The 57,671-nt window shown below is 41.5% G+C and carries 48 protein-coding genes; 22 read left to right on the top strand and 26 right to left on the bottom strand.

Annotated features, from left to right (window positions below; all coding sequences use genetic code 11):
- Positions 1–37 precede the first annotated feature (37 nt).
- From V7K32_RS25755 to V7K32_RS25770, 4 genes are all read left to right on the top strand, one after another.
- Positions 38–370 carry a rhodanese-like domain-containing protein gene (locus V7K32_RS25755; protein WP_334997296.1) on the top strand — a complete coding sequence of 111 codons (333 nt, stop codon included), beginning with the start codon at positions 38–40 and terminating at the stop codon, positions 368–370.
- A 425-nt stretch (positions 371–795) separates the two neighbouring features.
- On the top strand, positions 796–1,884 hold the full coding sequence (hrcA, locus tag V7K32_RS25760; protein WP_334997298.1) for a heat-inducible transcriptional repressor HrcA: 1,089 nt from the start codon (positions 796–798) through the stop codon (positions 1,882–1,884).
- A 106-nt stretch (positions 1,885–1,990) separates the two neighbouring features.
- Positions 1,991–2,668, top strand: a complete 678-nt coding sequence (locus V7K32_RS25765; RefSeq protein ID WP_334997300.1) for a DUF2834 domain-containing protein — start codon at positions 1,991–1,993, stop codon at positions 2,666–2,668.
- A 986-nt stretch (positions 2,669–3,654) separates the two neighbouring features.
- Positions 3,655–5,031: a calcium-binding protein gene (locus V7K32_RS25770; protein ID WP_334997302.1), complete on the top strand. Its 1,377-nt coding sequence runs from the start codon at positions 3,655–3,657 to the stop codon at positions 5,029–5,031.
- Positions 5,032–5,406: 375 nt separating this feature from the next.
- Here the strand turns inward: V7K32_RS25770 and V7K32_RS25775 are convergent, their stop codons facing one another.
- Positions 5,407–6,609: a phosphoglycerate kinase gene (locus V7K32_RS25775; protein WP_334997303.1), complete on the bottom strand. Its 1,203-nt coding sequence runs from the start codon at positions 6,607–6,609 to the stop codon at positions 5,407–5,409.
- Between the two features lie 89 nt (positions 6,610–6,698).
- On the opposite strand from V7K32_RS25775, the gene V7K32_RS25780 reads away from it, so the two are divergent.
- Positions 6,699–7,124, top strand: coding sequence for a universal stress protein (locus tag V7K32_RS25780; protein ID WP_334997430.1), 426 nt, complete (start codon positions 6,699–6,701; stop codon positions 7,122–7,124).
- 909 nt (positions 7,125–8,033) lie between these two features.
- On the opposite strand, the gene V7K32_RS25785 is transcribed toward V7K32_RS25780, so the two are convergent.
- The 5 genes from V7K32_RS25785 to V7K32_RS25805 form a co-directional block, all read right to left on the bottom strand.
- Positions 8,034–8,489: a DUF1392 domain-containing protein gene (locus tag V7K32_RS25785; RefSeq protein ID WP_334997305.1), complete on the bottom strand. Its 456-nt coding sequence runs from the start codon at positions 8,487–8,489 to the stop codon at positions 8,034–8,036.
- Positions 8,490–8,807: 318 nt separating this feature from the next.
- On the bottom strand, positions 8,808–10,184 hold the full coding sequence (locus tag V7K32_RS25790; RefSeq protein ID WP_334997307.1) for a cytochrome P450: 1,377 nt from the start codon (positions 10,182–10,184) through the stop codon (positions 8,808–8,810).
- A gap of 183 nt (positions 10,185–10,367) precedes the next feature.
- On the bottom strand, positions 10,368–11,819 hold the full coding sequence (locus V7K32_RS25795) for a calcium-binding protein (protein ID WP_334997309.1): 1,452 nt from the start codon (positions 11,817–11,819) through the stop codon (positions 10,368–10,370).
- A gap of 494 nt (positions 11,820–12,313) precedes the next feature.
- On the bottom strand, positions 12,314–13,024 hold the full coding sequence (locus tag V7K32_RS25800; RefSeq protein WP_334997311.1) for a GDYXXLXY domain-containing protein: 711 nt from the start codon (positions 13,022–13,024) through the stop codon (positions 12,314–12,316).
- 179 nt (positions 13,025–13,203) lie between these two features.
- The gene (locus V7K32_RS25805) at positions 13,204–14,619 is read right to left on the bottom strand and encodes a DUF2157 domain-containing protein (RefSeq protein ID WP_334997432.1); all 1,416 of its coding nucleotides are present in this window, start codon (positions 14,617–14,619) and stop codon (positions 13,204–13,206) included.
- A 175-nt stretch (positions 14,620–14,794) separates the two neighbouring features.
- On the opposite strand from V7K32_RS25805, the gene V7K32_RS25810 reads away from it, so the two are divergent.
- Positions 14,795–15,763, top strand: a complete 969-nt coding sequence (locus tag V7K32_RS25810) for an RsmB/NOP family class I SAM-dependent RNA methyltransferase (protein ID WP_334997313.1) — start codon at positions 14,795–14,797, stop codon at positions 15,761–15,763.
- 336 nt (positions 15,764–16,099) lie between these two features.
- Entirely contained in the window at positions 16,100–16,543 is a 444-nt protein-coding gene (locus tag V7K32_RS25815) for an NUDIX hydrolase (protein WP_334997315.1), read from the top strand.
- 634 nt (positions 16,544–17,177) lie between these two features.
- Here V7K32_RS25815 and V7K32_RS25820 read toward each other — a convergent pair.
- From V7K32_RS25820 to V7K32_RS25845, 6 genes are all read right to left on the bottom strand, one after another.
- Positions 17,178–17,969 carry a GH25 family lysozyme gene (locus V7K32_RS25820; RefSeq protein ID WP_334997317.1) on the bottom strand — a complete coding sequence of 264 codons (792 nt, stop codon included), beginning with the start codon at positions 17,967–17,969 and terminating at the stop codon, positions 17,178–17,180.
- A 102-nt stretch (positions 17,970–18,071) separates the two neighbouring features.
- Complete coding sequence (locus V7K32_RS25825; protein ID WP_334997319.1) at positions 18,072–18,713, bottom strand: DUF4232 domain-containing protein; 642 nt, start codon at positions 18,711–18,713, stop codon at positions 18,072–18,074.
- A gap of 529 nt (positions 18,714–19,242) precedes the next feature.
- Entirely contained in the window at positions 19,243–20,193 is a 951-nt protein-coding gene (gene pip / locus V7K32_RS25830) for a prolyl aminopeptidase (protein ID WP_334997321.1), read from the bottom strand.
- Positions 20,194–20,402: 209 nt separating this feature from the next.
- Positions 20,403–22,136, bottom strand: coding sequence for an iron uptake porin (locus tag V7K32_RS25835; RefSeq protein ID WP_334997324.1), 1,734 nt, complete (start codon positions 22,134–22,136; stop codon positions 20,403–20,405).
- Between the two features lie 191 nt (positions 22,137–22,327).
- A complete protein-coding gene (locus tag V7K32_RS25840) occupies positions 22,328–23,788 on the bottom strand; it encodes a hypothetical protein (protein ID WP_334997326.1) in 1,461 nt (486 codons plus the stop codon).
- Between the two features lie 340 nt (positions 23,789–24,128).
- The gene (locus V7K32_RS25845; RefSeq protein ID WP_334997328.1) at positions 24,129–24,527 is read right to left on the bottom strand and encodes a hypothetical protein; all 399 of its coding nucleotides are present in this window, start codon (positions 24,525–24,527) and stop codon (positions 24,129–24,131) included.
- A 451-nt stretch (positions 24,528–24,978) separates the two neighbouring features.
- Between V7K32_RS25845 and V7K32_RS25850 the strand changes: the two genes are divergently transcribed.
- Positions 24,979–25,293: a hypothetical protein gene (locus V7K32_RS25850; RefSeq protein ID WP_334997330.1), complete on the top strand. Its 315-nt coding sequence runs from the start codon at positions 24,979–24,981 to the stop codon at positions 25,291–25,293.
- 322 nt (positions 25,294–25,615) lie between these two features.
- On the opposite strand, the gene V7K32_RS25855 is transcribed toward V7K32_RS25850, so the two are convergent.
- The 8 genes from V7K32_RS25855 to V7K32_RS25890 form a co-directional block, all read right to left on the bottom strand.
- The gene (locus V7K32_RS25855; protein WP_334997332.1) at positions 25,616–26,137 is read right to left on the bottom strand and encodes a pentapeptide repeat-containing protein; all 522 of its coding nucleotides are present in this window, start codon (positions 26,135–26,137) and stop codon (positions 25,616–25,618) included.
- A 47-nt stretch (positions 26,138–26,184) separates the two neighbouring features.
- On the bottom strand, positions 26,185–27,885 hold the full coding sequence (gene kdpA, locus V7K32_RS25860) for a potassium-transporting ATPase subunit KdpA (RefSeq protein WP_334997334.1): 1,701 nt from the start codon (positions 27,883–27,885) through the stop codon (positions 26,185–26,187).
- A 51-nt stretch (positions 27,886–27,936) separates the two neighbouring features.
- On the bottom strand, positions 27,937–28,275 hold the full coding sequence (locus tag V7K32_RS25865) for a hypothetical protein (protein ID WP_334997336.1): 339 nt from the start codon (positions 28,273–28,275) through the stop codon (positions 27,937–27,939).
- A 730-nt stretch (positions 28,276–29,005) separates the two neighbouring features.
- On the bottom strand, positions 29,006–29,644 hold the full coding sequence (gene kdpC / locus V7K32_RS25870) for a K(+)-transporting ATPase subunit C (RefSeq protein WP_334997338.1): 639 nt from the start codon (positions 29,642–29,644) through the stop codon (positions 29,006–29,008).
- Positions 29,644–29,913: a potassium-transporting ATPase subunit F gene (locus V7K32_RS25875; RefSeq protein WP_334997340.1), complete on the bottom strand. Its 270-nt coding sequence runs from the start codon at positions 29,911–29,913 to the stop codon at positions 29,644–29,646. Before V7K32_RS25875 ends, kdpC begins: the two co-directional genes overlap by 1 nt.
- Positions 29,914–29,919: 6 nt before the next feature.
- The gene (kdpB, locus tag V7K32_RS25880) at positions 29,920–32,061 is read right to left on the bottom strand and encodes a potassium-transporting ATPase subunit KdpB (RefSeq protein ID WP_334997342.1); all 2,142 of its coding nucleotides are present in this window, start codon (positions 32,059–32,061) and stop codon (positions 29,920–29,922) included.
- Positions 32,062–32,207: 146 nt separating this feature from the next.
- Positions 32,208–33,953 carry a potassium-transporting ATPase subunit KdpA gene (kdpA, locus tag V7K32_RS25885; protein ID WP_334997344.1) on the bottom strand — a complete coding sequence of 582 codons (1,746 nt, stop codon included), beginning with the start codon at positions 33,951–33,953 and terminating at the stop codon, positions 32,208–32,210.
- A 1,225-nt stretch (positions 33,954–35,178) separates the two neighbouring features.
- Positions 35,179–36,414, bottom strand: a complete 1,236-nt coding sequence (locus V7K32_RS25890) for an FIST signal transduction protein (RefSeq protein ID WP_334997434.1) — start codon at positions 36,412–36,414, stop codon at positions 35,179–35,181.
- Positions 36,415–36,784: 370 nt separating this feature from the next.
- On the opposite strand from V7K32_RS25890, the gene V7K32_RS25895 reads away from it, so the two are divergent.
- The 10 genes from V7K32_RS25895 (at position 36,785) to guaA (ending at position 43,676) form a co-directional block, all read left to right on the top strand.
- Positions 36,785–37,030 carry a Calvin cycle protein CP12 gene (locus tag V7K32_RS25895; RefSeq protein WP_334997346.1) on the top strand — a complete coding sequence of 82 codons (246 nt, stop codon included), beginning with the start codon at positions 36,785–36,787 and terminating at the stop codon, positions 37,028–37,030.
- Between the two features lie 851 nt (positions 37,031–37,881).
- A complete protein-coding gene (locus V7K32_RS25900; RefSeq protein ID WP_334997348.1) occupies positions 37,882–38,478 on the top strand; it encodes a DUF3177 family protein in 597 nt (198 codons plus the stop codon).
- Between the two features lie 17 nt (positions 38,479–38,495).
- Positions 38,496–38,792 (top strand): DUF7734 family protein, encoded by a 297-nt coding sequence (locus V7K32_RS25905; protein ID WP_334997350.1) that lies wholly within the window; start codon positions 38,496–38,498, stop codon positions 38,790–38,792.
- A gap of 63 nt (positions 38,793–38,855) precedes the next feature.
- Positions 38,856–39,044: a DUF6888 family protein gene (locus tag V7K32_RS25910; RefSeq protein WP_334997352.1), complete on the top strand. Its 189-nt coding sequence runs from the start codon at positions 38,856–38,858 to the stop codon at positions 39,042–39,044.
- Positions 39,031–39,282, top strand: a complete 252-nt coding sequence (locus V7K32_RS25915) for a DUF6887 family protein (RefSeq protein ID WP_334997354.1) — start codon at positions 39,031–39,033, stop codon at positions 39,280–39,282. Before V7K32_RS25910 ends, V7K32_RS25915 begins: the two co-directional genes overlap by 14 nt.
- 104 nt (positions 39,283–39,386) lie before the next feature.
- On the top strand, positions 39,387–39,845 hold the full coding sequence (locus V7K32_RS25920; protein WP_334997355.1) for a hypothetical protein: 459 nt from the start codon (positions 39,387–39,389) through the stop codon (positions 39,843–39,845).
- A 3-nt stretch (positions 39,846–39,848) separates the two neighbouring features.
- Positions 39,849–40,040: a DUF433 domain-containing protein gene (locus V7K32_RS25925; RefSeq protein ID WP_334997357.1), complete on the top strand. Its 192-nt coding sequence runs from the start codon at positions 39,849–39,851 to the stop codon at positions 40,038–40,040.
- A gap of 119 nt (positions 40,041–40,159) precedes the next feature.
- The gene (locus V7K32_RS25930; RefSeq protein WP_334997358.1) at positions 40,160–40,654 is read left to right on the top strand and encodes a hypothetical protein; all 495 of its coding nucleotides are present in this window, start codon (positions 40,160–40,162) and stop codon (positions 40,652–40,654) included.
- Between the two features lie 62 nt (positions 40,655–40,716).
- Entirely contained in the window at positions 40,717–41,832 is a 1,116-nt protein-coding gene (gene cbiD / locus V7K32_RS25935) for a cobalt-precorrin-5B (C(1))-methyltransferase CbiD (protein ID WP_334997360.1), read from the top strand.
- 224 nt (positions 41,833–42,056) lie between these two features.
- The gene (guaA, locus tag V7K32_RS25940; protein WP_334997362.1) at positions 42,057–43,676 is read left to right on the top strand and encodes a glutamine-hydrolyzing GMP synthase; all 1,620 of its coding nucleotides are present in this window, start codon (positions 42,057–42,059) and stop codon (positions 43,674–43,676) included.
- A gap of 391 nt (positions 43,677–44,067) precedes the next feature.
- Here guaA and V7K32_RS25945 read toward each other — a convergent pair whose 3' ends face one another.
- Together V7K32_RS25945 and V7K32_RS25950 are read right to left on the bottom strand one after the other, a co-directional pair.
- A complete protein-coding gene (locus tag V7K32_RS25945; RefSeq protein ID WP_334997364.1) occupies positions 44,068–44,436 on the bottom strand; it encodes a hypothetical protein in 369 nt (122 codons plus the stop codon).
- A 535-nt stretch (positions 44,437–44,971) separates the two neighbouring features.
- Positions 44,972–46,267 (bottom strand): ABC transporter ATP-binding protein, encoded by a 1,296-nt coding sequence (locus tag V7K32_RS25950; RefSeq protein WP_334997366.1) that lies wholly within the window; start codon positions 46,265–46,267, stop codon positions 44,972–44,974.
- Between the two features lie 620 nt (positions 46,268–46,887).
- Here V7K32_RS25950 and V7K32_RS25955 point away from each other — a divergent pair.
- Entirely contained in the window at positions 46,888–47,460 is a 573-nt protein-coding gene (locus tag V7K32_RS25955) for a single-stranded DNA-binding protein (RefSeq protein WP_334997368.1), read from the top strand.
- 550 nt (positions 47,461–48,010) lie between these two features.
- On the opposite strand, the gene V7K32_RS25960 is transcribed toward V7K32_RS25955, so the two are convergent.
- On the bottom strand, positions 48,011–49,723 hold the full coding sequence (locus tag V7K32_RS25960; RefSeq protein WP_334997370.1) for a hypothetical protein: 1,713 nt from the start codon (positions 49,721–49,723) through the stop codon (positions 48,011–48,013).
- A 1,119-nt stretch (positions 49,724–50,842) separates the two neighbouring features.
- On the opposite strand from V7K32_RS25960, the gene V7K32_RS25965 reads away from it, so the two are divergent.
- Positions 50,843–52,726: an ABC transporter ATP-binding protein gene (locus V7K32_RS25965; protein ID WP_334997372.1), complete on the top strand. Its 1,884-nt coding sequence runs from the start codon at positions 50,843–50,845 to the stop codon at positions 52,724–52,726.
- 323 nt (positions 52,727–53,049) lie between these two features.
- Here V7K32_RS25965 and ureG read toward each other — a convergent pair whose 3' ends face one another.
- Genes ureG through ureE form a run of 3 tightly spaced genes read right to left on the bottom strand, consistent with a single transcriptional unit; the run spans position 53,050 to position 54,802 of the window.
- Positions 53,050–53,646 (bottom strand): urease accessory protein UreG, encoded by a 597-nt coding sequence (gene ureG / locus V7K32_RS25970; protein WP_152588379.1) that lies wholly within the window; start codon positions 53,644–53,646, stop codon positions 53,050–53,052.
- A gap of 45 nt (positions 53,647–53,691) precedes the next feature.
- Complete coding sequence (locus V7K32_RS25975) at positions 53,692–54,384, bottom strand: urease accessory protein UreF (protein ID WP_334997374.1); 693 nt, start codon at positions 54,382–54,384, stop codon at positions 53,692–53,694.
- Positions 54,359–54,802, bottom strand: coding sequence for an urease accessory protein UreE (gene ureE / locus V7K32_RS25980; protein ID WP_334997376.1), 444 nt, complete (start codon positions 54,800–54,802; stop codon positions 54,359–54,361). The genes V7K32_RS25975 and ureE overlap by 26 nt, the downstream gene beginning before the upstream one ends.
- 179 nt (positions 54,803–54,981) lie before the next feature.
- On the opposite strand from ureE, the gene V7K32_RS25985 reads away from it, so the two are divergent.
- Positions 54,982–55,551: a Uma2 family endonuclease gene (locus V7K32_RS25985; RefSeq protein WP_334997378.1), complete on the top strand. Its 570-nt coding sequence runs from the start codon at positions 54,982–54,984 to the stop codon at positions 55,549–55,551.
- A gap of 402 nt (positions 55,552–55,953) precedes the next feature.
- On the top strand, positions 55,954–57,540 hold the full coding sequence (locus tag V7K32_RS25990; RefSeq protein WP_334997380.1) for an NCS2 family permease: 1,587 nt from the start codon (positions 55,954–55,956) through the stop codon (positions 57,538–57,540).
- Positions 57,541–57,671: the final 131 nt, after the last annotated feature.

Below are 57,671 nucleotides of genomic sequence, written 5' to 3' on the forward strand. Positions count from 1 at the left end.
ATTAGGACTGTTTATAGGGAATTTTTTTAGTTAACCCATGAACCAGATTAGTGTACAAGAACTGGCACAACGTCTTTCTTCTGGTGATGTAAGTATTCAGCTAGTAGATGTACGCGAACCACAAGAATTGGAAATTGCTAGCATTGAGGGCTTTGTCAACCTACCCTTAAGTCAATTTACCGAATGGGGAGATAAAGTTCCTAACCTCTTCAATCCCCAAGCTGAAACCCTTGTATTATGCCACCACGGCATCCGCTCTGCCCAAATGTGCCAGTGGTTAATTGCTCAAGGTTTTACAAATGTGCAAAATATTTCCGGTGGTATTGATGCTTACTCGCTTTTAGTAGACCATTCAATTCCCCAGTATTAGCTTGTGTTTAGGTGCATTACTCAGATGGAAGTTATTCTTCCATCTTGATTTTGCTATGCTGAAAATAGCAACATATAAATTTAGCGGCTTGCCAGGAAAGCTTGTAACTTTCTTCACTGGCTAATATTTGCGAAACTTTTCCACCCCAATTTTAGCTGCGATCGCCGCAAAAATACGTATACAATAATACTTTTATAAGTGTAGAATTATGCAAAAATAAGCCAGAAAAGAATGTTGTAAATTCAAACTTTCAGTTTTTGCTGTAAAGATCCGTTAAAAGAATGATCTACGTCAACCTTAAGATTAACGATCGCAATATTATTGGATAATTTATTATCTTAATAAATTATTAATATTCTTAGTTTTCAATCAAATCGAGAAATTTTTCCAGACATTGATTAAAATTTGTCGCCATTATATACCCTATGGAAGTCCAGTTAACAAATCGACAACAGCATATACTTTGGGCAACGGTACGTCACTACATTGCTACGGCAGAGCCTGTTGGTTCAAAAGCTTTGGTCGAGGAGTACGACCTGGGTGTAAGTTCAGCCACAATTCGCAATGTGATGGGCGTTTTAGAAAAGTCCGGGTTACTCTACCAACCACACGCCTCTGCTGGACGTGTACCTTCAGATTCAGGCTATCGCATTTATGTTGACCAGCTAATTACACCTTCGGAAACTTTAGGACGAGAAGTAGAGGTGGCATTGCAAAAGCGCCTCCAGTGGGAAGATTGGAGTTTAGAAACTCTACTTCAAGGAGCCGCACAAATTTTAGCAACCTTAAGTGGTTGTATTAGCTTGATTACTATGCCGCAAACTACCAGAGCACTATTGCGACATCTGCAATTAGTGCAAATTGAAGCGGGGCGAATCATGTTAATTGTTGTTACCGATAGTTATGAGACACATTCCAAGTTGATGGATTTGTCACCAATACCAGAGGAAACACAACGAGATTCAGAAGTAATCGATCGCGAGTTGCAGATAGTTTCTAACTTTTTGAATACCCACTTGCGGGGGCGAAGTCTGCTGGAATTAGCCAACCTCAACTGGAGCGAATTAGATCAAGAATTCCAACGCTATGGGGATTTTTTGAAACATTCAGTTGCCGAATTAACTCGTCGCACTCATGCGCCGACTGCAACCCAAATTATGGTTCGGGGTGTGTCAGAAGTTTTGCGCCAGCCAGAATTTTCCCAGTTACAGCAGGTACAAACAATTATCCACCTGCTAGAAGAAGAACAAGACCAACTATGGCGATTAATATTTGAAGAACCAGAGCTTGAGGATGTGGGTAAGTCAAAGGTAACGGTTCGTATTGGCGCAGAAAACGTTCTAGAACCGATACGCACCTGCACCTTGATTTCTTCTACCTATCGCCGAGGTTCAATACCAGTAGGAAGTGTGGGAGTTTTAGGCCCAACGCGTCTAGATTATGAAAGTGCGATCGCAGTAGTAGCATCTGCTGCTGATTATCTCTCAGAATCTTTCAGTTATTTCAATCCTTAATACAGACAACCTGCTACAGGTTTAGACAAAAGAACCATACCATAGCAGGTAGATAAGCCGAATTGATAGTGGCAAAATCAATAATTAATACTTTTATAAATCTTTCATGGTTAGAAAAATTGCCTTTGGCCTACTGTGGCTGGGATTCACTACCTATGCTTTTTTCCTCGCTCCTCCTGAGCAACCTGGTACATTCGAGTTAATTAAAAACCTTTCTACTGGCCAGTGGCAAGGGATTAACCCGTTAGTAATAGCACTATTCAACCTCATGGGCATCTGGCCTATTATTTACAGCGCAGTAATATTTATTGATGGTAGAGGGCAAAAAATACCTGCTTGGCTATTTGCTACTACCTCTTTCGGAGTCGGGGCATTTGCCTTGTTACCCTACTTAGCCTTTAGGGAACCAAATAATAAGTTTGTCGGTAAAAAGAATGCCTTGCTCAAGCTGCTAGATTCTCGTGTGACTGGGGTTGTCTTAACTGTAGCCACGGTTATTCTAGTTGCCTATGGTTTAAAAGAAGGAGATTGGAGCAATTTTGTGCAACAGTGGCAAACTAACCGCTTCATCAATGTGATGAGTTTAGATTTCTATTTACTTTGCCTATTATTTCCAGCTTTGCTAAGTGATGATATGGCGCGTCGTGGTTGGAAAAATCCACAGATGTTCTGGTTCATAGCGTTGATACCGCTATTCGGCCCATTGATTTATTTGTGTGTACGTCCACCTCTACCAGAAGTTGGTGTAGAAGCAATACCCAGGCAGCAAGCAGCTGCAAATTAAAGCAAAAAATACGAATTATAAATTAGTAATTGTACTCTCAAACTCTTATTTCTCCGTGTCGCGCCAGTTGCTTCTCCCAAGGGGAGACGCGCAAGGGACAAGTAGGGGAACCCACAAGGGCGCACTGGCAACTCTTTGCCTAATAAGGTTCGTTATTCCGTAACTTTTGCGTAAGTCCTAAACTATTAGGACTTACGCACTGTACAAACGAAGCCTCTTGTGTATTGACGTAAATAGGTCGTTTCAGCCTTTTACAAACCACCTGCGATCGCAAAAAAGTGGTTGAAAAATCTAGTCAAAAGCGTTGAAAAGCATATTTTTTTGGTGTTTCTGTCAATGCGTAAGTCCTAACTATATAAAATTTATGTAAAGTTTAATTGTTATTAAGCGCAAAAATTTCTAGATTAATATATTAATGAAACTTATCTATCCGACAATCTATTTCTTTATTAAAAAAGATATTTTTTGCCAAAAAATCTGATATAAAAACTTAACTAGAAAAATTTCACAATGTATACCAAAAAAATCAGTAGGTTAAAACAATAATTAATTAAAATTTACATAATTATTTGAATGTATTATCAACCACACTAATTGAAAATTTAAAGTTTCGATAAAGTAGTTAATGTAATGTCGTACTTCATTATAATTAAATAATTACAGCGTTGGGTCAAAAAAGTTTGGAAAAAGAACCAAAATATTTGACCTAATTATTTACCATTTGGGTCATCAATTAAAGGATTTTCAAAAAAGAAATTATCTAATTTTTTAGATTAGGCGTCTCGTTCACCCGCAAGCAAAGGCGGGCTTTTCGGGTCAGCTCATAATAAATAGCTGGATATTTTTTTCTTTAAAAGTTATTAACCAAATAATTAGTGGTTTTTAATTTAGATTACCCAAATGGTAAGTAATCTACATTGAACTGATGAATAGTTCTTTAACTAAGGCTGAACTTACGTATTAGTGAGAAATTCAGGAGAAATCACATGGCATTTATTTTCGGTAAAGCAACTGCTGACAATCTCTTTGGGACTTCGGGAAATGACACGATAGTTGGTTGGGCTAGTGGTGGTAATGCCAATAGTACCTCTGGTAACGACACTTTGAATGGTGCAGATGGTAATGATTCCCTCGCAGGTGGGACGGCAAAAGACAGTCTAAGTGGTGGAAATGGCAATGACACACTTGATGGTGGCATCGGAAACGACATTCTAATAGGTGGAAATGGCAATGACACCTTTATAGGCAGTCAGGGGAACGATAGCATTAATGGCGGAGAGGGCATTGATACCGCAGATTACAGTGAATTAGATCAAGCCATTATTTTATCAGGTGTTGGAACTATTGAAAAACCTGGCGGAATTGGGCAAGACCAACTCTTCAGAGTAGAAAAGGTTATTGCTAATCCTAATGTTGCCAACAACACCATAGATGCATCCAAATCTTTGCCTGGGGTATTTATCACTGTTAACCTGCAAAGGCAAAGTTTAGCTGCCAATAACATTCCTGGCTTGGGAACATTGTCATTTACAGCAGTCAACTTTGATAATGTCATCGGCACAAATGCAAATGACAACATTTTTGGTGACAGCCAAAATAACCGATTATCCGGTAATAATGGCGATGACACACTTGAGGGGGGCTTGGGTATTGATACTTTGAATGGGGGAGCAGGCGACGACACTTACGCCGTTGACACTACTCTTGATACGATTACAGAGGCTGCTAATTCAGGCACAGATACCGTCCGGTCTTCTGTCTCCTACACACTAGGCGCCAATCTGGAAAATCTGAGGCTGAGGGAAGGTGGCGACATCACCGGGACAGGTAATAGTCTTAGCAACTTCATTTTTGGTAATACTTCTAACAACATTTTGAATGGCGGAGCAGGCGATGATACTCTAGATGGTAATAATGGCAATGATATCCTCAATGGTGGCGACGGCAATGATAGTCTACAGGGGGGCCCTGGCAATGAGGTACTTAATGGCGGGTCTGGAAACGACATCCTCATCGGTGTTTTCCCTGATAGTCCGCTTCCACCTGGAATAGGAGAAACTGATAACTTCACAGGTGGCCCTGGGGCAGATATATTTATCCTTGGTGACGCTGCAAATGTTTTCTACGACGATAACAACACCACGAGTCCTGGTTTTGGAGACTTGGCTACTATTACTGACTTCAACCCTAGTGAAGATATAATTCAACTCAACGGAAATCCAGAGGACTACACCTTGCAATCTGTTGGAAGCAATACACGAATCTTCTTAGACAAACCCGGAGGAGAGCAAAATGAAATCATAGGTATTCTGCAAGGTGTAGTAGGTCTGACACTTGATAGTAACAGCTTCACTTTTCTATGAGCAAGAAAATGCTAGAGCAAGCTGTTTCTGTACGAGAGGTTACGCGAACGTGTGCGAAAAGGAAAAGGGGCAGGGGGAAGGGAGCAGGGGGAAACCCCATACATACATGTAGTTGCTTTGAGGCAACGGATAATATTTCTTAACCCAAGCGTATTGGTATTGGAGTTAGGGACTGACAAGAAATAAATTACTCAAATAAACGAACCACTCCAGACACAGAGAACACAGAGGAATAAGGAGGAGAAAGTTTTTTCGCCAGTTGTTTTGGGTATTTTTTTATTTGGAAGTCTCTTAGGGGAAAGGTGACAGGTGATAGGGAATAATCTGTACCCTATTCCCTTCTTCAGCCCAAAGTCACCAGTCCCCAGTTGCTAGTTAGGCATCATCTAAAGCTGCAATTCCAGGCAATACCTTGCCTTCAAGCAACTCCAAGCTAGCGCCGCCGCCGGTGGAGATGTGGCTCATTTGGTCGGCTAAACCAACCTTTTCCACAGCCGCTACTGAGTCACCGCCGCCAATGATGGTGGTTGTGCCAGTTTTACCGATTTCGGCAAGGGTATGAGCGATCGCTTCGGTACCTGCGGCAAATTTATCAAACTCAAACACACCCATTGGCCCGTTCCAAATTACCGTTTTGGTATCTGCAAGGGCTTCTTGGAAAAATTTCACTGAGTCTGGCCCAATATCTAAACCCATCCAACCATCGGGGATATTCTCAATGCTAACGGTTTGAGAATTGGCATCAGGGGCAAAGTTATCTGCCAATACCACATCTGTGGGAAGTAATAAAGCAACGCCCCGTTCTTTAGCCTTAGCTTCCAAAGATTTCGCTAGTTCTAGCTTGTCTTCTTCCACCAACGACTTACCGACATTTAAACCACGGGCTTTGTAGAAGGTGAAAATCATCCCACCACCGATGATCAGTTTGTCGCACTTCTCCAGCAACGTTTCAATCACGCCAATTTTGCTGGAAACTTTGGAACCGCCAATAATTGCTGCCAAAGGACGTTGGGGATTTTCAATAGCATTTTGCAGATATTGCAATTCCTTCTCAACCAAATATCCAGCCACAGAAGGACTCAGGAATTTAGTCACACCTTCAGTAGAAGCATGGGCGCGGTGTGCAGTACCAAAAGCATCGTTTACATAAAAATCAGCATTAGCTGCTAATTTTTTCGCAAATTCTGGGTCGTTTTTCTCTTCTTCTGGATAAAAACGGACATTCTCTAACAACAGCACTTGGCCATTTTGCAGGGCACCAACTTTAGCTGCAACTTCATCGCCAATGGAGTCATCAGTTTTAACGACTTCTTGCCCCAGTAACTCCGACAGACGCTTGGCAACGGGAGTTAGGCGTAATTTGTCATCAACACCTTTAGGACGGCCAAAATGGCTGGCGAGAATGACCTTAGCACCCTTCTGCGTCAAATCTCTGATGGTTGGCAAAGCTGCACGAATACGAGTATCGTCGGTAATGTTGCCTTGATCGTCCACAGGCACGTTAAAGTCAACCCGCACTAAGGCACGTTTCCCAGAAATATCAGCCGAAGATAAACTTGCTAAACTTTTTTTGGACACACCAAACTCTCCTGATTGCCTTTTTGTTATTGTTTTGAAAGTAGAACCATCAAGATTTTACCGGAGTCAGGGGTACCCAAGTGACAGAGATATTTAAGACAGTACTATTTCCTATCGATCAAAGCCGGGAAACGCGGGAAGCTGCTGATGTAGTTACCAACGTAGTCAAAAAGTACAGCAGTCGCTTGGTGCTGCTGTCTGTGGTAGAAGAACCGCCAATAGACGCGCCTAGTAAAGACGCGCCTAGTACAGATGATCCGATGGTGTCACCAGAGGTAGTTGCCAAGCTGCTAGAAAATGCCCAATCTTTATTTTCTGGCCAAGGAATTCAATCCGAAATCCTGGAAAGGCGAGGTAAACCAGCTTTTACTATCTGCGATGTCGCTGATGAAATCGGAGCTGATTTAATCATTATGGGCTGTCGGGGGCTAGGCTTGACTGAAGAAGGAGCGGATGATAGTGTTACTACTCGCGTGATTAATCTTTCCCCTTGCCCAGTGCTGATTGTACCCTAGCCAGTGCTAAATGCCCAGAAGCTAGTACCGCAAGGTACGCATTCACGCATAATTGTATTCCGAGTTCTTGCGCCAATAGCTTAACTGTTTGCTTCCTCACCCGCCTAGAACTAAAGTTCTTTGGCTTTTAGCTCAAGTCTACTTCAGTAGACTAAAGATTTTTAGGTATATTTAGTCATCAAGAGATGACTTTTGCTATTAGCAAGGCACTTCAGTTCTATGCAGGACATGACTTGACGTTAAGTTGGCAGACATCGGATTCCTATAAAAATACTCTACTGATTTATTTGCCTCAGTAGAGTATATAAATGTATATGTATCTTATGCCTCTAAGCATTATCTTATTCGAGAGTAAATCTTTATACCACAGTGTAAATGCTGAGTGTTTTGAATCGCACGCCACTTGTGACCGAATAATTCATAATTCGTAATGGGCTACGCCCCGCAACGCTTTTGTAATGGGAGCATCCCGTCAGATGCAAAAACCTTAATAGCCCTCATCCCCTAACCCCAAATCCCATCATTTGGGATTCGGGGAACTAGAATTATGTCTCCCCTCTCCCATCTGATGGGAGAGCGGCTGGGGGTGAGGGAAAAGATTATCGTTTGTCAAAACCTTTGGCATCGCTGCTTCATCGCTAAAAGTTTCTCGCAAAAGCCGTCTTTCATATTATAAAAACAAGGGCTAATTTTCTACAACCTGTAGGTGTATGAGAATTAGCACCGCCTAACTATAAAAAGTTCCTATCAATGCGGAAAGTTGAACATTGGCGATGACGCAATCTTTGGAAAGAAATATCGGATTTGGGATTTGGTTGACTCACTATTAGGAAATCAACCCAAACAATTAAGCGCCGACTCCGATGAACGCACTAACTTTGGTACAACTCTAAAAACATCGTCATACAGTCATACATTCACTTTTACTAAATCCAGATCCGCAAGCCAGATAATTCTACTTTGAGCGGATGCCATTTCTGACAAAGTTGGAGAACGCCATTCTACTGCATAAAGCCAATTGTTTTTCAGGCTAAAAATCCCTTGAATAATCCGATGTGATGGTTCTTCACTAAAATCAACTTCCACCACATCCCCCAAATGAAAAGCTGGTGTAGGAACTGTGGCTTTTTCCACTAAGTTTGTTCCAGAAAATTCTTCTTGAGGCAAGTAGAGTATTTCACGACAGCAGACAATGGCATAAATCCATTCCTGTCTCTCCCATTGCACACCACAGCAGTAGCCTGATATATCAGAGTTTGATAAGAAAACTTTTTCCAGGATTTGAACTGCTAATGGCGGCATGTCTTTTCCCCACGGTACAGAACTATGCCAACAAGATTCTAAAGTGACAATTTGATTAATCATGCAAAGCAATCTCTTTTTTATACATAAACTACTTTGCACTTGTGTAATCCGGATATAATTTCAAAATCCAGTCAAGAAGAGGAAAAGGGGCAGGGGGAGGGGGTAGGGGATAAATCCTCCATAAATAAATTTATTGGCTCTGAAACCCTTTTTGCAGCTAGCTTTGAGCGTATCTTTACCTGGTTGGCAGCTTTTGCTGCACTTCTCTGGGTATGGGCGATCGCCTGCTTGACTAGTCTAGCGATCGCAGCGCTTTGTTCCCATGATTACCCAAAGCAAATGTTTTCGCTCGATAGCTTTAGAAATATAGGGTCTTTTTTAACGTGACTCTTTTACCCCCTCTATGGAACGGAAAACTACTTTTAAAGAATCACGGGGTCGGGGTGTGGGTATCATTACTAAATCCAAATCTTGCCCTGGTACAAGTTCCCATTCATAACCACGCAATAGCAAAGCAGCAAATATTTTCATCTCTAATTTAGCAAATTCCTTACCTAAACATTCTCTTATTCCACCCCCAAAAGGAACGTAACCAAAAGGTTTAGATTGATCCTCAGCCCTATCTATACCAAATCTTTGCGGCTCAAAATTCTCAGGATTTTTATATATACTCTGGTCTTGATGGGTTTTACCTATCTGATACAATACAGACCAACCTTGGGGAATACGATATCCATTAAAATCACAAGTTTGGATAACCGAACGAAAACCGCCACCAACTGGGGGAATAATTCGCAAAACTTCTTTGAGTATTTGGTCTAGGTAAGTCATTTGTTTAAGATGTTCAGATTTTAGCTCACCTGCACAACTTATTTGTTGTTGTTCTCTTTTAGCGGCTGCTAAAATTTCTGGATTTTGCGCTAACAGCAAACATAGAGAAGATAGTGCAGAAGTTAATGTTTCATGCCCAGCAAATAGTAAAGTCAGAATTTGGTCTTTTAATTCTTCTATACTTAAACTATTACCATCTTCATCTCTGGAATCTAGCAATAAACCTAAAGCATCTTGATGATTATTTCCTTGCTTTTGACGCTGTAAAATAATCTCTTCAATTTTTGCTAATAACTTCTCTCGGCATTTTAATGCTTTTCCAAATTTCGTCCACGGTAATTGAATAGGGAGAGTAAATAATCCAGCACACCATTCTTCAAATACTTCAATAAAATGGGTATCATTAGTAGCGTCTGTTCCTACTAATAATTTACAAGCTATATCAAAAGTATATTGCCTTAGCTCAGGATACCAAGTAAATTGATTCAATTTTTCCCATTTTTGGAAGTAGCGATCGCTAATTTCTGACATTGCTGGTAGATAACTTGCCAAAGCTCTCGGTTGAAATGCTTGTGATAATATTTTGCGTCTTTTTTGATGGATGCTCCCTGTTTGCGTTGATAAAGAAGCAGAGCCGAGTAATGTTGCAACGCTCTTGGGCCATTTAATTACAAAATTCTGGTTTTCGTGGCTAAATAAATAACGATTAGCTTCTGCTCCCACCATCATAATAGTTGGTGAGCCAAATAGATTAGTTTTAAAAATGTTGCCGTACTTCTGTTGTCGTTTGGTCGCAAAATCAGGGTCACGCAAAAAGCTAATTGTCTCCCCAATCAAGGGTAAGCCTAAGCTTCCGGGAGGTAAAGGGAGTTGATTTTGAGTCAAAAAATCTTGGTTTTGTGATTGTTTTTTTTGGATTTTCATGGGTTTAACCATCCAGCCTTGCCATCTAGAAGATTTGTCTGTATTCTTGCTAGATAGTAGCTTATTGCATCTAATAATCGAAGCGATCGCTAATTAAAAAAGAAGGGAAAGAGGTATACGCCTCTCCCTCATCCCATCAGGAAGGCAAAGCATACTCTACTGATGAGGAATCCCAAACACAGTTTACTGGGGAGCAGCGCCAAAAAAGACGATTTCCTCAACATTCAAGACATTAAGGGTGAAATCATCACGTTTAATGGTGTAATTGTTAGAGCTGCCTAGAATGCTGTAATCACTTTTGAAATCAGGCAGAATTAGCTTGTCCCATCCCGAACCACCATCAATTGTCGCATTACCGTAACCAACATCAAATGTGTCGGCTCCAGATCCACCCTTAATCACGACATCGGCGATCGCGCCCCCTTGGTCTGAAACTGGATTACCGCTATCATCAATTCGACGGGCTTTGAAGGAATCGTTACCGTTTCCGCCATCAATCGTGCCACCTTGGATACCAACCTTGGCGCCATACCCAGTAAGGGTATCATCTCCTGCCCCTCCACAGATAATGCCATTAGTATTAAGAATACCTGTGCCTAGACTAATGCCAGTACCGATGATGGTATCGTTGCCATCGCCTAAACTGATGATGCCACTGTTAATAATGCCTATACCGACACCAGGGCCTTCCTCCCCAAAAGGGGTATCGCCGGTTCCTTTACCGCCGTTGCCTGTACCAGAGATGAAGTCGTTTCCCTGCCCTCCACTGATCGTGCTACCCTGACTGTTGGAGATGCCTATACCTATACCTGCCTCGAATGTTAATTGTCCTACAGGGCCTACACTCGCACTCGAACCGTTGCCGATACCAGTAATCGAATCGTTTCCAAGACCTCCACTAATCACGCTAACACCACTGTTAAAGATGCCTGTACCATCTGCCAATTCACCACTACCAGTTCCAGTTCCAGAGATGGAATCGTTCCCTTCTCCTCCATTAATATCGCTGCTCCCAGTGTTAGAGATTCCTTCAACACTGTGAGAACTGTCAGATCCTGCAGTTCCTGTGATAAAGTCGTCCCCAAATCCTCCATCAATGCGGCTATGCTGGGTATTGTTGATGCCTATAATAGAGTCTGTGGATAGCTCACCTCCGTTTCCGGTTCCGAAGATCGAATCTTTTCCATCTCCTCCGTTAATGTAGCCGCCTTGAGTGTTAGATATACCTATACCACCTGCAAGGTAACCTCGAAAACCTTCACCGCCAGTGCCTGCGCCCTCGATAGTATCGTCTCCTCTTCCTGCATTGATCGTGCCACTGTTAGCAATGCCTGTGCCTGTGCCGCCACTATTGCCAGTTCCGCCGGTGCCAGTACCGTTGATAGTATCGCCTCCCTCCCCTGCATTGATGGTGCCACTGTTAGCAATGCCTGTGCCGCCAGTTCCGCCAGTTCCGTCATCTTCACCGCCAGTGGCACTACCCTCGATAGTGTCGTTACTTGCTTGAGTATCAATGACTCCGTTTTTTAGAACCTCAATTCCAATTGCTGGTAATGCATTATCTTCTTGGCCTACCACTAGATCCGAACCAGAGGTGCCTACGATCGCAGGCGAAGAAACAATTAGTCTGGGCATAATATAACTTTCCTCAATTGAGTGTGATAGAGCTTTAAACCCTGAAAATCTTGCTTTAAGTCAGAATTCATAGATAACTCTGATATCAGGCTTTCTTGGATCAGAAATTCACAAAGTCATAACTAGAAATTTTCAGACTTCACAAGTGTTGGTTAACGAATTATTTGTTATAACCTCAACAACTTCTAAGAGTGTTAATGAGGAAAAATAATCTGTTATTCAACAATTGAAAATAGGAAACATCTAACAACCTGATATTACTTACGTAGCGAAAATTTACTTAGATGTCTATCTTTCAAAAATATCTTTGCATAATCTTCATATTATTTGCTAATAAATGTATATACAAGTACTGAACTTTGTGTGTTCTTTATATTTTGCTCTCACTTATATTTAAAATGACAAACAAAGAAGTCTGAGCGCCGGAAGTCGATGCTCAGAACTTTAGAGACAAACCTTGCGTGTAAATATGCAATGTTTATTTTCCTAACAGCTTAAAAGCGATAGTTGCGATCGCGCACCCACATACTAACTGGGACTGCCTTACCTTGTGGATCAACTTTCGCCTTCACCACAATGGGCGGTACTTGTCCTCTACGGGCGCGTTGGGCTTGCAAATCGTTGGTAATCTGCCGCCGTTGGTTTTCTTTGATGTAATATGTTTCTAAGCCGTAGTTTACAGAACCATCTTGATAAACACCTTTTAAGGCTACTTGGTTGGCTCTTAGAGTTGTGGGGCGATCGCTACTCACTCGCAACGGTCTCCAAGCTATAGGAACACCGCGACCAGAGGATAGTTGCTCTTGCAAAATCACGTAGATGTTGGTTCCTTCAGGCAATCTTCTGCCACTTCCACGACCTTTGCTGACTAATGTTTGCCAACCAGGTAATCTGCTTAAATTTGCGGTGCGGGATATGTTGTAATCTAAGTCTAAAGTGTTACCTTCTAGCACATTGTTAGGGTCTACAGGTACGGTTTGCAAAATCACCGTCTTACCTGTCACATCTGTATAAAGCGCTTGGGCTGGTACTGCCATAATTAGCCCTGTTTGCAGCGCCAGGGGAGCTAGTAACCGCCAAAAAGGTAAGGGCTTATTCGATTTTTGTTCACTAGCAATCAAGTAATCCCGAAAAGTTACCTTATTAGAGAACTCGGCTTCGGGAGACAAGGCTTTATTTTTAGATTCAGAAGAACTATTAGTCATGAGCGTAGTCCTAAAAAGCAGAGGAATTGAGGAGGTCAAAAGTAACGAGATTAGGACTGACGCAGAGAAACTTTAAAAACTTTATTTGGAATTTTAGATTTTAGATTTTAGATTTTTTATTCAATCCCAAATCCAAAATTAAAAATCTAAAATTTGCACAGATTCTTTCATCCTTTGCACTACTTTTTACTTGCACTACCACCAGTTAGCCGGCGTTCAAACCAGAGTCCAGCGCTTATTAAAGCAGAACCGCACAAAACAAAGACTAGGGATTTGAAAAGTAAATCGGTATCGTACTCTTGCACGCGACTGATAATTTGCAGTGTTACTAACAACATACCGCCCCAAAAGGAACTTCTGTTGTTTAATTTCAATCCTTCTTGAATTAGTCCCCAAGCTAATGTTGCTAGAAGTACATTGAAAATAAAAACACCAAGTTCATCAATGCGGCTGATAGTTTGATGCCAAAAAGGTACTAAGGTAATAAAGGCAAGAAAGGTAGTAATGACAGCAGTAGTGAAAATCACTTCGCGGCGCGGTGGGTTATTTCTTTGACGCAGTAGAAACAACCATTGCAATACCGCCAAGCCACTGAGAATCCCCAAATCGATAATCGGCAGAGACTCGAACAAGTTTGTCACATTCGTAGGCTGATTATAACTATAATTTGGAGATTCCCAGACCCAACGAAAAGACAAGATATAAAACACAATGCCGAAGCTTACCAACGCTAAATTACGGGCTAGAGATTGAAACAACCTGTAATTTATGCTTGGAAATAGCAAATCATCATAACTCCAGAATAATGCAGGTGGGAGTGCAAAAGCAAAAGATGCCACCCAAGGGGCTATATCAGCATAATTCAGCAGTGGCAGAGGATTAAGGTTGGCTTGTAAGGAACTAGCAAAGACAAAGGCTGCTAGACCAAAAATCCAACGCGATCGACAGAAGTAGGCTAAGGGTACGAACACTAGCCATGCCAATAAAGGCATGTGCTGCACCACTAGGCGCGACCAAGTTGGATCACCTGAAGCATACCACAAGTCTTCTAGTCCCGTCCAATAGCCGATTTCCACCAGGATAATTGACAGAATTCCTAAAGAATTTAAGCACAAACTGAAGGCCATCACCACAACGCCCAACCCCCAAGCGAGAAACAGTTGGGAAGTTGAACCAGCAATATTAAACATCTGGGCCATCAGGAATAAATTTGCACCGAAAATGAAGGCGCTTAAAATTAGCAACGCCTCTCCCAGTAAGCGTTTGCTTTTTTGTGGCTTCTTTCCTTCAGGTGTTATCCAATTGTAAAAACCAGTGATTGCGATCGCAAAAAACAAACTTATCAGTAGAATAAATTTGACTTCTCGCGATCCTCCCTGCCAGTTTCCTGCTACAAAGGTAATTATGCCTAAGCATAAAAGTATGCCACCTATAGCAATCGCGATCGCTTTATTGCGATCGCGTGCAGTAGCTTCCAGGTTCTTAAATTGATAACGTTCTGCTATTTGCTCATACAGCGAAGAACTAATTAATCCTTCATCCCTCCATAATTGTGCTTCTTTGCGTAATTTTTGCGGAAAACTATCTAAGAACATGACCTTCTCCGGTGCAGTGGGGTAGCTTGGCCATTGCATTCCCAATGGCGGTCATTATATTTTGAGTATGAAGCCAAAACCCTTAATTACATTGTTCTTGTGTAACAGTTTTATTTTGATTTGCATACAAGCTAATTCATAATTCATAACTTGTAATTCGTAATTAATAATCTACATGGAACAACCTTCTAATTTATTACTTAAAGTCTCGCGGCGTTTGTTCACTAATCTAGATGAGCAAGAAAAATTCATTGAGGCTTTAATGAATCCTCAGCCTTTTTCACCCAGTATTCTTTGGTGTAAACAAAAGCCAGAAGTTTCGCCTTTGGCAGTGGAAACACCAACCTATTGGCAACCACAATTTATAGACCGTTTATGTTTGGGAGAAAAACCCGGTCAGCATCCTTTGCATCAACAAGGATATTTCTATTGTTTAGATTTCTCTTCGGTGTTTGCAGCTAGTACTTTATTAGCTATTCCTCAACCAGTAAGTTTAGTATTTGATATGTGTGCCGCACCAGGAGGTAAAAGTATCTTCGCTTGGAAAGCTTTACAACCTGACTTACTCATCAGTAATGAAGTCATTGGCAAACGTCTGGGAATGCTAATTTCTAATTTTAAGCGTTGCCAGATTAGCCCTAGTGCAGTAGTTAACAGAGATTCAAGTATATTTGCCGAAATTCCCTGCTCTAGCAACCTAGTGATAGTAGATGCTCCTTGTACTGGACAATCTTTACTGGCTAAAGGTGAAAAAGCTCCCGGATGTTTTCACCCAACTGCTATTAATAAGAGTGCAAATCGACAAAAACGTATTATAGCTAACTCTGCTAAACTTGTTTCACCACAAGGCTATCTGGCTTATATGACTTGCACATATTCACCCGAAGAAAATGAACAAGTTTGTGAATGGTTTTTAGAACGCTTTCCCCAGTTTCAGGCGATAGAAATTAATGATTTAGCTAAATATCAGTCGCATTTAACTAAAATGCATTGTTATCGGATGTTTCCTCAGGATATGTTAGGTGCTGGTGCGTTTACAATACTGTTTAAAAATACTAACGAGCATGAAAATGAGGGTAAAGAAGTAGATTTAAATACAATAGCTTCGCTGTATATCTACCAAAACTTTAAAAAGTCAAGTTAGTTACATTAATAGCAGATATTCTGGCATTAAGTCAGAATATCTAATATTTTGAATAGTGCTGCATTTGTAAATCAGCCATCAGGAATACACATTTTACACCAGTTGATTTTATATTTTTAAAATTACAAACCTATTACAGGTGAAAATAAGCATACCATTTCAAATGGCGCAAAAGCTTACAATACAATCAATAACTTTCAATAATTAACTTTTATAGTAAAAACTTTTTTAATATTTTCATAATCTGAAGTTAACTAAAATCTATGCGGTATCAGCTACCGACTTTTTCAAATAAACATTGTACAAAATAGCTAGAGCGTAAAGGATGCAAATTACATGAGTCGAAAAATCAGCAAAATCTTTAAACAGTCTGGGGTGATTCCTTATAGAATGAACAATGGCAAAATTGAGATATTGCTAATCACAACCCGTAACTTTCAACACTGGGTAATTCCCAAAGGAGATATTCCTAATGGCATGAGTCCGCCCGCTTCAGCAGCTAAAGAGGCGTGGGAAGAAGCAGGGGTGATTGGGCAGGTAGATACCAAGGAACTCGGTAGTTACAAGTACCGCAAAGGAGGTAAAGTTTACCGAGTCAAGATGTATTTGTTACCAGTTGAGATGCTAAGTGAAGATTATCCAGAAGCAACTAAAAGAAAACGGCAGTGGGTAGAAGTGACTAAAGCTATTAAACAGGTTAAGTTTAATTCACTTAAACGAATTCTTAAAGGTTTTTTTCAGGTCGAATCTCACTTTTGTGCATTTCAGGAGCATAAATAAGTATAGAAAAATACATTAATTAAATATGTATAATTAAACATACAATAAAATCCTAGTTTGTAGTGAGCGATTCATCGCTCATAGCAAGGTTTTTTATGACTAAAGTCCTTACTACAAACTTAAATTGATTTATGGCTAGTACCGTAAGGCGGAAGTCAAAAGTCAAAAGTCAAAAGTCAAAAGTCAAAAGTCAAAAGTCAAAAGTCAAAAGGTTGATATATTAAGGCTTGTGCCTATTTAAAATGGTAATTTTATTTACGCCGCGTTGTACTAGCTACTTATTGAAATGCCCTGGAAGCAACTTGAGGGCATTTGAATAAGTAGCTATATTTAAAACAAGTAAACTAGGACTTACGCAAAAAACCTCTCAAACTCTTATTCGCGTGGACTCTGCGTCCTCTGTGGTTCGATTTTCCGTTACCTGTGCGTAAGTCCTGTAAACATTAGACATCTCCGGAAATTAAATATCTGCAAAATGAAACCCTTGTAGAGAAGCAAAATTGTACTTCGTCCCGCTACGAAGAAAGCGTCTCTACATTCTTTTTCGGAGATGTCTATTAAACGTAAAGTTTTACCTATGTTTACATTGATTCGATTGTGACTATAAGGCTATTTATTGAGTGTACAATTCGTTCTAAATCCACAATAAAGCTACCCAAGTTTTGATACCGACAATTCCATCAGCTTGCAATTTCTTAGATGTTTGGAAACTAACAATTGCATTCTTAACTGACTCCGTAAAATTCCCATCAATCGCATCAGTATATAATCCAATATTTTTTAATTGCTGTTGTAATTGTTTGACTCTTAGCCCCGAATCTCCTAGTTGCAACCCATTAAATCTATTCAAATCGGCTCGACCACTAACACCTGCTACACCAGCTATATCACCTGCATATTGATGGATTAGGTATTGCCCCTGCCAAGCACTAGGAATAGTTGGGTACTTGGTTCCGTAGTGGGCAATCCATAAGGGATAACTAGCAAAATCAGATGGATTACCAAGTTCTTCCCAGAAACTGGGGAAAGTATAAACAATCGGTTTGATTGGTTTTTGTGTTTGTTGTAAAAGGGCTTTTTCTACCTCTGCTAACCACTGTTTGGCTGCATTAATTACTGCTTGGCTATTTCCTTTGTCAGTTACCTCTACATCCAGAACTGGTGGTAAGTCTCCTGGTTCTAATTTGCCCAACGTTTTTAAGAATTCCTTCGCTTGCTGAACTGGGTCAGATGTGTGTGGGTGAAAGAAATGATAAGCACCCCGAAGAATACCAACAGTTTTCATGGTCTGCCAATGATGAGCAAAAGCAGAATCTTTGATGCTAACTCCTTCTGTGGCTTTGACAAAGGCAAAGGTTTTACCAGAGTTTTTTACTGCCGTCCAGTCTACTCTGCCGTCTTGATCGGCAACATCAATTCCTTCCATACAATTTTCTAACCTTTTTGATTAGTACAATCTTGAACTTATCAGAGGCTTTGATTAAATTTATGCTTTTTCTGGGTCTTTGAGTAAATTACAAAATATTTACTAGGGTTGAGTGTCAACAAATCGCACTGGAGTTACTCTAACTTTGCCTGTACAAGGCTTGATTTGTTCTGTCAGTGTAAAATGCTCGTAAGCATTAGGAGGCGTGATTTCAATTTTACTAGATATTGGGCATTGTTCCTTTGGGGAACTGACATGGTTATATGCTATCTGAAATGAGGCTTGTTTTCCAGGAGCTAGAGTTACTTGTTGTCGAGGTTGCTTACTCGAAAAATAAGTGTCCCTGGAGCGAATAACTTTAATTCCCTGTAAAGGCTGATCTTTTGCATCCAGTAGTGACAATCCCGGATAACCGATGAGGGTGCAAGGGGATGAGCCGTTATTGGTGAAGGCGTAGGTAAGTGCAACATTCCCAACGCCAGCATCTTCTGAGACTCGGCGCACTGACAATTGGCTAGTTTCACAGCGCGTCGGATTTGTGGCGATAGTGGCTTGAGGGGTAGAATTGTCTGTAGTTTTTTCAGTGGGTGTAGGTGTTGAGGTTAACACAGTTGCCTTCGTTGCTTGCTCAGTGCTTGCTGACAAGGCTTGCGGCTGTTTTGTGACAGAGGAAGAACCGATACAGCCAGTTGTCACCGCAGTTAGGAGCAACAACATACTGCTTTCTACGATTGAAATTCGCATATCTTTTTTGTAGTGAACTACTTATACTGATGCTTTATTTACAGTGTAAGTTTCCAAATTCATATCCCCTGCTTTACTGAATTCACCCGTCTCACAGGTTAAGTATTCAACCGAACTCAATATAGCAATCCAATTTAATCTTTGAAAAATCTAAGTATATGTTGGGTGCATTAGCAAAGCGTAATGCACTAAAGCTTTCGGACGGTACGTTATACCAATTTCCGAAAAGTCAGATACATATAGAGGGCTAGGCAATGTCTGGCCTTTACCAGCGCAATACTACGTAGGTTTTGAAAATTTGTAGGTTGTGGGTTGAAGGTCGCCTCTTATAAGATAAGAGGTTAGGGAAAGGGCTGTTCTTGTTATACCAATTCTGTATGAAGATGCGCTAAACCATATTTAAGTAGAAGAAATAAAAACGAACCGCAAAGACGCAAAGGACACAAAGAAAGAAAGAAAGAAAGAAAGAAAGAAGTTAAAAGGGTTTGGCGCAGCCTCACATAGAAATGGTATCAGGTCTGTATTCTACTCAATTGAAAAGCGCTATATTATCTGTTGCTTCAATCAAAGCACTGTAAATTCCTGGTTCACTCATCGAATGTCCGGCATCAGGAACTACTGTAAATTGTGCTTCTGGCCAAGCTCGATGTAATTCCCAAGCTGATATCATTGGACAGACTACATCATAGCGTCCCTGAACAATTACAGCCGGAATATGGCGGATACGGTCTACATTTAAGAGTAATTGATCTTCTGTTTCTAAAAATCCCTTATTCATAAAGTAATGGCATTCAATCCGAGCGAAAGCTGAAGCAAATTCACTCTCGCCAAACTTTTGCATCAGTTCTGGGTCTAAGAAAAGTCTACTTGTACTACCTTCCCAAATTGACCAAGCACGCGCTGCTGTTAATTGAATTTCTAAATCTGGATTGGTCAAGCGTTTGTAATATGCTGCAATTAGATCATCACGTTCATCTACGGGAATTGGTTTGAGATATTCTTCCCAAGCATCAGGAAAAATATAGCTAGCACCCTCTTGGTAAAACCATCGCAACTCTTTTTGCCTCAGCATAAAGATACCACGCAGAATTAATCCCGCGCAGCGAGAGGGATGGGTTTGACTGTAGGCTAATGATAAAGTGCTACCCCAACTCCCACCGAAAACCACCCACTTTTCTATACCTAAATGTTGGCGCAGTTTTTCGATATCACTGACTAAATCCCAAGTCGTGTTTTCTCGTAATTCTGCATGGGGCGTACTTTGACCACAACCGCGCTGGTCAAACATGACTAACCGCCATTTTTCTGGGTGGAAATATTGCCGATAAAAAGCTGGACATCCACCACCAGGTCCGCCATGCAGCAAAACGATGGGTTTACCTTGGGGGTTCCCTGACTCTTCAAAATGAATGGTATGAAGGTCAGAAACCTGTAAACTACCTTCTAAGTAAGGCTCGATCGCAGGGTAAAGTTTTCGCATTTTCGATATTTTATCAGTAATGTTGTCATAGCGATCGCTATGGCAAGAAGTCAGGCGGGGACAGACTAAATGAACCGCCAGAAAAACCGATAAATGAAGCCTGGGAGTTTCTCCTCCAGAGGATTTCGGCTTTTCTGGCTGTATTGAAATAGTAGGTTTATTTCTGCGCCCACTGTAGTATCTGTGTGTCCTACAATTTGCGTAAACCTTTAGAAGGTGAAGGTAGTTCTCAGCGTACCAATGATTGCATCATCGTTGTTGCCAGGAAGTTGACCAGGATTGGTTAACCAAATTACCCCAGGAGTAATAGAAATGTTGTCACTCACACGATACTTATAGAAACCTTCAAAGTGATATGGTTTATCACCAGTATTACCTCCAACATAAGGTTCAATACCTGCGAAAAGTCCTAAAACGTTGCCCTTCTTACCTAAGTCTGGCAGAGCTATCCCAGCTCCATAACTCCAAACTTGACTATCATCATTAGCACCAGAGCCTCTGATGTCGCTGTAAAGTGCAAAGCCACTAATCGACAGTTTGTCACTAGGTTTGAAAGCAGCTTCTAAGCCGTAGGAATTACTTGAATATGCATTGCCAGCAGCTACCAAGTTAGCTTGTGCAGTACCGTCTACACCAGTTGTTGTACTTGCAGAGCCGGCATCGAATAAAACAGTGCCACCATTATGATAACCGTGGACGTAGGTTGCAGCTAAGGTGATGCGATCGCCTACTTTTAAGTTCAACTGTCCAAGAGCAGCATAGTTACCATCCAATAAACCCGTATTTAGCCCAGGGTTATTCGCTTGAGATGCCAAGTAACCCAAGGTTAATGAAGGTTGGAAGCCACCGCCACCATTACCAAAGGCTAAGTTAACCCCAGCACCAGCACCGCCACCAATCCGATAGATTGGGCTTTCGGAGGCAAAGGTAGACAAAGCACCGTTACCGCCATCATAATCCTCAAAGTATGGGTTGACGGTAGGAACGTAATCGCTCTGAATACCTCCACTACCAGCTATATAAACTTGGGAGTTGCCAACAGGGAAGTAATATGCTAACCAGTCTATAGAAACACCGTTATTAGTAGTAGGAGACACGTTAAAGGTTTGAGTCCCTTCAAATGTGCCATTTGGTAAAGCTAAGGGATTTGCATTACCAGCTGCAAGCCTAGTATGTAAAGTATCTTGACCTGTGAAGCTGGTTTGCAAGTCTAAACGTACCCTGTCTTGGAAAACAGTATTGTTGTTGTCGTTCTTACCAAAGTTATCGGTGACAGCAAAAATAGCTTCACCCACCAATTTTGTAGTAGTAGAAAACTGATGTGCTTCCAGTTCAGCAGTCCGTGCTTCTACAGCATCTACTCGGCCACGCAGAGTTGTTAGTTCTGCCGAGAATTCCTCTTGCAAACGTTGCAGGGTTGCTAAATCCTGTTTTCTCACCAAATCAGCCGTTGCTGTGGCAATCAGTTCATTAACCCTATCTAAACAAGCATTCAAACCTGCGGCAAATTCATAACGAGTCAATGCCCGGTTGCCACGGTAAGTGCTATTGGGGTATCCAGCAATACAACCGTAGCGTTCAACTAGGGATTGCAAAGCTTGGAATGCCCAGTCAGTCGGCTGTACATCAGAAAACTGAGAAACTGATGTGACTTGAGACAGTGAATTCTGGTTATTGCCTTCGCTACTGTAGCCGTTAACCTCTTCTAAAACCTTATTATCATCAGTTTTTGCGGGAGCAACCAATTGCTGATTTTTTGGTTGCTTTGTTTGGATGAATATTGAAGCACTAGAAGCTAGTGGCGTTTCTGTCTGAGCAACTTTTGCCTTTATACCTTCAGAAGAGGCTGGTACTTTAGTAGCCATAGCCTTAGCGGAAACTAACACCGTCACTCCCAAAACTACTGGACTTAGTACCAGAGTTTTCCACAATAAATTAGACATTTTTTTATTTTCCTTTCCCAAAAAAGGCCCGAAATGATTGGCTTCAAGAAAAAGAGAACAAGCAGTTATTCTACTTGTTGGAAATTTTATCAGATTGCAGTAACTTTAAGATATGCCTGACAAAATTGTTACGGATAGAGAATCTTAACTCATCCCACAGCTTGAAGCCCTGGGGAAATCTAGTCAAGAGTTTATGGTTGAATCTGGCTCAAATTATTGCCATTTCTAGATTTTAGCTTCTTGTTTTTGACTCTTATTTGTGGTAAATCCTTTTTATCTTTGTAAAAGTAACAGATTTCAACTAGAGTTGGCCAGATTTCTAGAGAACCGTGAAATTGGCTAATCACATCATCGATAATTCTGGAAACGTTTTGCTGAAAAAAGTCGGGTTCAAACCCATAAAATACTCTTGATAAGTTCTCAGCAAACAATTGGAGTGACAGCTTACGTTCTTCATTCTGGGTAGACATTGAGGCTTTGACTACCTGCTTGTGGATAGCAGAGATTTTTTCCAGAATTTCCTCGGAGTCTTGCAACGTGACTTCGCCAGAGTAATCAAACTTGATTCCCAGATCATCAAGATGATAAACACTGCTTTTAATTTTCTTTTTCAGTAGGCTACATATTTCCTCATTAAATAGTTCACTAGCCAGAGGGTTACGCATATAGTTATTTCTAATATGGTTCTGGACAGCATCAACGTGTGCAGCCACAATCCCCTCTTGCTGTATCCAAATTCTGTAGATATAATCTTCAAATCTGAGGCGAGTTGGAAAAAAGGGTGGCAAACCTAGCTGATTATCATATCCAGCGACTCCACAATCCATTCTCCAGTTTTTATTAGTAATAACAGGTCTAAAGTTGGTAAGAATATAAAAATCATTCAGGTCATTTGGACTTATTTGGTTTTCATCATTGAGATACATGTGAATAAAATCAAGTGTATCGATATCATTAGTTCCGGTGCGAAAAGTCTGGGCAATTTTGACGATCGCATTATTCAATACTCTCCCCTGTTGTAATACGAGGCTGTTTTCCCGAAAGTAACCCTTGGTTGTATTAGTTTCTAAGTCCATTGCTGTATCAACAACCAATTCTCCGGCCTCGAAGTTTTCTGGTACATGGCTAGCTTTTTGACCTAAAACATCACTAAAAGCTGTGAGTAAGTCAAAAGATTTATGGATGTAGCCGCCTTGTTGGTTAGACTTGATTAATTTTCCTCGACATATTTCATCGCCTGACAAAGATTCTGGACTAGTTTCAATTAATGCATCTGGTCGCATATCGTCATCTGCACTAACCATTAAATGTCCAAGGGTATACATTAGTGTGAAGTTGCGATTTCCGCCATAACTAGGTCTAAATAAGTTTTTTACTAGTGATTCTAGCTTGCGATCGCGCAGTCTTTCGTTTAAAAATGTAATAAATTGCTCTTTCTGTTGGGGTCCAACATAAAACACGTCATTGACTGTCTTAGTCTGCTCTAAAAGTGGGTAATATTTCTCGTGGTTGACAATGCTAGAATCATCAAAAACGATAATTTTTAAAGCATGACCGTTCGCCCAGAAATTCTCATCATACTTTTCGATGGTCTGTGCTACATCTCTCAGTCTATGAGTGGGAATAACAAATATCGTCTCTTTTTGTTTCATAAAATTTATTTAGGTTTCTCGAATTTTTAAAAGCTCAAATTACCAATAGCTGCATTGTTGTTATTTCATTATCAGTTAAACAAATTAAAGCGATAGATTACTATTTTTAGCTTGTTTTGACTACCTTTCAAGTTGTTTGAGAATGCCTGAATTTGACCGAAAACTTCTTCATTAGATAGTTTCCCGCCGACTTATACCAATTATGTAGGAGATGCGCTAAACCATATTTAAGTACAAGGAAAAAAACGTAGACGCAAAGCGGCTTGCCGCAGGCTAGCGCAAAGAACACAAAGAAAGAAGTTAAAATGACTGTAGTAAGTTACTCTGAGGGTAGAAAAACCTATTTAGGCTTGTAGTCAGAGCAATTGAGTGCTTCTTTAGTTAAAGGAGCAAAAGGCTGTACTGCACATTTTAGATAATGGTTGTTGTTAAAAAAATGGCAGCTTTTACAGGGATGTTGCTCTAAATGTTTAATGCCTACTATTTCGTCTTTATCTTGTGCCGTCTTTTGTACCGCATCTTGTAACGCTTTGGAGGCGGATGAAATGAAAAACACGAAAGTTCCCCAAACAATCATGAAGGAAATATGAGCCAAAAATACTGCTAAAAAGGGGATATCTCCGTGGTGTGGTTTTATGTAATGATCTGTTGTATTCGCCAGTTTAGCTTCAATAAGAGTGGATTGATTAACACTCTTTTGGGCGGCTACATAAATTCGTAAAAGCTCCCAATTATCCATATTAAAAACCTTTATTTAGTCGAACTCAGATTCAGAAAAGGTCATCTAAATTAAATATTTTCAGCCGCTATTAATTGTGATTAAAACACCACTCATACTGGGTTTGAAAGCTTTTTTGTTTTTTAACTCTAATGTTATTGTGCAATAAATTACACAAAAAACATATATATTAAAAATATACTTTTCATATATACAAATTGTTTAGGTAAAAAGCATATATTTATTTACTAGCTAAATTTCCATATATTTAGAGATATATTTTTGATATATATATAACGGTTACTACTCGCGTAAGGTACACTAAATTCATTAATTGACAAGCTTATCATTCTCATACGTGTACCTCATTCGACAGAGAAACGCTATAGCAATCATATTTAATTTTGAAATACTCAAATTACCGACTTATTAGAGAAGTCAGTAATCTTATAGCTATTGGCTAATTGGGTAAATGACTAAAAATAGCAGTAATCGTGAAAAATTAAAGATTTTTGCTAAAATATCTTCTAATTTAATCTCTACACCACAAAGGAACGAAGTTAATCAGAGTACAAGTAAAGCGATCGCACAGCCATCAGGTGCTTTGCAAATAGTTCATCTAACTACCGGGCGCGTGCGACTTCGTACCACTGACAGTAGTCTTAACTCGATGCTAGACAAGATAGCCCAAGATTTACGCTCTAGTTCGGCGATAAAAAGCGAGATATCCGAATCTACTAGCCAACAAGAAAATAGCAAGGTGGTAGCATCTGCAAAGATTGACTAATGAGTGCTTAAATCTTTTCCCTCACCCCCAGCCCCTCTCCCATCTGACGGGAGAGGGGAGACATAATTCTAGTTCCCCGAATCCCGTCAGATGCGATTCGGGGTTAGGGGATGAGGGCTATCAAGGTTTTTGCACCTGACGGGATGCTCCCATTTTTATCTTCATAATTGGGCTGTACCATTAGACATCTCCGAAAAAGAATGTAGAGACGCTTTCTTCGTAGCGGGACGAAGTACAATTTCGCGTCTCTACAAGGGTTTCATTTTGCAGATATTTAATTTCTGGAGATGTCTATTAATTTATTCCTGAGAAAAGAAGCTGATTAGCTATTAGGTAGTTGATTGCAGCGTCCTGAGATAATCCCATTTGGTAATACTGTTTCGCAGAGATTGACAGAATTAAGACCCTGGATGTCGTTGTTTTTTGAAGATTTGATGAGATTTGCATGACTAAGATTGGCATTTCTCAAATCAGTTCCTTCTAAGTTAGAGGCTTCTAAATTTGCTTTTTGTAAATTAGTATCAGTTAGCAATGTATTCTTGAGATTGGCTCCTGTTAAATCGGCTCCTTGCAAATTTGCATCCCGAATATCTGCCCACTCTAAATTTGCATACCGGAGATTAGCATTTTTGAGGTTAGCTCCCTGAAGATTTGCCGATTGCAAGTCAATTCCTTGTAAGTTTTTCCCTGAGAAATTCACTCCCGATAAATTACAACTAAAACATTTTCTTGTTTCTTGAAGCTGTTGAATCATACTCTGTCGAAACAAATTATTAGCTTGGCTAAACAATGAGGGAGTAAGGACAAATGCCATCGTAATCAGGGGTCGTAAAAAGAAATTCATAAGTCTATAAGTGAGGAATAAAAGATTATCAAAGTGATGTAAATTTGCTATTTTCCTATGGCGATTTGGAAGGCTTCGGCAACAGGCCCCAGAACCAAAAGAGGAAAAAATGTCAATGCTCCCAGAATCAAAATTGTGGCAGCAGTGATACCAGTAAATAGTTGAGTATCTGTATTTAGGGTTGCGCTTGAAGGCGGTACAGGTTGCTTGGAGGACAGGCTATCTGCTAGTAACAACAAAACAACGATGGGAATAAACCGTCCCATGCAGAGGGTAAATGCTGTTGCCAGGTTCCACCACAAAGCTGTCGGGGCGGGTTGGGTGTCTGCCAAACCTTCAAAACCGGAACCGTTACCCGCCGCCGCCGATGCATACTCATAAATCAGCTGCGTAAAACCATGAAAGCCAGGATTGCTCATACCTGCAAGTTGCTCAGGAAAAGCTACGGTAATAGCACCTGGCAGGAAAATCAATAGCGGGTGGATGAGAATAATTATACTTGCCAGCGTAATTTCCCGTTTCTCGATTTTTCGTCCCAAAAACTCTGGCGTTCGCCCCACAATTAAGCCAGTCAGGAAAACTGCCAAAAACATGTACACTACCAAATAAGCTGCCCCAGTACCCATCGCTCCCCAGATTACTTGCAAAAACAGGTTGAGCAAAGCACAAAATCCACCGGTTGGCATCAGCGAGTCGAACATGCCGTTAGCAGAACCAGTCATGGTTGCTGTTGTGGTGATGGCAAATAAGGCAGTTTCCGCCCAGCCCAATCGGACTTCTTTACCCTCCAAATTGGGCTGCTGACTACCCAACAAGAGATTCACGGCGGGATTGCCCTGATACTCCCCGACGGCAGTCACGCCAATTAAAAATACAAAAATGGCGAATACCATCCAGAACAGGAGGCGAGTCTGTTTTAACTTACCGATGAAGATACCGTAGGTGTGGAGTAATGCCGTGGGAATCAGCAACATTGACACCACTTGCAGCAAATTCGTGCCGCCATTGGGATTTTCAAAAGGATGAGCAGAGTTGCCACTAAAGAAGGCTCCACCGTTCTCACCCAGCATTTTCATGCTTTCAAAGTGGGCAATCGGGCCACGAGCGATCGCCTGAGTTGCCCCCTCTAAGGTGGTAAAATTTACAGGACCGGCAAGGGTTTGGGGTACACCACCCAGGATTAATAATACTGTACTGACAATAGCCAAGGGTAATAATACTCGCGTAATCGAGCGAGTCAAATCGACATAAAAGTTGCCCAAAGGTCTACCTGTTAAGCCGCGAATGAAGGCAATTCCCACTGCTAATCCGGTAGCAGGCGCAACAAACATTAAGAAGCCTAAAGCTGTTATCTGGCTCAGGTAGGACATTGTGCTTTCTGGCACATAATGTTGCAAATCGGCAGCAACTAAGAAAGAAATGGTCGTGTGTAATGCTGTGTCCCAAGTGGGTATTCCTAAATTGGTGGGATTCAATGGTAGTAAGCTTTGAAACATCAGCAGTAGTAGCGCTAAAACTGCCATTGCTGTATTGCTGAGTAAAATAGCGATCGCATATTCTCTTCCAGTCATGTTATTTTCCGCTTCAATATCCATGAGGAGATAAACTAACCGCTCCAATGGGTTCATCACTGGATCGAGCCAGGTTTTGTGCATGAAGAAGACTTCAGCTAAATAGTGTCCTAGTGTTGGTACTGACATTACCACTAGGAACAGGGTGAGGAAGATTTGCACAAAACCTTGGATCATAATTGGAAAGTGGGGGATAAAGCGATCGCTTTATGATAACGAGAAACTCACCTATTTAGGGCTGTAGTCAGAGCAATTGAGTGCTTGTATGGTTAGGGCAGTGTTAGGATGTACTGCACATTTGAGAAAATAATTATTGGTAAAAAATTCGCAGTTTTCACAGGGGTGTTGCTGTAAATCTTTGATACTTCCTATTTCGTCTTTATCTTGTGTCGCATTTTCTGGGGGGTCTTCTATTGCTTTGCAGACAGATAAAACGATAAAAACGACAACTCCCCAAACAATCATGAAGGAAATATGAGCCAAAAACACTGCTACAAAAGGAATGTCTCCTCCCTGTGGTTTTGTGTCATGTCTAATAATATGTGGAATTAAAATTTGTTGGTGCATCTGAGTTATCTGAATTAACAGATTGGCTGGCTATTGGTCGAGCTTCTAGTAAGCAACTGTTAAGTGAATAGTAAACAGAATGAATTTTCTTCAGAGTGACTTTGAGAGCCGGAACCATCATCGGATGGGTTGCTATTGCTAAAATGTAGTCTTCAGCAAAAATACTAGCGTTATTTGTTACTGAAATTACTTGACTTTATCTGGAAATACTTAAAAAAACGCATTGATCGGGTAATTTAATTTCAGTTAAATGAATACCGCAATAAACGCTATTGGATTGGATTAAAACGCCAAATAGGCTTGGTTCTAAAATTTGTTTGTTTTTTAACACAAAATTTTTTTTAACTTTAATAATATTGTGCAATATTTTACAGACAAAATAAGATTTCTTTAGATAGATTTTGAATATATATGATTTATTAAGTAGATAAAAGATGTGTTTATTGATTAGCTAAATAAGCATATATTTAGAGATATAGATTTGATATATAAGTAAGTGGGTCAAATTAAATATAAAACCTCACCCTCACCCCCTCTCCGAACTCACGGAGACGGATTGAGGGTGAGGGAAAAGATTTAAGCACTCATTGAGATGGTCCGGTAAATAACAAAATTCCCGACTTATTTAATAAATCAGGAATCTAAGCCTTTTGATTTTAAGTAATCATTAAAAATTGATTCTGAATCGGAGGCGTAGCAATAATCAGGAACATCCCTTTTTCGCTATTTCCTATGCCTTAATCTTATCCAGAGCTAAATTCAGCTTCAACACATTAACTCCAGGTTCACCAAAGATGCCGAGAAAGCGACCATCGGTATTTTGAGAAATCAAAGTTTCGAGTTGGTTTGGCTGAACTTTTCGCGCCTTGGCTACGCGTCCAATTTGCGCGATCGCAGCTTCAGGAGTAATGTGAGGATCAAGGCTAGAACCAGAGGTGTAGACTAAATCACCAGTCGGCTGCACACCTGCTTTTTTCAGACGAGTGAAGTCACCTTCAATCTTTTTGGTGGGGTCTGGATCATCTTTACCTTTGATGCGTTCCATTAATGCGGGATTACTGGGAGCCAAGTTACTAGCGCCAGAAACTCCGGTTTTCAAAACTCCCCCATCATCTTTTTTGGGGTCAGCTGTGCTGTAACTGGTGGTACTGGGACGGCTGTTAAAATAGCGATCGCTAGTAAAAGGTTGACCAATCAAAGCAGAACCGACAACTTGACCTGCGGTATTTTTCAGTAGACTGCCGTTTGCTTGAAACGGAAACACAATCTGCCCAATGGCAATCATCGCAAAAGGATAAATAATCGCTCCAATAACCCAGAGTACCAGGGTAGAACGAACGGCTCTACCGGCTTCGCGTGCAAAACTCATTAGAATTTCTCCGGTACAAACATTACAAAAAATAGATAGATAGAAAGCCCTAGCGTCACTAATCCTAACAGCCCCAATCCCCAAGATTGACTGCGGGAAAGTTGTTCACCAGTCGCTGCATAGACTAGAGGTGCAACCACTAGATTGAAACACATCGCCAGGAATAAATACAGTGGCAGTTTTTGTCTACGCCATTGACACCAGATTTCGGTTATTTCTTCTAATACTTGGGATGGTGCGATCGCGCGTCGGCTCTGAACGGGTTTCATAGTAAATTAAGACAAAGGTAGGATAATATCTATCAGTTTGATGGCAATGAAAGGAGCAACAATGCCGCCAAGACCATAGATGAAGATGTTACGACGTAGCAGTTGATCTGCTGTTAAAGGTAAAAACTTCACCCCTTTAAGTGCTAACGGAATTAATGCCGGAATAATCAATGCGTTGTAAATCAGCGCCGAGATAATCGCAGATTGGGCGCTCTTTAATCCCATAATATTAAGTGCGCCGATTCCAGCAGCTGCAAAGATAGTCGGAATGATCGCAAAATACTTGGCAATATCGTTAGCGATGGAAAATGTTGTCAAGGCTCCACGAGTAATTAGCAACTGTTTACCTATGGTTACTAAGTCAATTAGCTTCGTGGGGTCAGAGTCTAAGTCCACCATGTTAGCAGCTTCTTTGGCAGCTTGGGTTCCAGAGTTCATTGCCACACCCACATTTGCTTGAGCTAAGGCAGGTGCATCATTAGTACCATCTCCGGTCATTGCCACCAGTTTACCTTGAGATTGTTCGGAGCGAATCACCTCAATTTTGTCTTCTGGAGTCGCTTCGGCAATAAAATCATCCACTCCAGCTTCTTCAGCAATTACCGAAGCAGTAATTCGGTTGTCACCTGTGAGCATAACGGTGCGAACACCCATCCGCCGGAGTTGGTCAAATCGTTCTCGCAAACCAGGTTTGACAATATCTTTGAGGTAGATGACACCATAAATTTTGTCATCTTGGCAGACAGCTAAAGGTGTCCCGCCTAACCGGGAAACTCGCTCATAAGCTGCGTCTATATCATCAGGAACTTGGCCGCCACGAGAACGGACAAATCCTTTAATGGCCTCTACCGCTCCTTTGCGAATTTGTTTGCCATCGGGTAGATTAGTGCCACTCATCCGGGTTTTGGCGGTAAATTCCACACCCTCGGCTTTCTCGATATTGAAGTCTACCGCAGCCTGAGACCTTTCTGCTAAAACTACAATTGACTTACCCTCTGGTGTTTCATCAAACAAGCTAGCAGCTAGGGAGACTTGCGCCACATCTTGTATTGAATGATTACCCAGAGGAATAAACTCGTCAGCCATCCGGTTTCCCAAGGTGATAGTCCCTGTCTTATCCAGCACCAAGGTGTTGATGTCGCCGCAAGCTTCTACGGCTCGACCAGAGGTTGCAATGACGTTAAACTGGGCAACTCTATCCATCCCTGCGATACCGATCGCACTGAGTAAACCACCAATAGTTGTGGGAATCAAAGCTACCAGGAGCGATATTAAAATCGCAACACTAGCACCCGCCCGCAAACTGTTTGCAGCCTCAACGCCAAAGGCCGTGCTGATAAAACTAGCGATGTAGCCAACAAATGGGGGCAGAGTTGACACCACAATCAGGAATACTTGCGTTAGTACTGCCAACAATACCGTCAAAGCAATCTCGTTGGGAGTCTTGGTGCGTTGTGCGCCTTCTACCAGGGCAATCATGCGATCGATAAAGCCTTGTCCCGGATCGGCACTAATCCGAATTGTCAACTCGTCTGAAAGTAGACGTGTACCGCCTGTTACCGAACTGGCAATATCTGTAGCTGGTTGCTTCAATACCGGGGCAGATTCTCCAGTAATTGCAGACTCATCAACTGAGCCGATGCCTTTAATTACATCCCCATCGGCGGGAATCATATTATTTGCAACTACCTGAACCAAATCGCCCCGGCGCAGTTCGGTAGAATTGACTTGTTGTATCGAACCATCAGGGAGGATTTTATTAGCGATCGTATCCGATCGCGTCGAGCGTAGTGAATCAGCTTGTGCTTTACCACGTCCCTCAGCCACAGCTTCGGCAAAGTTGGCAAAAACGAGTGTAAAAAAGAGAATAAAGGTAATCAACCCGTTTAACAGGCGTTGTTGATTGATATCTGCCTGAATTGTCCCAAACAGATTTGGGTTTAGGGTAACAAGGAAGGTGACTATTGTCCCTACCCAAACAACAAACATAACTGGGTTTCTGACAGTAATTCGCGGATCGAGCTTGACAAATGACTCACGAATTGCTCTCTGGTAAAGTCCCTTTAAATCAGCTTTGGGGGTGTGCTTGCGCGAGTCACGAGTTCCAGATGGAATACGGGGCGAACGAGAATCAGTTTTAGTTGGCATACATTAAATATTGGGTATTCGGCGGCATTAGGCATTGGGGATGGGGCATTAGGAAAAGGCAGAGGGGCGGGGTGCTGCTCTTGCTGAGGGGAAAATTCTTCTCCCCTGCTCGCTCATCCCCCTCATCTCCCTTATCTCCCCACTCCCTAGCCGATGCCTTTGGAGATAAAAAAGGCTTCACCGATAGGCCCTAATGCTAATACTGGGAAGAATGTGAGTGCGCCTAAGATTAAAATTACACCTGCGGTGACACCTGTAAATAGTCCGGTATCAGTTCGCAATGTACCAGTCGTGTAAGGAACAGCTTGCTTGCGGGACATGCTATCAGCTAGCAACAGCAGACCGATGATTGGGATATAGCGTCCGGCTAAAAGGCTGAAGCAGGTACTCAGGTTCCACCAGAGGGCGGTTGCGGTAGTTTTGGTACCTGTAGCGATCGCTAAAGGTGAAGGTTGTGAATCTCCTAAACCTTCAAACCCAGAACCGTTGTTAGCAGCAGCTGAGGCATATTCGTAGATCACCTGAGAAAAGCCGTGAAAGCCGGGATTGCTAATCCCTGCCAGTTGGTCAGGAAAAGCTAAGGCGATCGCTCCGGGAATCAAAATAGCGATCGGGTGAACCAGCAATATTAGGAAGCTAGCAAGTACGACCTCCCGCTTTTCTATCTTGCGTCCGAGAAATTCTGGGGTGCGTCCCACCATCAAACCTGTGACGAATACCGCCAGGATGCTATAGGCGAACAAGTAAGCTGTTCCCGTACCCTGTCCACCCCACATGATTTGCAGGAACATATTAGAGAGAAAAATAAAACCGCCGGCGGGCATGAAGGAATCGTGGAAACTGTTGACGGCGCCGCACATTGTGCCGGTTGTACTTACCGCAAATAATGCTGATTGCGCCCAACCAAACCTGACTTCTTTACCCTCTAGGTTCGCTTGCTGACTGCCCAAAAGCGTGTTCACAGCCGGATTACCGTTGTATTCCCCAATGGCGGTGACAATCAGAAATCCGAGAAAAATTACACCGACCATGCCGTAGAGTAACCAGGCTTGTTTGATGTTATTTGCAAACAACCCATAGGTATAAATCAGAGACGTGGGAATTGAAAGCATTGCCACGATCTGAATTAAGTTAGAAAATGCGTTGGGATTTTCAAAGGGGTGGGCTGAGTTGATGGCAAAAAAGCCGCCGCCATTCTCGCCTAGCTGTTTGATGATTTCAAAGTGGGCAACTGGCCCAAGAGCGATCGCCTGACTAATGTTAGGGTCTTCTAAGGTGGGAAATACGGCAGGACCCGCCAAGGTTTCTGGCACACCAAGGGCAATAAATATAATGCCGCCGATAATACTAATCGGCAGCAAAATTCGAGTAATCGAGCGAATCAAGTCTACGTAGAAGTTGCCTAACGATCTACCAGTCAACCCGCGAATAAAGGCGATCGCTACTGCTATGCCCGTTGCCGCTGAAGTGAACATGTGGTAGCCTAGCCCTAACATCTGACTACCGTAGCTCAAGTATGTTTCACCAGAATAATGCTGCTGGTTGGTATTGGTAATGAAGGAAATCGTCGTGTGTAGTATCGTGTCCCAAGTTGGGGCGGCTATCTTGGTCGGGTTAAGCGGTAACCATCCCTGATTGGCGATCAGGAAGAAAATCAGCAACATCATCACTACATTGCTGTACAGGATTGCTCGCGCATACTGCCAACCCGTCATATTATCTTGGATTTGAACGCCAACCAAAGAGTAAAGCACTCGCTCAACCGGATTCAAAATCGGGTCTAGAAAAGTTCTTTGCTCTAGGAATACACGCCCCATGTAACGCCCAAAAAAGGGAGTAATTGCTACTACAATTAGTAGCGTTAATCCAATTTGAATCCATCCTTCTAGCATTGAATTATTTAAACTCCGGCATAAATAAATTTCAGATTAGTATAAAATATATTCTTGCTATGAATTAGAAAGAATATAAGTAGAGCGGACTGAATAATTCAACGTTTGTAGTGAGTTATCGCTGTTTTGGGGCTTTCCCCCATGAGCGATTAACAAAACCGTTGGCTGAGGACTAAAGTCCTCAAGTGATGGCTAAAGCCGCTCACTACGAAATAATCTCAAGATTTTTTACATTTTAATCTAGTTTGATTTATTCTCACCGACTTACTTAGAAGGGTATTGACATTATGATGAACTCACCTATAATTATGTCCTCAATCAATCATGAAGCTTTTTGTCAGAGAACACAAGGTATAAATTAATATTTAAACTTGTCTCTCTTAGGAATATACTTATATATATATAAATATTCAGAGCGTTTATATAGATATATATCTGCAAATATAGAAAGACAGCTAAATCCTAAACAAAGAGCTATTTTCCACTTAAACAGGAGCATCCCATTTTGCCGAATAGCCTACCAGATTTTTCACGTCATGAAAAAAGAGTTCAAAGTGATACCATTTCTTTTTGAGGCTGCGCCAAACCCTCTTAACTTCTTTTTTCTTTCTTTGTGTTCTATGCGGACTTTGCGGTTCGTTTTTCTTTCTTGTACTTAAATATGGTTTAGCGCATACTTCATACAGAATTAGTATGACAACCTCATTAGCATCTCACGCATGGGGTGATCTAAAGCTAGTTGGTTTCACAGGGGTAGGGGTGACTTAAGAAGCGTAGCGGTTAAAGTCTCTAACGTTAGAAAGTTAAGATATGGGTTAACCTATATCTTAACATTGAGGCTACAAGCCTAGCATCGTGGACATTTAGAAAAACCTACTATAGCCCTACTTAGGGACTTCCAAATAAAAAAATGTTCCAAAACTGACGCAAAAACTCTCTCTATTTCTTCTCTCTGCGTTCTCTGTGTCTAATAAGGTTCGTTTATTTATTGTAGGACTTACGCAAAATCAGGATAAAACGAACCGCAAAGTCCGCAAAGGACACAAAGGAATAAAAGTTTTAGAGGGTTCTTGCGTAAGTCCTGTATTGGAATAATTTATTTCTTGGAAGTCCTTTAATCATTTGTAAAAAGTTAGATCCCCGACAACTTTTACGAAGTCGGGGATCTGGACACCGCGAATTTTCACAAATTAGATAGGATAGAGTCAGGAGTGTAATTCATCACTCATGACTGATTTTGGCGACAAATTCCAAATGCAGAAGTGTAGGCGTGTAAGAAGGTTCTGCCGCCAACAGGGCCGATTTCCCCACCACAGAAAAAACCAGCTACAGGAATATCGCTGACGTAGCGCCGAAATAGTTCAGAATCGAAATTGGGTTTACCATAGAGTCCTTCACCTCGCCCTAGACAGGCAAACATTAAGGCAGCTACAGCAGAGGGTTCAGAGTCTCGTTGGGTTTGATAACTTTGGAGGAGTAATTCTAGGTCTTCAGCAGAGGCTTGGGCATCGCGGAGGTGGAATTGCAGCCTTTGTCCTGGACGGACGCGATCGCCAATTGCGATCGCCCCAGCTGTTGGATCGACCCCAAGAATACCACGAATTAAAAAGTCTCCCTGTTGCAAAGCCAGCTTAAATTCATCCATCGCCACACCAACAAACAGAGAGTGTTGTGCTAAAGTCCGTTCGTGTTCGCTCAGACTAGCAATCAAATCTCGCAAGACCACTAAAGGCACTTGCTCATCTAATTCCAGAATAATATTGCGATCGGCTTTTGTAACTTGCAATGGTTTACCAATCGGTCGGCATCCTTGGGCTACAATCGTTTCCAAAACAATATTGCCAGTCAAAGCTATACCGATAGTACCCTCACGATACAGACTTTGCTGTTCCTCGCCCTCAGTATCGTTACAAAAAAGGGCAACACGACCACCCATACCCCCACCACTAGCCTGTCCCCCCACAATCACCGATCCTGGATAAGCAAAATCCAACCCCTGCAATAAATCGTTGATTCCAGAAGCGAAAGAACTAGACAGCAAAATAAACTGGGGTGTCGGTGATGTTGGCACACCGATCAAATCAACCCAAGCATCTGGAGAACTATCTAAATCAGGTAATTCTTCAGCAACAACATGAAAAACTTGAACCTTCACCCCTGGAAGGTGTGCTAAAGTCAAGCTAATAGCTGGTTCAGCTTCTAATTCTTGGATTTCTCCGTTAACTCTGGTCCCAATCACACCTCCACCACTACAGCCAATTAGCACAGGCACAGAAAGTTTCTCAGCTAACAAAGGTAACAATCGGGAATACTCACTCGTAAAAGCAGACGAAATGAATACCAGTCCTAGATCCGCAGGTGCTGTTAACGATGAGACAGCTTGTTCCACCACATCTGTAACGGCGGCTTCTAAAGAATGACGGGTTGATAGGGCGTTTGCCCACTGCATTTGGTCTGCCATGAGTTTTGAGCTTCTTTCTATTTTTAGGCTACTAGGTTTTGATCTTTGATTTTGGGAAGCATTGCATCCGACAAGAATTAGTGCCAGCCTTTTGTCTCCTCCATCCCAAGAAGCTGGGTTTGTCATTCGCTAATAGATGCATCTAAATATATTGTATGATTGTTTATCTATCCTACTGATTCCACAAAATCTTAAAAAATAAAGATGAATGCATTATAAATGCGTCACTTTACTGTATCGGTTATAAATCAATACGCTAAAATACTAACTTATTAGCTGAATGGTTAGAATGGTTAGTAATCAAGCTAAAATCTGCCATTTCTGAAGTTTTTCTATACTAGTATTAACAACACACAACGAGACTAAAGCAATGACCAACATTCAAGAAACAGCAAAGAGCGGCATCCAAGAGAAAATCCAAGAAGAAGTGGAGCAAGCGCGTACTGTCTGTGACGTTAGCGGTAGCAGCTCACCAGAGTGTGCTGCTGCTTGGGATGCAGTAGAAGAATTGCAAGCCGAAGCTTCCCACAAGCGCCAAAGCAAGCCAAAAAACTCTCTAGAACAGTATTGTGATGACAACCCAGATGCAATTGAATGCCGAGTTTACGACGACTAGAAATTTAGACAAGTAAATTTTATCTTCGTTCGGTAAACAAGCAACCAAAATTGACTTACTCAAATCTTGTACTCTCACCTACAATCTTACTCCCCCTCTTTCATCATTTGCCCTAACAGGTAAATAATTGGTGAAATATCTGGAGTTATGCATGTATAAGGGTTAAAATTTGAGAGTTTTTTATCTTACAAAGGAAACTTTTACACCCAAAAAATTGGGGTTTTGTCCGAGAGTGCCGAGTATATAGTCGGTTGGTAGGTTTTAGAACTCTTGCTGACGCTACTTACAAATAGGTGTAAAATCTGAGATGAGGTGCTTTGAGTTGCTTGTTTTTTCCCAAATAGAGAGATTGAGGAAAGTGAATTAAAGAATTTACCATTTAATTAATACCTTTTCCAAAAATCTTTGCAACAAATGAATTGAGCGTAGGGGCGTACATCTGTATGCCCCTACAAACGTATTTATAGTATAAATTCGGTGAAATGGTATAAGTTGGGTAGCCACTTGCTTGCACAAAGAAGTTAGAGCGCAATCTTGAGGCTAGACTTTGTGCTTTCATTAAACTGTTATGTAATATAGATAGATTATTAGCTAGCTAATATCTTACAGGCATGGCTATTTCATTCTCATCTAGCCCGCCTCAGAATGAATTCTGAGTCTAATAGCGAAACTCGTCTAAAGACGACTGAGACTCATGTTATAGTCCCTTTTAACGAACCTTAGCTAAAAGCCAAAGAACTAAAGTTCTGGGCGCTTTATATCTAGAACAAAATAGCCCTAGCTTACAGGTTTATTAGTTATGGATACTTGTTTTTGGTTAGAAATGTTTTATTTATCGTTTGAGAAAAATTATGGAATATAACGTTTGGTTTCGCCCTTTCATCTGGATGGATTACCGACTGGCAGTATTATTCCTAGTAATTATTCCGCTAATTCTTCTGATTTGGGCATTTGTGCAAAAAGCAGAAAGCATACAACGCTTATTGGGTATATACTGGCGAGTATCAAGCCTGGTAGCAATCACGATTTACTTAATGATTGCCCAGTATCCAGTTAGCTTTATCTCTGGGTTGATAGCTCAGATTTTGATCCCGATTTCGCTGTGGTTCTGGGTGGATATCAACGATGAAATTCAGTATCAAAGCAGTGGTGCTTTGAAATTTATTTTTACTTCTTGGCGCTGGGCGACAACTGTTTATTGTATTTTGGGTGCAGTAGCTTTTATCCCTTTTTTGGGTTGTGCTTTTTCTAGCAATGCGCTGAAGACTTCTTATTGTCGCGTCTGGTTTGAGGCTCCGTTGCTATTCAAAGAATATTTCCATGCTAATAGCAAGGCTGAGTTTTTAGGTTTTCTCGGCATAGCTAGTTTAGTAATTTATGTGCTTTACTTAAGTTACTTTGTTTTGATTAAGCTGGGCAAGCAGGGACGCTCGGCTACACCACAGTAAGCGTTACTTTTAAAAAAATGGATTCCATTGGCAAGCGACTGGAACAATACACCGCTAAACGTCCCCAAGAAGTTCTAATTGTAACGGTGGAAATTGCTGATGAGCAAGATATAATTGCTGTTTTCAAAGGCTTTTCCAGTTCTTTGATGCGCCCAACGGCATTTGATGCAGATGTACCAGTTATACCAGATGGGGCAAAGATTCTCAACATTGACCGAGTAGCCAGTCCTTACAATCCTGAAGCACCCCGTTATATTCAACAAGGAATTTCTGGGGAAGCTATGGAAACTCTATTATCAGAAGTGGGAATCTAACTATTTAATTGGGCAGTTATGCAAAACTGCTAAAATGGGCAGATGGTGGTGTAATTAACTAAAATGCCTACTGCTGCTCAAGTAGCAAGTTTGTATCGTATTAGCTATCAACTGACGTATATCATGCTTCAGCCTATATACCTCATTTGCGTTGATAATCGGACTCGTAATGTATACATTCTTGCTGGGTATGACGAAGAGATTGAATTCCAAATTTTACCCAACGGAGAGTTATCTGATGAGCCGAGTTAATTACGATTCAATGTCTGATGTTGAATTAAAACAGTATTTTCTCAAGCATCGCGGCGATCGCGCTGCTTTTCAAGCATACTTAGACAGGATTAATCAGCGTCCGCGTAGGATCGTTGCAAGCCCCGACGATCCCGATTTTGATGAGAAGGTTCAAGCAGCGATTCGTCAAAAGCTAGAAGCAGCAAGAAGCAGTAGTCAGCAGGCTAACACTGCGTTAGAGCCGACCGACCAAGAGTGATCTGTGAGAGTCAAAGAAAGGTTATCTACTTTTTTATAGTGTTAGTTAGGCGATCGCAGTTAAGACAGACTGGTTACACTGTTAGCTTTATTGGATGGGCTTAGATGCAACAGTCAGAGGACGTGAACACGCCAAAACAATTCAGTCGAGAACAACGTTGGGAAATTGTACGAACCTTGCTACAACGTAGCAACTTAAGCAGTTTGGCAAAACAGGCATTCCGCCAAGCTTATCCCAATGCACCAGAGGAGATGCTGAAAACTGCTGTTTTTCACACTTACGTTGATGGAATTGAAGCAGCAATAGACTGGTTAGTTGATTTAGAGTTATTTCTACGTGAACCTAGTCATCAACTAGATATCGGTGTTACGTATCACCTGCTCTATCACCTCTACAATTGGTATCAGTTTAATTCATTGTTGCCAGATGGGAAAGCAGGAGTGTTGGAACGTCTCAAAGAGATTAAGGAGTTGGCTTCAGATGGAGATATAGAGGCAATTCTTGCAGCAGAGGAGGAGCTAGAATCGATGTTTGAAGGTGGTCGGAACTATTATCTTGACTAATTTATGAATTACCACGACATTATTACGATTGAACCTGGAAAACGCAGTGTTAAACCCTGTATCCGAGGAATGCGAATCACTGTTTATGATATTTTGGAATATCTTGCTGGTGGAATGACTGAAGCAGAAATCCTAGAGGATTTTTCAGAATTAACTTCCGAAGACATCAAAGCGTGTCTAACTGGTTATTTATAGTGTTATGTAGAAAAATTCTGTATAGTTAGCCAATATGGGGACTTGTATGGAAAGTGTTGCGTATAATCAATAGTTCTGCCGTCGCGCGTGGCTTGGGTGGAACCGATAGAATAGGAAATATGAGCTACAAGATAGGCTACTTCTTCAACTATCCGCAAGATTTGGCTCAAACAGCTAAAGATATTAACGAGTGCCTGGGTTGCTCTTTGGCTCCGTATTTAGGTGACACGGACGATTGGTTTGACGAATTTTTGAGCATGGAGTTCTCGTTTGGTAAAGTTGGGGGTTTCGAGAACGAGGGCGAACTTGATTTTGAAAACTTCAGATACGAAATTAATTTCAGAACTGCGGTGGGAGCGGCAGGCGCTCGTCCGATTCAGTTGCCTGCCATTGCAACAGTCGTTTATGCTCTTTATCGTTGGCTTGGTATCACTGGTATTTTAGTTTTCGACATGCAGATTCTTATTGCTCGTTACGAGGAGAGAGATATTCAAGACTGGAGCAAAGGGCTTTACGATGTGGTGTCCGATAGTCCGTTCGTCGGGTTTGGCGCTCATCTCAGGTTGCTGGAGCAGCGTATGCCCGATTCGTGGCGCATGTACATTGACAGGTAGCGAAGCTTCGTGACGCTGCGCGATCGCAGTTGAAGAATTATTTTGATTTTTAAATTTAAAAAATGTCACGTTCTGGATACACACTTCCCGTCTTTGCCTGCGCTGCTGCTGTTGCAGCTTTACACTGGTTACGCGATCGCAAACCCCTAACTTTAGCATCTGTAGATTTGATTGAACCCGCTCAAATCGCAGAAATCCCCATTGAACAGGTAGCAGGATTATCTGAGAATACAGCTTTAGCAATTACCCGTAGCGATCCCGGTGATAACCTCGATTTGACCAGAAATACACCAATTTGGGCAATGGTGGAATGGCGACAAGAGGGTGAAGAAGCAGTAATTATTAAAGGCGGGGAAGGAATTGGCAAACAGGCGAATGCTGATGATAAGCCAGCTATTTATGCTTATGCTCAAAGGCTGTTGCAAGAAAATTTGCAACGGATGCTAGCACCGGGGGAAAAAATCACGGTGACGATTATTTTACCCCAAGGGCGATCGCTTGCTGTTCGGACTTCAAATTCTGCTTTTGGTGTGGTTGAAGGACTTTCGCTTTTAGGGACAACTGGTATTTCTCAACCCTTAAGTACGCCAGATCAGCTTGCAGTTTTTCGGGCAGAATTACAAAATAAAGCCAGTCGTTTTGAGACTTTAGTATTATGTATCGGGGAAAATGGCCTAGATTTGGCGCGTAAACTAGGAATTAATCCCGAACAATTGGTCAAAACTGCTAACTGGCTTGGCCCAATGTTAGTAGAAGCTGATGTACTGGGCGTGAAAGAAATCTTATTATTTGGCTATCACGGTAAGCTGATGAAACTGGCTGGAGGGATTTTTCACACGCATCACTACTTGGCTGATGGACGGCGGGAAATTTTGGCAGCCCACTGTGCGATCGCAGGTTTAAAATCACCAGATATCCAAGCTGTGTTTAACAGTGCAACCGCCGAAGCCGCACTAACATATCTAAAATCGCTAGATGGTGCAACTGGTAGTGATTGGGTAAATCAAGTTTACAGTGCGATCGCCCAAACTATCGATGTACGTTCTCAAGAATACATCCAAAACCATAGGGAAAGCAGCACAGGAAGTACAATAATTGGCTCTGTTCTCTTTGAGCGCGATCGCAAAATTATCGTGAAGAGTAAAACTGCTGGTCTGTTGATGGGAAAATTATGTTAATTTATTATGAATAATCGTAAACAATTCAAATAAATAATCTTCTAAGTAACCACTCTCGAGTACATTTATCGTTTTAATACCATCTCCGACTTAAGAACTCGACAAATGCACATAACCTTGCGTTTGTAAAGGTTCTCTATAGCATTATCAGCCTAACCGGGCTGAAAAATAGCATCACCATAGACCACAAAGCATCTACCCTTAACAGACATAACACTCCCGTCATGAATACAGCGGTGATACCAACAGAACAAGCGCCCCAAACATTAGAAAATTTTGGGAGACTTGATCGCCAATTGATTGTAATTCTGGACTTCGGCTCTCAATATTCTGAGTTGATTGCCCGTCGCATCCGCGAGACTCAAGTATACTCTGAAGTTTTGTCTTATCGCACTACTTCTGCACATTTGCGCCAACTCAATCCTAAAGGAATCATTCTCTCTGGTGGTCCGAGTTCGGTTTATGGCGATAAGGCTCCCCATTGTGACCCAGAAATCTGGAATTTGGGAATACCCGTTTTGGGTGTTTGCTATGGAATGCAGTTGATGGTAAATCAACTCGGTGGGGAAGTGGCAAAGGCTGACCGAGGTGAGTACGGCAAAGCCTCATTATATATTGATGATCCCACAGATTTGCTCACTAATGTCGAAGATGGCACCACCATGTGGATGAGTCATGGAGACTCAGTTACCGAAATGCCATCAGGGTTTGAATTGCTGGCACATACAGAAAATACTCCCTGTGCTGCGATCGCTGACCACGAAAGGAAACTTTACGGCGTTCAGTTTCATCCAGAGGTAGTACATTCTGTTGGTGGGATAGCATTAATTCGTAATTTTGTCTATCATATTTGCGATTGCGAACCCACTTGGACAACAGCAGCTTTTGTCGAAGAGGCAATTCGGGAAATTCGCGCCAGAGTTGGTGAAAAGCGGGTGCTGTTGGCGTTGTCTGGTGGGGTGGATTCTTCTACTCTAGCCTTCTTGCTGTATAAAGCTATTGGTGAGCAATTAACTTGCGTATTTATCGATCAAGGCTTTATGCGAAAGTATGAGCCAGAGCGATTGGTAAAGCTGTTTCAAGAGCAATTTCACATTCCTGTAGAGTATGTTAATGCCCGCGATCGCTTTTTAGCTAGAGTTGCCGATATCACCGATCCTGAAGAAAAACGCCGCCGCATCGGACACGAATTTATTGCTGTATTTGAGGAAACATCCAAGCGCCTTGGTCACTTTGATTACCTGGCTCAAGGAACTCTTTATCCAGATGTGATCGAATCTGCTGACACCAACGTTGATACCCAAACTGGTGAACGGGTAGCGGTGAAAATTAAAAGTCATCACAATGTTGGCGGTTTACCCAAAGACCTAAGATTTAAATTGGTGGAACCACTGCGAAAACTATTTAAAGATGAAGTCCGCAAAGTAGGGCGTTCTATTGGTTTACCAGAAGAAATTGTCCAACGGCAACCTTTTCCTGGGCCTGGTTTGGCAATTCGCATTCTGGGAGAAGTCACATCTGAGCGGTTAAACATTTTACGCGATGCAGATTTGATTGTCCGGCAAGAAATTAACCAACGCGGCATGTATCATGATTTTTGGCAAGCGTTTGCTGTATTGCTGCCAATTCGTAGTGTTGGCGTTATGGGGGATCAACGCACTTACGCTTACCCGATTGTTTTGCGGATTGTTACTAGTGAAGATGGCATGACTGCTGATTGGGCAAGAGTCCCTTATGATGTACTGGAAGTGATTTCTACTCGGATTGTGAATGAGGTGAAAGGGGTGAATCGGGTGGTTTATGACATCACCTCTAAGCCGCCTGGAACTATTGAATGGGAGTAACCAAGTTTTGAGTTTTGAGTTGACTTAGCTAAGAAGCTCATCACCGAATTTAAGTAGGACTTACGCAAAATGACCAAAAAACGAACCGCAGAGGACGCAGAGAACACAGAGGAATAAGAGTTTGAGAGAGTTTTTGCGTAAGTCCTGTAAATTTTGTGAGCATCCCAAATGAAGGGAAACAAAATGAAGCAATCGCAAAGTACGGATGTTGCGATTGCTTCTCTTCACTACGTTACGTACCCTGCGGGTTTTCCAAAGGAGTACGCAATGACAAATTAATTATGTTTTTAGACATTTGGGATGCTTACTAAAAATCTCTAGCCAGAGATAAATAAACCCAAATAGTAGGATTAGTTGGATAATTAGACGAAGATTATTTAAAGTATCAATTTTATGGTACTGACTCTCTAACTTTTTGGGAATTCTCAAGCTTGTTTGGATTTACCCAACGATTAACAAATTCGTGATTATGTTTGTAAACCTTGATTTGCACTTGCTTGGAACTTAACTTGACGACAACGCCTGGAATTCTTTGGACATCGCTAGAATCCGCACGAGGCTTGTAAAGCCAAATGACTTTTTGCCCTACTTGAAAGTAGTCAGCATTACTAGTTAAAGAAGGCGCTTTTTCTGCCCAAGAGGGGAAAGCAATTGCTAAGTTGAGCAAAAGTACTAAGACCACTAAAGTGATTTGAAAAAGTTTCACGATCATTGCACTTGTCTTCGGTCTGGTAGGATAATCAATCTGCTGATCTAGCATTTAATTATTATTCTCCTTGGTTTTCTCAAAGTTTCTTTGGGCAATTTAGTTAGCATTAGTTTGTTGTTTGAATGCTGGCAAGACACCTAAATTTAATAGCACTAAGCTAAACCACATCTAGTTTGCATATCTAAAATTTTTATAACTCTTGTGGGGTGGGCAACATGAGCGCCTTAATTATGCAAGTTTATTTGTGGAATAGCTTAGTACCAGAAGAAGGAAGTCAGTTAAAAGTCAAAATAATTGTATTCCGAGCTTCTGGCGCTATTTGAAATGGTATGTTTATTTAGGCGATCGCTGTACTAGAGATTTCCAAAGTTAAAGGTACAAATCTCTGCTGATTTCAGCATAAAGCAGCTTAGGCAATAAAAGCAAATAGTCTTATTTGTTAAAAAGATAAATTAAATTTATTATAAAATCTGTGATCCTCTGGCTTGAGATTGCAATTATGATTCAGTTTGCAATACGCTTGGGTTAAGGAGAATCGTAGGTCGGTTTGAGGAACTAAACCCAACCTACGCAAGCCGGGGAGAGGTCAAAAGGGAAATATTGCTAGCTCAGTTTCCGGGTCAAAAAAGTGAATTTTCTCTGTAGTCAGAGATAACCATAGTTGCTCCCCAACTTGTACAAATCGGTCTGGTGGTATTCGCACTTGTAAGTAATTGGTAGTGGCTTTTTGAGATTCCGGTTCGGCAATCTTAACAGCGATAAAGGAATCGTTGCCGAGATTTTCTACCAAATCTACTTGCACTGGTAGATTTTTGGTAGCAGGCATACTCAAGTTCAAGTGTTCTGGGCGAATGCCTAAAATTAGAGTTTTCCGATCGTATTTTTGTAGAGCTTTTCCCCAAACTTCTGGGAGGGTGAAACGAAACTGGGAATGAGTAATCAACTGTGGGGCATGAAATTCTACAGGAATAAAATTCATCGGTGGTGAACCAATGAACTCTGCAACAAAAAGGTTAGCAGGGCGGTTGTAAAGTTCTAAGGGAGAAGCAACTTGCTGAATTTTACCCTCAGACATAATCGCAATGCGATCGCCCATTGTCATCGCTTCTGTTTGATCGTGGGTAACGTAAATTGTCGTTGTGCCCAGTTGGCGCTGCAATTTGACAATTTGAGCGCGGGTTTGGGCCCGCAGTTTGGCATCTAAGTTAGAAAGCGGCTCATCCATTAAGAATACTTGGGGGTCACGCGCGATCGCTCGTCCCAATGCAACCCGTTGTCTTTGTCCTCCAGATAGCTGTTTAGGTAAGCGATTTAGCAATGTTTCGATTTGCAACAATTGGGCAACACTACGCACCTGTTCATCCACCGCCCGTTCTTTGTCAGAAATGTAGCGCAGTCCTTTAGGTAAATTTCTGGTCGCACCCACGAAGAGATTTTCTGCCCAGGTGGGGAGTGAGGAATGCTGATTGTCCCTATTTTCTGATTGTCTGCGGCGTAGCCCAAAGGCGATGTTGTCGTACACTCTCATGTGGGGATAGAGGGCGTAATTTTGAAATACCATTGCGATGTCGCGTTCTTTGGGTGGTAGGTCATTGATCAAGCGATCGCCTATCCAGATATTACCCCCAGTCATCACTTCTAAACCAGCGATTAAGCGTAGCAGGGTACTTTTACCACAACCAGAAGGGCCAACCAGCACCATAAACTCGCCATCTGCGATCGTCAGGTTAATCCGTCGTAAGACGTTAACACTTCCCGCCCGTTCTTGCGCTGCATCAGTTTTCTCCCCAGACGTGAGTGAGGATTGAGTTTGTGAAGTAACACTTTCCCCTTTACGCGGGGAAAAACTTTTATAAACGTTTTCTAAAATAACTTGGGACACGATTAGTTATTGTCAACGATCGTTGAGCATGGGGCATTGGCATGGGGCATTGGACTAATGACTAATGACCAATGACAGTTTAGCGCCAATCATAATACACGTTGTATGTAAATACGAAAAGTTAAAAAAACAGTTTGCATCATCAAAAGCAAACTATCCTAAATTTTAGGGCTATCAGGCAATACGCTTGGGTTAAGGCTAAAACTCTTTTTGACACCAATTTTTTTTTACGAACCTCCAATCGCACCTTTGTAGCACCTGCGTTTTTGCGCTTACCCATCTTGGGCGACCTTCCAGCCTGATTGCCTTGGGTGTTTTTCCAGTTCACGTCAAGACTTAATTTTCTATTTAATCAATCAGTGGTACAATTATACTACTCTAAACAGAATTCAATGCTCATTTAGTCAGGCGAGGGTAGAGAGCGGTATATTTAATGCTGTTCAAAGCGATCGCTTGGCTTTTATGCTAGAAATAACTAAAAATTAAAAATGGATGCAGAAAATTTGTTCAAACATTATTAAAAAATGCAAACGATTAAACCTATCTAGATATTAATTGGCACTACATAGAAAAACCTTTTCTTTTTGAATCAGTACTTTTTGCAGTCAGGAGTAATTTTAATGAACAACTGCGTTTTGATGGCGGAAATTATTAACGAGCCGCAACTCCGCTATACAGCCGATAATCTGGGAGTCACAGAAATGCTAGTGCAGTTTCCCAATTCCCTGAAACCAGAAGATCCGCCAGCGACCCTGAAGGTTGTCGGCTGGGGGAATTTAGCGACAGAAATTCAGCAGAACTACCACCAAGGCGATCGCGTCATCCTAGTAGGACGTTTAAGCATGAATACTGTTGAACGTCAAGAAGGTTTTAAAGAAAAACGCGCTGAATTGACAGTACAACAAATTCAATCTGTTGGGGGTAGTTTTAATACCGATCCATTACCATCTGCGATCGTAACTCCATCATTCACTGAAACTGCTCCCCGACAAGCATCAGCATCTTATCCTCCACAGAAAGACGTTAGCAGTTACGAGTCACCACGTCCAGCGCCTACCCCCGCTACAAATCCTGTTGGCGTTGCTCCCCAAACGAAAACTTACGAACCCGTACCCCAACCCACAAATCATGAGCGGGCCACTTATCCACCAGTGAAAGCGGAAGAACCAGATCCAGATGATATTCCCTTCTAAAGTTGTTAGTTGAGTATGTATTCAATTTGCTAAGTAGGTAGGCAAGATAAAACCAAACTATGTAACGAAAAGTAAAATCTCTATATTTGGCTCGTAGTTGCGCCCTCTTGCGCTTTAGCGCAACTACGAGCCAGTGATAATTATTTGCGCCCACTTACTTAACAAAACATTACGATTTTTCTGCAAATACCCATCCTTTAGGATGTGCTATTTTTTTGTCTATAAGGGACTTCGAAATAAAAAAATGTTCCAAAACTGACGCAAAAACTCTCTCTATTTCTTCTCTCTGCGTTCTCTGTGGCTTTGTGGTTCGTTTATTGGAATAATTTATTTCTTGGAAGTCCCTAAGGGGCTTCAAATTAAATGTGTAGCAATTACTTTACTCGGATTTTAGCCTCTTATTCAAATCAATTATTTTTGTTCGACCGATCCCTTTATGGAATCGAACAAGAAATAAAACGGTACTATGAGCCAATACGGTTTAGATAAACTTTTTTTCCCCCCTTGATTTAATGCCGTAGCATAAGGGAATCGGTATAACCATTGATTTTTAACTTAAAAGTATTGTGGTTGGGTCTTCTGGGCCGTGAACTGCATTGGAGTATTGAAACTGAATCGGAACAGTTCCATTACCATTGACAAGAGGCACTTCCCCAAAAACATAATTAATTGAGCCATTATTTTGTGATTCAGAAAGTGGATAGTCACCAATCTCTCCTCCATTGTCTGAGTACCAGCCTAGCAATCCCATACCAGTTCGATTGTTTTCTCCCACATCTGGATCGGTTCTCGCTTCGTTCAACTCGTGGTAAGTTGTGGCCACAACATTTTTCCACGGCTGATCAAAAACGGAAATGCCATTGCTCAGTCCCAGATAGGGATAGTCTTGAGAGTAAACACCAATAGCATAATAAGCTGTATTCTGTTCGCCATATAATCCCTGAAAGTTTACTGAACCGTGGTATCCACCAAGACCAGATAGAGAGTCACTATCACCCTGAGCGAGTAAAGTACCACTAGGTAACATAAAATCAAAGACCGTTGAACTGAGATCAAAGCCAGAAAAAGCACCTACATCGCCTACGTTGCTGATTAGTGTTTCAAGAAACTCTTGACTGACTGTATCGGGTACAGACGCTTCTACTACTCCAGAACTTAAGAAGTTACTAGTAATTTCCTGTCCAGGGAAATATTGGGACATAATGCTGTTCAGACGGGGATCAGACATAGCTTCTTTTAGCGACCAATCAATATTCTGAATATCGCTATTGTCCCAAGACTGGGAACCACCAAGATAGATGTTGACAAAATTGAGATTAGCAATAGTTTTACCCCCACGATAGACCAAATCGTAAGATGGACTCGGGCTGAAATTACCCAAAATCTCTCCATTCTCAGCTTTATATGTGTTTTTCCCTGGATATGATATTCTCCCCTCTTCTAAACCATGTAGTTCAAAGTGTTTTAGCAGTTGATTGTTATTAAGTCTGGCTGCTACCAAGTCGGGGTAGTAAGATTTATAGAAATTAAGACTAAAGACTTGAGAAAACTCTCTTCCCTCGTTAAGTCCATAGTTTTCCAAGTGCTGTAGTGCTTGTTTGCTATCGAAACTAGCTAAGTCTGGGTTGACTTGGCGGTAGTAGTTAATGTCAACGATGCGTGAGAATTGGCGTCCTTCTTTGAGTCCATAGAGTTCCAAGTGTTCTAATGCTTGTACATTACTTAAGTTGCTCAAGTCTTGGTTGATTGTTCGGTAGGAATTCAAGCTAACGAACTGTGAAGATACGCGTCCCTCGTTAAGTCCATAGATTTCCAAGTGCTGTAGTGCTTCTTTGTAACTGAAGCCAGCTAAGTCTGAGTTGGCTTCTAGATAAAAGTCAAGGTCGAAAAACGGTGAAAATTTACGATCCTCAGCAAGACCATAATTTTGCAGATGGTCAACAAGTTGTGTATTGCTCAACTGACTCAGGTCACTATTGCTAGCGCGATAAAAGTCAAGGTCGAAAAATGGTGAAAACTTACGATCCTCAGCAACACCATAATTTTGCAGATGGTCAACAAGTTGTGCATTGCTCAACTGACTAAGGTCACTATTGCTAGCCCGATAAAAGTCAAGATCGGCAAAAGTTGAGAAGTACCTTCCTTCGTTCACACCATAGTTTTGAAAATGTGAAACCAATTGTGCATTTGTTATAATACCTGCTGCGGCTAAATCTGGATTAGCCGAACGATAAGAATTAACATCAAAAAAGTTTAAACTCATTTTATTTTCCTAAATATATGTAGGAATCGGATTTGATTTTTGAAATTATCTACGTGGTACGCGAAGCGAAGCGCGATAGGCAAGGAATTAGGCTTTTCGAGTTGTACCGAGCTTTTTCAGAAATAAAATATTAGCCCTATAGCGGTTCTCAGTTGAGTGAGGTACAAAAACCCCACCCCCAACCCCTTAAGAGCAAGCGATAAGCTTGCTCTGATGTACCTCATGCGATCAGGAAACGCTATATCATCATTCTGAAATTTGTTATCAGCATATATTTATTTTTCTAATTCATTTATCAGCATATATAGGGCGTCTGCATCTAAATTACTCTTGTTGATAACCAAAGTTAAAAATCAGAGTTTATTGTTTTACTTACTTTCCAAGGCTCAAAGTGTTCGTCTAAGCTTTTCGCAATAAGCAGGGAGTAATGAAATTATTTTAAGTCTATTAATAATACAATAGTCTTCTTGTAATGATGAGACACACTGTTACCGAATATTCACAACTAAGAAATTATATTTTTTTAAAATTGCATAGAATTACACACTCAAATTATGTTAGTTACAGTAAGTAGTATATTGTAATATTGTTTGTCTGTCAAGACAAGGACATTTTAAAAAACTAGATTAAACTCATTAACAACACTGCAACTGTGTCAATACACCGAACAGAATTAAGGGCGATAGCATTGTAGGAGAGTAGTTACTGGGTAACTGGGTAATTAGGATGATTTTTGATGACTTTAGGCACAAAGTCTAACTTAGCAACAAGGCAAACACATCATATCAATAAAATGATCTTATTCTCAACAATCTCAACATAGTCGCATTAATAGCTGCTTATGAACACAGTTTTAGGCGATGCCGAATAGCCCGTCGTAGACATCGCTTTGAGTCTAGAAAACTAAATCAAACGATAAATGCTGGTTTTTCGTTGATTCTTAACCTTAGTTGGGATCAAGAGTAATTTAGATGCGTTTGCCCTGGTATATGATGTCAGTTGTGGTTGAGGTCTAAGCAGTGAAAATTGCCAAAGAGGGTAAAAACCGAATTTATCCATATATATATCAAAACTGTTAAAATCCAAATAATTTTAAGTTAATATTTCTACCCAACTCCTATGAGAGAAACTGTCCTAGAGGTTCGCAATCTCCAAGTTGAATTTCCCGGTGATGGCAATACTGTCAGAGCTTTGGATGGTATTTCCTTTGGGTTGCATCGAGGTGAAACTCTAGGAATAGTAGGAGAATCGGGGAGTGGTAAATCAGTGACAGCCCTAGCTGTGATGGGTTTGTTGCAAAGTCCTGGTATAGTGACTGGCGGTGAAATCTGGTTTCGTCCTCAAGAGAATGCCAATGCAATCGATTTGGTAAAATTGCCTCCTGAGCAAATGCAGTTACACCGGGGTGGCGACATCGCCATGATTTTTCAAGAACCGATGAGTTCGCTTAATCCGGTTTATAACATCGGGTTTCAGCTAATAGAAGCGATTATGCGGCATCAAAATGTGTCAGCAGCCCAAGCACGACAAATTGCGATCGCAGGTCTACAAGAGGTTAAACTTCTACCTAGCGATGAGGAGATACAGCAGCAGTATATCGATTGGCATCCAACCAACAGCAAGTCATCGAAACCAGAACCATCAAAGTTGGCACAGTTGGTTAAAGAACACAAAGAAGCCATGCTAGAACGCTACCCTCATGAACTTTCTGGGGGTCAGTTGCAACGAGTGATGATTGCAATGGCAATTTCTTGCAACCCATTAATCTTAATTGCCGATGAACCAACCACAGCTTTAGATGTGACGGTGCAAGCGACTATTTTGGACTTGTTGCGAGAATTGCAACAAAGCCGTGACATGGCAATGATTTTCATCACGCACGATTTGGGGCTAATTTCAGAAATTGCTGACCAAGTAGCGGTGATGTATAAAGGCAAAGTTGTCGAATCTGGTACTTCTCGGCAAATTTTCAGCAGTCCCCAGCATCCATATACTAAAGGCTTGATAGCTTGTCGCCCCACACTCAACCGCCGTCCCCAAAAATTACTCACCGTTTCTGACTACATGAGTGCAGAAGAGACAGCAACCGGAGAAGTAGTAATTCAACCGAAAGAACCCGCACAACCCACAGAAGTTACTATCGAAGAGATTGCTGCAAGATTGGCAAACTTCAATCTATTGGAACCCCTGCTGCAAATCCGCAACCTAAAAGTTGGTTTTCCAGTGCGCGGGGTGTTTGGTGGGACAAAACGCTACAATATGGCAGTTAATGGCGTTTCTTTTGATGTCAAACCAGGAGAAACACTAGGTTTAGTGGGAGAATCTGGTTGCGGTAAAACCACTCTTGGCAGAACGTTGCTGCGATTAATTGAACCGATGAGTGGTCAGATTATCTTTGAGAAACAAGATATTACCAGCCTCAAAGGTGAACCGTTGCAGAAACTGCGGCGGGAAATGCAAATAGTCTTCCAAAATCCTTTTAGTTCCCTCGATCCACGGATGAAGATTGGGGATGCGGTGATGGAACCATTGTTAATTCACTCCGTGGGTAAGACAAAGCAACAACGACGCCAACGGGTAGCCGAACTCTTAGAACGGGTGGGGTTGAGTGCAGATGCAATTAACCGCTATCCTCATCAGTTTTCTGGTGGTCAACGCCAACGGATTTGTATAGCCCGTTCTTTGGCGTTAAATCCTAAGTTTATCATCTGCGATGAATCAGTTTCAGCGCTGGATGTTTCAGTACAGGCGCAGGTATTAAATCTTCTTAAAAAGTTACAGTCAGACTTTCAGCTTACCTATATCTTTATTTCTCACGATTTAAGTGTAGTGAAATTTATGAGCGATCGCATTTTAGTCATGAATCGCGGTCAAATTGTTGAAGAAGGCACAGCCGAAAGCATTTACCAAGAACCCAAAGAGGAATATACGCAAAAATTAATTGCTGCGATTCCTACCGGTAGTGCTGAACGGGTGCGAAGTCGTCATCTGAAGGCTTTATAGAAACAGAATTCAGGAGTCAGGAGTCAGAATGGGCTAAACGCCCCGCTATCCATGTACAGCATGAATTCTGTATAAGTCGCGGATAGCGGAGTGTTAGCGAGTATTCGAGCGTCACGTCTAAATCAGCGACTTCCAACAAATAAATATATCCAATCTTGTGGGGTGGACATCTTGTCCGCCTTTGACTACGGGCGCTCGTGTCGCCCACCCCACAAGAAGTATGAGTATTTTTTATTAGGAAGTTTCTAAACGGCGTTTTTGCACCCATACTAAATATGCAGATTTAGTTGTCTTTATTCTGACTTCTGAAGTCTGAATTCTTTTTAACAGATATTTGTACAAACAAAGTTAATTACATCTGCAAGTCCTGACTGAGTTTTCAAATTAGTAAAAATAAAAGGTTTCTCGCCGCGCATTTTTTTAGCATCTCGTTCCATTACACTTAAATCTGCACCGACATAGGGTGCTAAATCAGTTTTGTTAATCACCAATAAATCAGACTTAGTAATACCAGGTCCACCCTTGCGGGGAATTTTATCACCAGCCGCAACATCGATGACGTAAATTGTTAAATCCACCAATTCTGGACTAAAGGTAGCAGCTAAATTATCACCGCCACTTTCCAAAAAGACCAAATCCAAATCGATAAAACGTTCTTCCAACTGTTCAATTGCCGCCAAATTCATCGAAGCATCTTCGCGGATAGCAGTATGGGGACAACCACCAGTCTCTACACCCAAAATGCGATCGCTTGCCAACGCCTGAGAACGCACTAAAAACTGAGCATCCTCTTGAGTATAAATATCATTAGTTACCACCGCAATCTGATACTGCTCACGCAATCCCTTGCACAAAGCATCCACCAAAGCCGTCTTCCCCGAACCCACTGGCCCAGCAACCCCCACTCTAAATGCATTCATTTTCATTTGTCCTTTGTAATAATTACGAATTACGAATTATTTTGACTAACTCCTAAACAACCTTGTATACTGCGTTTCATGCTGCATACTCGCCAGCGACAAACCCCAACTACAACAGGCGAGTTCATCGTCCTCAAATGCCATAATTTCTAATGCCGCAATGCTAAATAATGGTTGTAAATTTAGTAATAATTGCTGTCCTGCTGTTTGTCCAAGGGGGATAAGTTTCACGCCCGCAGTAATCAAATTACTTGCCCAACTATGCAGATATGCGAGTAATGCGGCTTGGATGCTGATTTGCCAATGGGCAACGGCAATACCAAAAGCGATCGCATAATTGCAAGGATTACCGACAGCATTGGCAATAGGTATAATCTGCGGTTCTAGTTTACCAAGTAATTGGATCAGCGATCGCCCCATCTGCCAACTAGAGGCGCGTAATTCTTCTGTTTCCCTAGCTGCCGATAACCAGAGATTCCAACGGCATAGCGACTCAATATCACCCATTTTTGCAGCTTTGTGCGATCGCACCATCACCCCTGCCTCTAGCCGAATTGCCCCGTAGAGCAACTCTGCTTTTAACCAATCTTTGAGATGTGTGTGGTTAGCGATCGTACCATTTTCTACCAGCATTTCTAAACCTTCAGAATAACTATATGCTCCCACAGGCAAAGCAGGGCTAGCCAACTGTAAAATCCTCAAAAGATGCCTATCAGTGAGCATGATGGTGTTGTCCATAAGCTCCTAATTCTGGCTGAAATGGTAAAATTTCCTCTTTCACTTCTAACCCCAATTGTTCCAACATCGTGCGTAAAACCGAATCTGAAGACAAGCGTAAATAAGTTGGGGTAATTTCTACAGGTACATGGCGATTTCCCAAATGGTATGCCGCCCGTAATAATAAAAGTGGTGTTTGGGCAAAAGCAGTCAGTATTAGTTCTGGTTTAGCAGTAATTCTGATTAAACTGCCATGAATTTCTTCTTGTAAAATATCCCCATTGTGTAAGACAGTTCCTCTGGGTAAATGTAAAAACACAATACCATCTTCCGTTTCAAAACGATGACGGCTGCGGGTACGTTCTTCTGCTGTCAGCGCCAGAGTAAAACTAACTGCGGCATCGTAATTAGGTGGTTTAAGTTGGGTAAATGTCAGCATACATTTTGCTTAAACTTCTACTTTTCATTATTATGGTTCTAATTTAACTAATTACAAATTATTTTAATCCTATATAACACTCTTGAATTACGAATTACGAATTATTTTAAATACCATATCTGCCTTGCCCGAATAAAAGATAAAATTAAACAAAGGCAACGAGCCAAACGGGGACAATCATGAACCAAGCCATTGAGGGAGTACGGTGGACAATTTACGATTTAGAGGTTCTACCCGAAAATGAGTGGACGCGCTATGAAATTATTAATGGAGAACTCTTTGTGACTCGCACTCCTCACCGCCGTCATCAACAAGTTTTTGTAAAAATTGCTCGAAAACTCGATGTTTGGTCAGATTCGAGTGGTTTAGGAGAAACAATTGTGGCTCCAGGGGTGCTTTTTTCGCAAGCAGATAGCGTTATACCGGATGTAGTTTGGGTAAGTCGAGAACGACTGGCGCAAATTGAAGATGAAGCGGGACATTTGACAGGCGCACCAGAGTTAGTAATAGAGGTTTTATCGCCTGGTAAACAAAACGAACTTCGAGACAAAGAAGCAAAACTGAAACTTTATTCAGTTCAAGGCGTGCGTGAGTATTGGATTGTCGATCGCTTTACTAAACAAGTCGAAGTTTATCGGCGACAAAAAGCACAGTTGGTTTTAGTTGCTACTTTGTTAGGTGATGATGAAATAACATCGCCACTTTTACCCGGCTTTTGTTGTTGTATCCGTTTGTTTTTTCCTAAATAATAACAAATTTGAGAATATTTCAGGACTTACGCAACTGGCACAGGGCGATCGCAAATTAGTAGTACTAATGTATTGCCTTAAAGGAGATATCTTTCATTAGCTCCTATTCTCTTATTAACAATAAGAAATTGTGTAAATTCCTTGATAAAAATTTTATGAGACAATAATAGGACTTACGCAAAATATCTCTCAAACTCTTATTTCTCCGTGTCGCGCCAGTTGCTTACTTCAAGTCTCTTAACCCGCAAGGGCGCAATGGCAACTCTTTGCCTAATAAGGTTCGTTATTCCGTAACTTTTGCGTAAGTCCTAATTTAATTTAACTCACTTACTTAATACCATTGCTGGTATTCTAAAAGCGGCAAGACCATTGTCAGACAATTGGCAAAGCAAAAGTAAAATAATGGAAATCGCTACAACCAGAGTACCGCGTTGGTTCGTTCGCAGAGATATTGATGGTTTATTTGGGCTGGCGCTTGATAATTTTATTCAAATTTTATTGATTGTCAATTTGTGCCAACGAGTGCTAGGCTTCCCTGCTGAGTTAGTTTATGGGCGCATTTTGCCAGGAGTTGCAATCAGTTTGATTGTTGGTAACTTCTATTACGCAAGGCTAGCCGTATTGCAAGGCAAACGTGAACAAAGAGACGATATTACTGCTTTGCCCTATGGGATTAACACCGTCAGCCTTTTTGCCTATATTTTTCTGGTGATGCTACCTGTAAGATTGGCGGCAATTTCTGGTGGTGCATCTGGCGAACAAGCTGCTGAATTAGCTTGGCAAGCAGGATTGGTGGCTTGCTTTGGTTCCGGTTTGATAGAATTTATCGGGGCATGGTTCGGAGAGCCACTTCGCCGCCTCGCCCCCCGTGCAGCATTGCTTTCAACTTTGGGCGGTATTGCAATCACTTTTATCGCCATTGGTTTTCTATTTCGTACCTATGCCAATCCCGTAGTCGGCTTGGTGCCTCTTGGTGTAATTTTTCTGACTTATTTTGGGCGAGTGCGATTTGCCATACCTGGCGGCTTGTTGGCAGTTCTGTTGGGAATTGCCCTTGCTTGGGGAACAGGTTTAGCCAGTTGGGATCATGCCAAGTTTATCGCTACCCTGCAACCAATTAGGTTTTATTTCCCTTCTTTGTGGCTGGGAGATTTGTGGAGCAGTCGTTCAGTCTTAGTCGGATATTTCAGCATAATTCTACCAATGGGGTTATTTAATCTTGTCGGTAGTCTCCAGAATTTAGAAAGTGCCTCAGCTGCCGGTGATACTTATCCTGTGGCTCCTTGTCTGAGGATAAATGGTATTGGTACATTGGTTGCTGCTATTTGTGGTTCCTGTTTCCCGACTACTATTTATATTGGTCATCCTGGCTGGAAAGCTATGGGAGCAAGAGTCGGTTACTCTATACTCAATGGCATAATTATGGGCTTGCTTTGCCTAAGTGGAACTGTGGCAATGCTGGCTTACTTTGTCCCGATTGAAGCCGGGATGGCAATTGTGTTATGGATTGGGATTGTGATTGTCGCTCAAAGCTTTACAGCCACCCCGTCGCATCATGCACCTGCTGTGGTTGTTGGTCTATTGCCGGGGATTGCTGGTTGGGGTGCGCTAATTGCTAAAAATTCACTTCGGGCAGCAGGCTTAGGCACGCCGGAAAAACCTTTTACACCAACGTTGATTGAGCAGTTTAAGTTGACCGATACGTATATTGATGGGGCTTTTGCTCTTGAGCAAGGGTTTATTTTTTCCGCCATGATTTTAGCTGGCATTACAGTTTACATTATTGAGCGCAAGTTTCGCCAAGCTGCCTATTGGTCTGCGATCGCTGCTGTAATTTCTTGGGTTGGGTTGATGCACAGTTATCGTTGGACTGTTGCAGATACAGTTGTTAATTTTGGCTGGGGAACTGGTACGCCTTGGGCTATTGGCTATATAATGCTGGCAATTCTCTTTTTCTATGTCGATTGGCAAGAAAGAGGTAAGACTTGAAGCGATCGCGCGATCGCTTCTTGAAAGATGACAAATCCCTCTCAAGTCATAGATGCATTCTGTGCTGTGATAGAGGATTTTTTACTCCAACTTCAATATTATCTTAGATAAATAAATTATTAGAAAAATCA

The organism is Nostoc sp., from assembly GCF_036917635.1.
Lineage (GTDB): Bacteria > Cyanobacteriota > Cyanobacteriia > Cyanobacteriales > Nostocaceae > Nostoc.

What these genes read in the sequence shown, in the direction of transcription:
- V7K32_RS25755 (WP_334997296.1), top strand. Translation starts at nt 38, where the DNA reads ATGAACCAGATTAGTGTACAAGAACTGGCACAACGTCTTTCTTCTGGT.
- hrcA (WP_334997298.1), top strand. Translation starts at nt 796, where the DNA reads ATGGAAGTCCAGTTAACAAATCGACAACAGCATATACTTTGGGCAACG.
- V7K32_RS25765 (WP_334997300.1), top strand. Translation starts at nt 1,991, where the DNA reads ATGGTTAGAAAAATTGCCTTTGGCCTACTGTGGCTGGGATTCACTACC.
- V7K32_RS25770 (WP_334997302.1), top strand. Translation starts at nt 3,655, where the DNA reads ATGGCATTTATTTTCGGTAAAGCAACTGCTGACAATCTCTTTGGGACT.
- V7K32_RS25785 (WP_334997305.1), bottom strand. Translation starts at nt 8,489, where the DNA reads ATGATTAATCAAATTGTCACTTTAGAATCTTGTTGGCATAGTTCTGTA.
- V7K32_RS25790 (WP_334997307.1), bottom strand. Translation starts at nt 10,184, where the DNA reads ATGAAAATCCAAAAAAAACAATCACAAAACCAAGATTTTTTGACTCAA.
- V7K32_RS25795 (WP_334997309.1), bottom strand. Translation starts at nt 11,819, where the DNA reads ATGCCCAGACTAATTGTTTCTTCGCCTGCGATCGTAGGCACCTCTGGT.
- V7K32_RS25800 (WP_334997311.1), bottom strand. Translation starts at nt 13,024, where the DNA reads ATGACTAATAGTTCTTCTGAATCTAAAAATAAAGCCTTGTCTCCCGAA.
- V7K32_RS25805 (WP_334997432.1), bottom strand. Translation starts at nt 14,619, where the DNA reads ATGTTCTTAGATAGTTTTCCGCAAAAATTACGCAAAGAAGCACAATTA.
- V7K32_RS25810 (WP_334997313.1), top strand. Translation starts at nt 14,795, where the DNA reads ATGGAACAACCTTCTAATTTATTACTTAAAGTCTCGCGGCGTTTGTTC.
- V7K32_RS25815 (WP_334997315.1), top strand. Translation starts at nt 16,100, where the DNA reads ATGAGTCGAAAAATCAGCAAAATCTTTAAACAGTCTGGGGTGATTCCT.
- V7K32_RS25820 (WP_334997317.1), bottom strand. Translation starts at nt 17,969, where the DNA reads ATGGAAGGAATTGATGTTGCCGATCAAGACGGCAGAGTAGACTGGACG.
- V7K32_RS25825 (WP_334997319.1), bottom strand. Translation starts at nt 18,713, where the DNA reads ATGCGAATTTCAATCGTAGAAAGCAGTATGTTGTTGCTCCTAACTGCG.
- pip (WP_334997321.1), bottom strand. Translation starts at nt 20,193, where the DNA reads ATGCGAAAACTTTACCCTGCGATCGAGCCTTACTTAGAAGGTAGTTTA.
- V7K32_RS25835 (WP_334997324.1), bottom strand. Translation starts at nt 22,136, where the DNA reads ATGTCTAATTTATTGTGGAAAACTCTGGTACTAAGTCCAGTAGTTTTG.
- V7K32_RS25840 (WP_334997326.1), bottom strand. Translation starts at nt 23,788, where the DNA reads ATGAAACAAAAAGAGACGATATTTGTTATTCCCACTCATAGACTGAGA.
- V7K32_RS25845 (WP_334997328.1), bottom strand. Translation starts at nt 24,527, where the DNA reads ATGGATAATTGGGAGCTTTTACGAATTTATGTAGCCGCCCAAAAGAGT.
- V7K32_RS25850 (WP_334997330.1), top strand. Translation starts at nt 24,979, where the DNA reads ATGACTAAAAATAGCAGTAATCGTGAAAAATTAAAGATTTTTGCTAAA.
- V7K32_RS25855 (WP_334997332.1), bottom strand. Translation starts at nt 26,137, where the DNA reads ATGAATTTCTTTTTACGACCCCTGATTACGATGGCATTTGTCCTTACT.
- kdpA (WP_334997334.1), bottom strand. Translation starts at nt 27,885, where the DNA reads ATGATCCAAGGTTTTGTGCAAATCTTCCTCACCCTGTTCCTAGTGGTA.
- V7K32_RS25865 (WP_334997336.1), bottom strand. Translation starts at nt 28,275, where the DNA reads ATGCACCAACAAATTTTAATTCCACATATTATTAGACATGACACAAAA.
- kdpC (WP_334997338.1), bottom strand. Translation starts at nt 29,644, where the DNA reads ATGAGTTTTGCACGCGAAGCCGGTAGAGCCGTTCGTTCTACCCTGGTA.
- V7K32_RS25875 (WP_334997340.1), bottom strand. Translation starts at nt 29,913, where the DNA reads ATGAAACCCGTTCAGAGCCGACGCGCGATCGCACCATCCCAAGTATTA.
- kdpB (WP_334997342.1), bottom strand. Translation starts at nt 32,061, where the DNA reads ATGCCAACTAAAACTGATTCTCGTTCGCCCCGTATTCCATCTGGAACT.
- kdpA (WP_334997344.1), bottom strand. Translation starts at nt 33,953, where the DNA reads ATGCTAGAAGGATGGATTCAAATTGGATTAACGCTACTAATTGTAGTA.
- V7K32_RS25890 (WP_334997434.1), bottom strand. Translation starts at nt 36,414, where the DNA reads ATGGCAGACCAAATGCAGTGGGCAAACGCCCTATCAACCCGTCATTCT.
- V7K32_RS25895 (WP_334997346.1), top strand. Translation starts at nt 36,785, where the DNA reads ATGACCAACATTCAAGAAACAGCAAAGAGCGGCATCCAAGAGAAAATC.
- V7K32_RS25900 (WP_334997348.1), top strand. Translation starts at nt 37,882, where the DNA reads ATGGAATATAACGTTTGGTTTCGCCCTTTCATCTGGATGGATTACCGA.
- V7K32_RS25905 (WP_334997350.1), top strand. Translation starts at nt 38,496, where the DNA reads ATGGATTCCATTGGCAAGCGACTGGAACAATACACCGCTAAACGTCCC.
- V7K32_RS25910 (WP_334997352.1), top strand. Translation starts at nt 38,856, where the DNA reads ATGCCTACTGCTGCTCAAGTAGCAAGTTTGTATCGTATTAGCTATCAA.
- V7K32_RS25915 (WP_334997354.1), top strand. Translation starts at nt 39,031, where the DNA reads ATGAGCCGAGTTAATTACGATTCAATGTCTGATGTTGAATTAAAACAG.
- V7K32_RS25920 (WP_334997355.1), top strand. Translation starts at nt 39,387, where the DNA reads ATGCAACAGTCAGAGGACGTGAACACGCCAAAACAATTCAGTCGAGAA.
- V7K32_RS25925 (WP_334997357.1), top strand. Translation starts at nt 39,849, where the DNA reads ATGAATTACCACGACATTATTACGATTGAACCTGGAAAACGCAGTGTT.
- V7K32_RS25930 (WP_334997358.1), top strand. Translation starts at nt 40,160, where the DNA reads ATGAGCTACAAGATAGGCTACTTCTTCAACTATCCGCAAGATTTGGCT.
- cbiD (WP_334997360.1), top strand. Translation starts at nt 40,717, where the DNA reads ATGTCACGTTCTGGATACACACTTCCCGTCTTTGCCTGCGCTGCTGCT.
- guaA (WP_334997362.1), top strand. Translation starts at nt 42,057, where the DNA reads ATGAATACAGCGGTGATACCAACAGAACAAGCGCCCCAAACATTAGAA.
- V7K32_RS25945 (WP_334997364.1), bottom strand. Translation starts at nt 44,436, where the DNA reads ATGCTAGATCAGCAGATTGATTATCCTACCAGACCGAAGACAAGTGCA.
- V7K32_RS25955 (WP_334997368.1), top strand. Translation starts at nt 46,888, where the DNA reads ATGAACAACTGCGTTTTGATGGCGGAAATTATTAACGAGCCGCAACTC.
- V7K32_RS25960 (WP_334997370.1), bottom strand. Translation starts at nt 49,723, where the DNA reads ATGAGTTTAAACTTTTTTGATGTTAATTCTTATCGTTCGGCTAATCCA.
- V7K32_RS25965 (WP_334997372.1), top strand. Translation starts at nt 50,843, where the DNA reads ATGAGAGAAACTGTCCTAGAGGTTCGCAATCTCCAAGTTGAATTTCCC.
- ureG (WP_152588379.1), bottom strand. Translation starts at nt 53,646, where the DNA reads ATGAATGCATTTAGAGTGGGGGTTGCTGGGCCAGTGGGTTCGGGGAAG.
- V7K32_RS25975 (WP_334997374.1), bottom strand. Translation starts at nt 54,384, where the DNA reads ATGGACAACACCATCATGCTCACTGATAGGCATCTTTTGAGGATTTTA.
- ureE (WP_334997376.1), bottom strand. Translation starts at nt 54,802, where the DNA reads ATGCTGACATTTACCCAACTTAAACCACCTAATTACGATGCCGCAGTT.
- V7K32_RS25985 (WP_334997378.1), top strand. Translation starts at nt 54,982, where the DNA reads ATGAACCAAGCCATTGAGGGAGTACGGTGGACAATTTACGATTTAGAG.
- V7K32_RS25990 (WP_334997380.1), top strand. Translation starts at nt 55,954, where the DNA reads ATGGAAATCGCTACAACCAGAGTACCGCGTTGGTTCGTTCGCAGAGAT.